The organism is Pseudomonas sp. PWP3-1b2 (genome assembly GCF_049896045.1).
GTDB classification, from domain to species: Bacteria; Pseudomonadota; Gammaproteobacteria; order Pseudomonadales; family Pseudomonadaceae; genus Aquipseudomonas; species Aquipseudomonas antarctica_B.
In genome coordinates, this window is record NZ_JAFCTN010000034.1 from 1 (window position 1) to 55,728 (window position 55,728).

Consider the following 55,728-nt stretch of genomic DNA (forward strand, 5'->3'; position numbering starts at 1 on the left):
GGGGGGTGTATCAGATACACCGCCATCGCAGGCAAGCCAGCTCCCACAGTTGATCCGGTTCCAATCAGGGAATTGAGGAGAATTTGAACATGCTGCAAGTCGACACGCTGCACCAGTACTACGGCGGTAGCCACATCCTGCGCGGGCTTTCATTCGAGGTGAAGGTCGGCGAAGTCACCTGCCTGCTCGGCCGTAACGGCGTGGGCAAGACCACCCTGCTCAAGTGCCTGATGGGCCTGCTGCCCGCCAAGGAAGGCGCAGTGAATTGGGAAGGCAAGGCGATCACCGGGCTCAAGCCGCACCAGCGTGTGCACGCCGGCATCGCCTATGTGCCGCAAGGCCGTGAGATTTTCGGGCGGCTGACCGTGGAAGAAAACCTGCTGATGGGCCTGTCGCGGTTTCCGGGTTCAGAGGCCAAGGAAGTGCCCGCGTTCATCTACGAACTGTTCCCGGTCTTGCTGCAAATGAAACACCGGCGTGGCGGCGACCTGTCTGGCGGCCAGCAGCAACAGCTGGCGATTGGTCGCGCCCTGGCCAGCCGTCCGCGCCTGTTGATCCTCGATGAACCCACAGAAGGCATTCAGCCGTCAGTGATCAAGGAGATCGGCGCAGTGATCAAAAAGCTCGCCGCACGCGGCGACATGGCGATTTTGCTGGTGGAGCAGTTCTACGACTTTGCCGCCGAACTGGCCGACCACTACCTGGTGATGTCACGCGGCGAAATCGTGGCGCAGGGCCGTGGTGAAAATATGGAAGCCGAGGGTGTACGCGGGCTGGTAACCATCTAATCTCTAGCGTCCTGACGATAAGCACTGAACCATGAACCTGCCCATTCCCACCGCCCTCTTCACCCCAAGCTGGCACGCCGAGCTGGAACTCGGCTACGCGCGTTTCGGCGACACCACACGCCCGGTGCTGCGTCGCCACCTCGGCCCGCTGCGGGTGCAAAAACACCTGTACGCCGAAGGCCCCGAGGTGTGCCAGCACATCATCGTGCACCCGCCCGGCGGGATTGCCGGCGGTGATCGCCTGGACATCAGCGCCCACGTTGGCGAAGGCGCCTGGGCGCAATTGACCAGCCCCGGCGCGGCCAAGTGGTATCGCGCCAACGGCCCGGCATTTCAGCAACTCGAACTGACGGTGCAAGCCGGTGCCACGCTGGAATGGCTGCCCCAGGAAACCATCGTATTCAGCGCGGCCCAGGCAGAGCTGACCACGCGCATCGAACTGAAGGGCGATGCCCGCTTGTTCTACTGGGACGTGGTGGCCCTCGGTCGCCCGGCCAGTGGCGAGCGTTTCGACCTCGGCCACTTTCAGTCACACCTGGATATTCGCCGCGACGGCCAGTTGCTCTGGCATGAGCGCCAGCGCATTGTGGGCGCCGACGGTTTGCTCGACTCGCCCATCGGGCTGGACGGGCAACCGGTGTTTGCCACGTTGCTGCTGACCGGTGACATCGAGCCGGAATTACTCGAGCAGTGCCGCGCCCTGCCCCATGCGGTGCGCGGTGACCTGACTCAATTGCCGGGCTTGCTGGTGGCGCGTTGTCTGGCCAGCGAAGCGCTGCATGCTCGGGGCTGGTTGATTGATTTATGGCGGCTTTTGCGACCGGCCGTACTGGGCCGAGAGGCCGTAGCACCAAGAATCTGGAGCACATGAAATCGGTTTATGTGGGAGCTGGCTTGCCTGCGTGCAGACGACTCGGTTAAACAAGGCACTGAGTTGATGCCATCGCAGGCAAGCCACCTCCCACATTTGATCTCTGTTGTATTTAAGAATGCATTTTATGAAGGATCTTGAACCATGGACCTGACCCCACGGGAAAAAGACAAGCTGCTGATCTTCACCGCAGGCTTGGTCGCCGAGCGCCGTCTGGCACGCGGTGTGAAGCTCAATTACCCGGAAACCATCGCCTACATCTCCGCAGCCCTGATGGAAGGCGCCCGCGATGGCCGCACCGTGGCCGACCTGATGCACTTTGGCACTACCCTGCTCAGCCGCGAGCAGGTGATGGAAGGCATCCCGGAAATGATCCCGGATATCCAGGTGGAAGCTACCTTCCCCGACGGCACCAAACTGGTCACCGTCCACCAGCCCATCGCGTGAGGTGAGAGCATGATTCGTGATGCAACCGAGCACGACCTGCCGGCAATCCGCGCGATCTACAACGACGCGGTGCTGAACACCACGGCGATCTGGAACGAGCAACCGGTGGACCTGGCCAACCGTCAGGCCTGGTTCAACGCGCGCCAGGCACAGGCCTATCCGATCCTGGTGTCCATCGACAACGGTGAAGTCACCGGCTACGCCTCGTTTGGTGACTGGCGGCCCTTCGAGGGCTTTCGCTACAGCGTCGAACACTCGGTGTACGTGCGCAACGACCAACGCGGCAAGGGCCTGGGCCCGCGCCTGATGGACGCCCTGATCGAGCGCGCCCGAACCTGCGGCAAGCACGTGATGGTCGCCGCCATCGAAAGCGGCAACGCGGCGTCGATCCGCCTGCATGAGCGCCTGGGTTTTATCACCACCGGGCAGATGCCCCAGGTGGGCATCAAGTTCGGCCGCTGGCTGGACCTGACCTTTATGCAACTGACATTGAATCCGGGCGCCGAACCGCCCAAGGAGTGAGGTCGATGAACGCCGCGCATTTGCGTCGAGTCAATGCTGAAAGCTTTGCCCACTACCGCCTGGGCCTGATCGAGCTGTTGCTGGACGCGGTCAAGCACGGTGCGTCGGTCGGCTTCATGGCTGATTTTGACGAGGCCCAGGCCCGCACCTACTTGAACGGTGTGCAGGCGAGCATTGAAGACGCCAGCGTGCTGCTGTGGGTGGTGGTGCGCGACGAACAGGTGATCGCCAGCGTGCAATTGGCGCTGTGCCAGAAAGCCAACGGCCTGAACCGCGCCGAGGTGCAAAAGCTGTTGGTGCACAGCAGTGCGCGGCGCCATGGCCTTGGTCAACAACTGATGAACACCCTGGAACTCGCCGCGCGCCAACACAAGCGCGGCCTGCTGTACCTCGACACCGAAGCCGGCTCCGGTGCCGAAGCGTTCTACCAGTCGCTGCGCTACACCAAAGTCGGTGAATTGCCCGACTACTGCCAAAGCCCGGACGGGCGCTACACCCCGACCGCCATCTACTTCAAGACCCTGGGGCAACCCTCATGATTCCTGGTGAATATCAGATCCAGCCTGGCGAGATCGAACTCAACGTCGGCCGCCGTACCGTTTCCCTCAGTGTGGCCAACAGCGGCGACCGGCCGATTCAGGTGGGCTCGCATTACCATTTTTTCGAGACCAATGACGCGCTGACGTTTGATCGCGCCGCAAGCCGTGGCATGCGTTTGAATATTCCAGCGGGCACGGCGGTGCGGTTTGAGCCGGGGCAGAGTCGTGAAGTGGAATTGGTGGATTTGAGCGGCGGGCGGCGGGTATTTGGATTTGCGGGACGAATCATGGGCGACCTTTAGGGCCTCATCGCAGGCAAGCCAGCTCCCACCTTTGGAATGTGAATGCATTCAAATGTGGGAGCTGGCTTGCCTGCGATAGCGCAATCACATTCAACACAAATATTTCAGGGCAACCACATGAAAATCAGCCGCCAAGCCTACGCCGACATGTACGGCCCCACCGCCGGTGACAAGGTCCGCCTGGCCGACACCGAATTGTTTGTCGAAGTCGAACAGGACTTCACTGTCTATGGCGAAGAAGTGAAATTCGGCGGCGGCAAGGTTATCCGTGACGGCCAGGGCCAGAGCCAGCTGCTCGCCCACGAAGTGGTCGACACGGTGATCACCAACGCGCTGATCATCGACCACTGGGGCATCGTCAAGGCCGACGTCGGCCTGAAAAACGGTCGCATCCACGCCATCGGCAAAGCCGGTAACCCGGACATCCAGCCCGGCGTGACCATGTCCATCGGCGCCAGCACCGAAGTAATCGCTGGCGAAGGCATGATCCTCACCGCTGGCGGCATCGACAGCCACGTGCACTTCATCTGCCCGCAGCAGATCGAAGAAGCACTGACCAGCGGCGTCACCACCATGATCGGCGGCGGCACCGGGCCGGCCACCGGCACCAACGCCACCACCTGTACCTCCGGCCCATGGCACCTGGCGCGCATGCTGCAAGCCAGTGATTCGTTCCCGATGAACATCGGTTTCACCGGCAAGGGCAACGCCAGTTTGCCGGAACCGTTGATCGAGCAGGTCAAGGCCGGCGCCATTGGCTTGAAGCTGCACGAAGACTGGGGCACTACCCCGGCCAGTATCAATAACTGCCTGAACGTTGCCGACGACTACGACGTGCAAGTGGCGATTCACAGCGACACGCTCAACGAGTCCGGCTTCGTCGAAACCACCCTGGCCGCACTCAAGGGTCGCACCATCCACACCTACCACACCGAGGGTGCCGGTGGCGGTCACGCGCCGGACATTATCAAGGCCTGCGGCTTCGCCAACGTGCTGCCCAGCTCCACCAACCCGACGCGGCCATTCACGCGCAACACCATCGACGAACACCTCGACATGCTGATGGTCTGCCATCACCTGGACCCCAGCATTGCTGAAGACGTGGCCTTCGCTGAAAGCCGCATCCGCCGCGAGACCATCGCCGCCGAAGACATCCTGCACGACCTTGGCGCGTTCTCGATGATCAGCTCCGACAGCCAGGCCATGGGCCGCGTCGGCGAAGTGATCACGCGCACCTGGCAGACCGCCGACAAGATGAAAAAACAGCGTGGCCCGTTGCCCGGCGATGGCCCTGGCAACGATAACTTCCGCGCCAAACGCTACATCGCCAAGTACACCATCAACCCGGCGATCACCCACGGCGTGAGCCATATTGTTGGCTCCATCGAAGTCGGTAAATGGGCCGACCTGGTGCTGTGGCGCCCGGCGTTTTTTGGCATCAAGCCGACCCTGATCCTCAAGGGCGGCGCGATTGCCTCAAGCCTGATGGGCGACGCCAACGCCTCGATCCCGACGCCGCAGCCAGTGCATTACCGCCCGATGTTCGCCAGCTTCGGCAGCTCGCTGCACGCCACCAGCCTGACCTTTATCAGCCAGGCCGCCGAGGACGCCGGGCTGCCCGAAGCGCTGGGGTTGAAGAAGCAGATAGCCGTGGTCAAGGGTTGCCGCAACGTGCAGAAAACCGATTTGATCCACAACGATTACCTGCCGGACATCGAGGTTGACCCGCAGACCTATCAGGTCAAGGCCGATGGCGTGTTGCTGTGGTGTGAACCGGCCGAGGTGTTGCCGATGGCGCAGCGGTATTTCCTGTTCTGAGCGGGTTGCGCATGGCCGCCTCAGAGGCCCGCGCTGGCTAGTCAGCGCGGGCCTTTGTTTTCAGAAGTTTTCCCGTGGGTTGAACGCGGCCTTCTTCGCCAGCTCCTGCCACAGCGCGATGGTCTCGTCATCGGCCTGCTTGGGCATCACAGCCTTGAGCTGGATGTACAGGAAGCCGCGTTCACCGGCCTTGTTCAACAAACCATGGCCCTTGGCGCGCATGCGCTGGCCGTTCTGGCTGCCGGCGGGCACCTTGAGGTTGATTTTGCCGGTCAGCGTGGGCACGGCCACTTCAGCCCCCAGCGCCAGTTCCCACGGTGCCAACGGCAGGGTGATCACCAGGTTTTCGCCTTCCACTTCAAATCTGGAATGCCCCGCAAACTTGATGATCAGGTACAGGTCACCGTTGGGGCCGCCGCCAATGCCCGGCGCGCCCTGCCCCTTGAGGCGGATGCGCTCACCGTCGGCCACGCCGGCGGGGATCTTCACATTCAGGCTCTTGGTGGTGTTGCTGACATGCCGGCCCGAGCCGTCGTATTGCGGCACCTGGAAGCTGATCTGCTTGGACTCGGTGGACAGCGTTTCTTCGAGCGCCACGGTCAGCTGCATTTCCACGTCCTGGCCTTTACGCCCGGCAGGACGGCGCTGAGCGCCTTCAAAACCGCCGCCGCGCGAGCCGAAGATCGAGCTGAAAAAGTCCGAGAAGTCGCCCGTGTCCTGACCGCCGCCAAAGCCGCCACGGCTCTGCCAGCCCGGTGGCCCCTGGAACGGCTGGCCATGCTGGCCGTATTTGCGCAGCTCATCATATTCGGCGCGCTTGTCGGCGCTTTTAAGCGCCTCATAGGCTTCGGACGCGTCCTTGAATTTCTCTTCGGCGTCTTTTTCCTTGCTTACATCCGGATGATATTTGCGTGCGAGCTTGCGATAGGCGGCCTTGATTGCCTTGTCATCGGCGCTCGGCTCGACACCCAGTATCTTGTAGTAATCTTTGAAATCCATCGGCGGTTCACCTTCCTGAATCGAGATCGCACAGCCCGGGGCACAACGTGCGCTGCTTTGCACCTGTTGAGTGATGTGGCCTGGGGGGTGCGTCAAAGTGTTATCGGCACTTGCCGTATGCAGCAGATGTGGGGGCAAATCCCCAGGTTTCAAGCACGATTTAACGGATGGTCGGCCTACGCATCCGGCCTCGACTGGCATACACTGCGCGGCCGTTTTTCAACCGGAACCTGATTGTCATGGAAAACTCATCCCCAGCCCGTGCCTGCGGTATCGACTTCGGCACGTCCAACTCCACCGTCGGCTGGATTCGTCCCGGCATGGAAACGCTGATCGCGCTGGAGGACGACAAAATCACCCTGCCGTCGGTGGTGTTCTTCAACTTCGAGGAGCGCCGCCCGGTGTACGGCCGCCTGGCGCTGCACGAATACCTGGAAAACTACGAAGGCCGGCTGATGCGCTCGCTCAAAAGCCTGCTGGGTTCCAAGTTGATCAAGCACGACACCAGCGTGCTCGGCACCGCGATGCCCTTTACCGACCTGCTGGCGCTGTTTATTGGCCAACTCAAGAGCCGCGCTGAAGCCACCGCCGGCCGGGAGTTCGAAGAAGTGGTTTTGGGCCGCCCGGTGTTTTTCGTCGATGACGACCCGATGGCCGACCAGGAAGCCGAAAACACCCTGGTGGACGTAGCGCGCAAGATCGGTTTTAAAGACATCTCGTTCCAGTACGAGCCGATTGCGGCAGCCTTCGACTACGAGTCGACCATCCAGAAAGAAGAGCTGGTGCTGATTGTCGACATCGGCGGTGGTACGTCCGACTTCTCGCTGGTGCGCCTGTCCCCGGATCGTCGCCACAACGACAACCGCCAGGATGACATCCTCGCCACTGGCGGCGTGCACATTGGCGGTACCGACTTCGACAAACAGCTCAGCCTGCAAGGCATGATGCCGCTGTTCGGCTACGGCAGCCGCATGAAAAGCGGCGCCTACATGCCCACCAGCCACCACATGAACCTCGCCACCTGGCACACCATCAACTCGGTGTATTCGCAAAAATCCCAGCTGGCCCTGGGCAGCATGCGCTACGACATCGAAGACACCGGCGGCATCGACCGCCTGTTCAAATTGATTGAACAGCGCGCGGGCCACTGGCTGGCGATGGAAGTGGAAGAAACCAAGATCCAGCTGACCCACGAAGACAGCCGCCACGTGCTGCTCGACCGGGTTGAGCCGGGGCTGAGTGTTGAACTGAGCCGGGCGCTGTTTGAGTCAGCGATTGACGGGTTGCTCGAACGCATACGCGCCAGTGTTACGCAATTGCTTAACGATGCAACGGTGAGTGTCGAGCAGGTGGACACGGTGTTCTTTACCGGTGGTTCCAGCGGGATTCCGGCACTGCGCCACAGCATCTCGGCAATGTTGCCGAATGCGCGGCATGTGGAAGGGAATATCTTTGGCAGTATCGGCAGCGGTCTCGCTATCGAAGCCAGTAAGCGGTACGGCTGCTGAGTTCTAGCTCAGAGACCGTGGCGCCCCTATCGCGGGCAAGCCCGGCTCCCACACTGGAATGCATTCCAAATGTGGGAGCCGGGCTTGCCCGCGATGGCGTCAGCTCAGGCAACATCAAGGCTTAAACCATCCCGCCGAGCTTCAGCTCGCTCTTGAGATACGCATAGTAAATCGGCCCCGCCACCACGCCCGGCAGGCCGAATGCCGCCTCAAACACCAGCATTGCCAACAGCAATTCCCACGACTTGGCACTGATCTGCCCGCCCACGATCCGCGCGTTGAGGAAGTATTCGACCTTGTGGATCACAATCAAATACCCCAACGCCGCCACTGCCACCCAGATCGACAGCGATAATGCGACGATGGTGATCAGCGTGTTGGACATCAGGTTGCCGATCACCGGCAGCAGGCCGAGCAGGAAGGTCAGCACGATCAGGGTTTTGGTCAGCGGCAGGTGAATCCCGCACAGCGGCAGCACCACGGCCAGGAAGATCGCAGTAAAGGCGGTGTTGAGCGCGGCGATCTTGATCTGGGCGAAGACGATGTTGCGAAAGGCCTGGACCAGCAGGTGCAGGCGGTCGAACAAGGCGGCGGCCAACGGTTTGCGTTTGGTCAGGTCGGGCACGCGCTGCAAGGCGATGATCGCGCCGAGCACCATGCCGATCAGCAAGGTGACGAACATGTGCGCGGCGTCCTTGCCCACAAGCTGCAGTTCGCTCAGGTGCTTGCTCAGCCAGTCGCCGATGGCCACGCGGAATTCGGCGGCGCTGGCGGGCAGGTAGGCGTCGATGAACGGCGGCAGTTGCCCGCGCGCGCGGTCGACCACCCCCATGAATTTGTCGAGGGACGCTCCGGGATTTTCGGCTTCGTGAAGCAGAAAGCTGATGGCGCCGGCGAAGATCAGGGTCAGCACGCTGACGATCAAGGTGCCGAGCAAAGCCACCGCCAGCCAACGCGCACGCCGGCCTTCGATCAGGCGTTGCAACTGCGGGGTGAGCATATTGACCAGCTCATACACCAGCAGACCGGCCAACAGGCTAGGCAACAACTTGAGCGGCAGGACCAGCAGTAATCCACCGAAAATAATGATGCAACTGACCAGCAACAACACGTGACGCTGCGAAAACGTTGGCATACAGCCTCAAAACGAACGGCGTTAAAGGAAGGGCAGTCTGCCAGCCTTGAGGGAATCAAGCGAGAGTATCGGGTGCGAATGCAATCAATTGTGGCAGCTGGCTTGCCTGCTCCCACAATTGATCTCCAGCGTCAGCTACCTTTGAGGCAAGTGCTCATAAAGGTTTTACGCGCCTCGCCGGTCAGCGCCTGTGTTTTCGCCGAAGCATTGCAGTCTTTCATCTTCTGTTGCTGCGGGGTCAGGGTCTTGGCGTCGTTGGCCGCTGGTGCCGACAGGCAGGTTTTCATAAAGGCTTTACGGTCGTCGCCTTTGAGGGTCTTGGTGGTGGCTTCAGCGTTGCAGGTGGTCATTTTGTTTTGCTGAGCGGTGGCGGCAAACCCTTGGGAACATAACAGCAGGCCCATCATCAACAGCGGAATTCGCAGGATCTTCATAGAGTTTTCTCCCTGTTACCGTGCCGAAAGGGCACGGCCTACACGGCAGTGTAGTCAAAGGCTGTTACATCTCTAGCGGCTGCGAATATTCGACCGACGGTATTGCTCCGGGGTGCAGCCGGCGTGGCGCTGGAACATCGCGATGAAGGCCGACGCGGTGCTGTAACCCAGGTCGAAGGCTACATGTTGCACGCTGTGTTCGCTGTCGAGGGCTTCGATGGCGGCCAGATAACGCAGGCGCTGGCGCCATTCGCCGAAGCTCATGCCCACTTCCCGCACGAACTGGCGCGCCAGGGTGCGCTCGCTGACATGCACCTGCTCGGCCCACTGCGCCAGGGGCCGATTGTCGCCGGGGTCAGCCTGCATGCTTTCGAGTACACCCAACAAACCGGGATGACGGGCATAGGGCAGGAAGCAATCGTGAATCGGCGCCTGTTTGAGCTGGTCCACCAACGCATGCGCCAGTCGGACATCCGCTTCGGTTTGCGGAATGTTGACGTCGCGCCGGGCAAAGTCGCCAAGGATAGCCTTGAGAATGTCACTGATCGCCAAGGTGCACGGCGCCTGCGGCAGTTGCTCGCAGAGTTCCGGGGCCAGGCCTACCGAACGATAGACAATCGCCTGGGCGTTGTAGGAGCTGTGCTCGGTACAGGGAGGAATCCATACCGCGTACTGCGGCGGCGACATGAAGCGGTTGCCGGCCACTTCCATGCGCATGACGCCGCTGGCCGAATAATCCAGCGACCCCCAGAAGTGCTGATGCGGCGTGCACTCAGTATCAGGGGCCAAATCGGAATAGCGGAAGTACACGGGGCTTGGCAGGCTGGGGAAATCCGCGAGGCGTATGGTGTGTCGGGGCATGTTGTCTGCATACAGAGGTCGTTTGTCTGGTTCGCAGTATAGGCTTCGATCCAGACAAGGGATAATCCCGGCTCAACACCCTATCTGGTTCCTTCGATGCAATACGCGTATCCCCTGCTGGCCATTTTTATCTGGGCCGGCAACACCGTGGTCAATAAGCTCGCCGTGGGCTCGATCTTCCCCGCCGAGATCGGCTTTTACCGCTGGGTGCTGGCGGCGCTGCTGTTCACCCCGTTCATGCTCAAACCGGTAATTGCCAATTGGCCGCTGATTCGCCCGAACCTGGGCAAAATCTTCATTCTCGGCGTGCTCGGCATGGCGGTTTACCAAAGCCTGGCCTACTACGCGGCGACGGTCACCACGGCGACCAACATGGGCATCATCCTGTCGCTGATGCCGTTGATGGCCCTGACGGCGGCGATCATCAGCCTCGGCCAGCGCCTGACCTTTGGCGCGCTGACCGGTGCAGTGCTGTCGTTTGCCGGCGTGGTGGTGGTGGTTTCAGCCGGTAGCCTCGGCGCCTTGCTGCAACATGGGGTCAACCTGGGCGACGGCATGATGTTGATCGCCACCCTGGCCTACGCGGTCTACAGCACCCTGCTGAAAAAATGGCAGCTGCGCCTGCCGCCGTTGGTGTTGCTGTATTTGCAGATACTGGTGGCGGTGGTGGTGCTGTTTCCGCTGTTCCTGTTTTCGGCGAAAGCGGGGTTGGGCTGGGCGAATATTCCGCTGATTCTGTACGCCTGTTTGCTGGCGTCGATGCTGGCGCCGCTGGCGTGGATGCACTCCATCAAAACCCTGGGGCCGAGTCGGACCACGCTGTTTTTCAACTTGCTGCCGCTGATCACCGCGCTGATTGCGGCGGTGGTGTTGAAGGAGGAATTGGCGCCGTATCACCTGGTCGGCGGGTTGCTGACGCTGGGAGGGGTGATTTTGTCAGAGCGCTGGACTACGCCGGTCAGGCAGAAGGTTAGTGTGGCCTGAACCACCGCCATCGCAGGCAAGCCAGCTCCCACATTTGATTGGGTTTCCACATCACCAGGTGGGAGCTGGCTTGCCTGCGATGAACGATAACGCGGTCCCCGGCTAAACCCCAGCAGCCTTCAACCGCTGCGCATGCTCGACAAACAACCGAATCGGCTCCGCGCCCTTGCCCACCAGCCCCAGCGACTGGTTGACGATATCGAAGTGGTCCAGGGCGTAGTCATCGCCAATGACCGTGCCCAGATGAGAGCTGTAGCGCCCAACCATGCCGTCGCACTGCCCCTTCTCGCGCACAAAACTGCGCGCAAACAGCCGACAGCTGCGATTCGTGCCGTCCAGCAGGTTGCGTCCACGGTCGGTCTTGCCCGGCTGCAACGTGCCAGACCACGAGTAATAGCGCACGCCGTTGACCTCCTCCAGGCCCTGCCCGCCCCAGGTGTGCGGCAAGCCTTGGGGATATTGGCGGTTGAACAACGCCACGCCGGCGCTGGTCAGGGAATGATGCGAGGCCTGCAAATCCGCCTTGAAGCGCGGCCCGCGATAGCCGGTTTCGAGCACGCCCATCACCCAGGCGACCCAATGAAACAGCGCGCTCATGATTCGGCCCTTCACGCTGTCTGCCGGGTGGTGGGCGTGGATATGGTCCGCCAGCTCCGAGCCGTGATTCGGCCCGGCCACCGAGGTCACGGACGCCACCCATTCCGGGCGTTTGGCCGCCGCGTAACGTGCGGTCAAGGCGCCCTGGCTATGGCCGATCAGGTTGACTTTGTCGGCGCCTGTCTCACGGCGAATCTGCTCAATCTGGATCAGCAATTGCTCGCCGCGCACTTCACTGGAATCCAGCGGCGCCACCTGCACGGGATACACCTGCGCCCCCCCTGCGCGCAGGGCCGGCACGATGCCGTACCAATAGGGAAAGAACCCGACGCGCACAAACCCGAGCATGCCAGGCACCAATACCAGCGGGTAACGTGTAGCTAACGGCTGCGACATGAAGCAAACGTCCGTGATCCAAAGGCGGTAAAATGAGGTTAGCCCAACTGCGCGACGAGGTTGTGACACATCCGGGCAAATCCAATAAAACTTTTTGCTGCGCGCAGCACTCACAAGTTGGAGCGATCACGCCAGCAGAGCGTGGCGTAAAACCGGATTAGCACCAGGAGATTGAGATGACTGAAGCACACTTGACTGACGTTGCGACCCTGCGCGAACGCGCCCGCCAGAACGTCGAAAACGGTGCCGTGACTGAAGGTTACGACGCTGACCGCGAAGAAATCATTCGCTTGCTCAACGCTTCGCTGGCCACTGAACTGGTCTGTGTATTGCGTTACAAGCGCCACTATTTCATGGCCTCCGGCGTGAAAGCGCATGTGGCGGCTGAGGAATTCCTTGAGCACGCGACCCAGGAAGCCGAGCACGCCGACAAGCTGGCCGAGCGCATCGTGCAACTGGGCGGCGAGCCGGAGTTCAACCCGGACCTGTTGTCGAAAAACTCCCACGCTCAATATGTGGCCGGTAACAACCTGAAGGAAATGGTCTACGAAGACCTGGTGGCTGAGCGTATCGCGGTGGACAGCTACCGCGAGATCATTCAGTACATCGGCGACAAGGACCCGACCACTCGCCGCCTGTTTGAAGAAATCCTCGCTCAGGAAGAAGAGCACGCCGACGACATGGCGGACATTCTCAGCAGCTTGTAATTGGCGGTACAAAAAGGGGGACCTGATAAATCAGGCCCCCCTTTTTTTTGTCCGCAACACCGCCAATCAAATGTGGGAGCGGGCTTGCCCGCGATAGCGTCTGAGCGGCAGCCCATGTATCGACTGTTACACCGCTATCGCAGGCAAGCCAGCTCCCACATTTTTGTACCCGGCTTGGTCCGTTAGCCCTTCACGGTTTTTGGCGCCTTGCCTTCCTTCATCTGTTGCAGCAGCGGCGCGCATTCGTTCGGCTCTCCGCCGCTGGGAGCAACCAGTGCCAACAGGCCAGCGGCCGGGCCGGCAATCACGCCCAGCGCCACCATGCCCGCGCCGCGCAATGCCAACGGAATGGCTTTCACACCGGCATTGGGCTTGATGAACGGGCCGTTGACGTACAGCGGCGAACGCAGGGAGAACAGGCGAAAGCCCTTCGATTCCGGCGTGATGGTGAGGTCAAGCTGCTCGCTGGCCATGTTCGCGGTGCCATCGATGTAGATGATCGCGTTCTCGGTATCGAACACAAACAGGCGAGTGGTCGCCAGGCCGGTCTTGATGCCGAAGTCTGCCGCTGCGCAGTTGATCTTCACTTCCTTGTCGCCGAACAGGCGGCCCACCACGTAGTTGCCCACGTTGAGCCCGGCAATTTCCATCAGCCCACGGCTGATGGCGCCGTCGTTGATGAGCATTTTCAGGTCACCGTTGGAGGTGCCCAACAGTGCGGCCACGGAGTTGCCACGCCCGGAAATATCCGCGTCGCCGTTGAGTTCACCAAAGCTGGTTTTCATCGGTTCGAAGGTCGGGAACAACTGCTTGAGCTTGAAGTTGCGCGCGGTGAGTTTGGCGCGGCCTTCCATCGGCGTAGTGCGGCCATTCAGACGAATCTGCGCGTCCAGCTTGCCGCCCGCTACACCAAAGCGCAGGGGTTCCAGGCTCAACGTGCCATCGTTGAGCACCAAGTGGGTGTAGAGGTCGGTGAAGGGCAGCTCGGCGCTGTGCACGATGCGCTTGCCGGTGAAGTCCACGTCGGCGTCCATATCGCGCCAGCGCTCGGTACGGAACTCCTCGACCGGCAGCACTTTGGTAGCCGGCTGCTTGCTTTCGCCGCCACGGGCTTTTTGCTTGGCGTTGGAGTCGGCACCGATGAGGGGTGCAAGGTCAGCCATCAGCAGTTGGTTGGAGACCAGAGCGCCGGTGAGCTTCGGCCGTGGCTTGCTGGCGACGTAGCCCAGGTCACCATGGATATCGCTGTTGCCGATCTTGCCGTTGAAGTTTTCATAGGTGAACGACGCGCCATTGGCGTCATGCAACTTGGCGATCAAGTGACCATCGGTGGAGTACGCCGGGGAGTCCGGCAGGGTAACGCCCGTCAACGGGTAGAGGTTGCCCAGGCTTGCGCCCGCCAGTTTCAGGCGCAGGTCCAGGGCACCCAGGTTTAGTGGGTCGGTCAGGGTACCGGCGATAGCGATGCTGGTATCGGCAATCTTGACCTGGGCTTGCAGCGGGAACGGTTTGGCCGCGTCCTGCAGGGCCAGCAGGCCACCAATTTTGCCGGTGCCGTCGAGTTTCTGGCCGTGGTACTGGCCTTTGACCTTGAGGGCAAACGCGTAGTCCTGAGGCGCCGAGCCTTTCTCCAGGGCTTTCTTTGCATCGGCGTCGCCGACGATTTCGCCGAAGGGAATCGGTTTGCCCAGTGGGTCGATGATCACATCGAGTTGGGTCTTGAGGGTTTGGTCATCGAGGGTCACGTGGCCTTTGTCGAAGCCGATGGCGCCGATGTCCACCACCCAGCTGGAAGGCTCGGCGTTGGGGTCTTTGGGGTCGAATTTGAAGGTCCAGTTGGCGCGGCCATCGGCCAGGCGCTGCAGGTCGGCGCTCGGCTCGGTGAGGTCGATGCGCGGAATCACCACGCGCTGCACCAGTAGCGCCAGGGGCGAAATGCGCAATTCGACTTTTTTCAGCGTGACCATTTGCGGCTTTTTCGACCAATCGGGGTTGCCAAGGGTCAGGTCTTCAGCAATCACGTGGGGCCACGGCACCCAGGAACGCCAGCCGCCTTCCTCGGGCTCGCGCGCCCACACTACCGCCAGGTTGCCATTGATGGCGAAGGGTCGATGCAGCTCTTCGGAAACCTTGGCATTGAGCGGCGGCTTGATGCGGTTCCAGTCAAAAAACACCAGCACCAAGACCACTACGGCGATTAACAGAACGAAGCTGGCGCAGCTCCAGGCGACGATTTTACGAGTGCGCGTCATTGCACATGACTCCTGATTACGACTGAGGGTGCACGCTGCGGCGCACCTTGTGACTACAGCTTATAGGGCTACGACTGGCAAACGGCGCCGGGGTTTAGCCAGAAACCGAATTAACCGTAAAAAAAGCAATTTTTCCTACAGCCCTGATCATCCGAACCCTTAACACTGCACCAGTGTTACCCACGAACGGGTCGAAAATACCCACCTTGGTGCAAAACCGCGGGCTTGAGAGGTCCGGCCTAGAGCCTCTGCCGAGAACAATCAATTCTGTTGATTATTACCATTGTGTTTATGAACTTTCATATCGACTTATCGAGAGTAGCATTAGCCCTGTACCCACTTTATCGCCCTCCTAAGGAGCAACCCATCATGAAACGCCAAGTACTCGCTGTCGCCCTGCTGTCTGTTCTCGCTTCCAGTGCCTTTGCCCTGCCAGCCGCTGAACAAGCTACCCCACAGAACAAGGCTCAAGCCGTTGAATCCAGCCAGACCCTGGCTCGCAGCGGTTCGCAAGAAGATGAAAACCGTGACTACGCCAAAGGCGCTGTTGCTGAAAATGGTTCGGAACATGCCAACAAACGTGCTTACACCGAAGGCGTTGCTGAAGGTGGCCGTGATCGCCTGGAACAGAAAGGTCTGGTAGAAGGCGGCGCTGAACAAGCCAACGAACGCGCTTACACCGAAGGTGTTGCTGAAGGTGGTTCGGACCGCCTGCAAGAACTGCATCAAGCGCAGAGCTAACCCGTGGTGGCCCAGAAAAAAGCCCGATCTGCCGATCGGGCTTTTGCTTTTTTATAAACCGCATCACGCCTGACGCCTGCCAAGTTCGACGCCGGCAAAGCTGTTTTGCTAGAGTGCGTCGCTGTACTTGCCGACAAAGCCCACCCGCCAATGCTGCCCCGCGCCGAACAGAAGCAACAGACCCGCCTCGCCCTGATGGACGCAGCCCGCCATCTGATGGAGTGTGGCCGAGGGTTTGGCAGCCTCAGCCTGCGCGAAGTGGCGAAGACCGCCGGCATCGTGCCGACAGGGTTCTATCGTCATTTTGACGACATGGACCAACTGGGTTTGGTACTGGTGAGTGAAGTCGGCCAGACTTTCCGCGCCACGATTCGCCTGGTGCGCCATAACGAATTCGTGATGGGCGGCATTATTGATGCGTCCGTGCGTATCTTTCTGGATGTGGTCTCGGCCAACCGATCGCAATTCCTGTTCCTGGCCCGCGAGCAATACGGCGGCTGCCTCGCCGTGCGCCAAGCCATTGGAGCGCTGCGCGAAGACATCACCCGCGACCTCGCGGCCGACCTGACCTCCATGCCCAAGCTCCAGCATCTGGATGCCGAAGGCCTGCACGTGATGGCCGACCTGATCGTAAAAAGTGTGTTCGCGACCCTGCCCGACATCATCGACCCGCCGGCCGAGGCGCTACCCGCCCACCTCACGCCTCAGGCGAAAATCACCCAGCAGTTGCGCTTTATCTTTATCGGGCTCAAGCACTGGCAAGGGTTGGGCAGCACTGAGTAAGCCGATCAGCCTGCGGTGTGAAAACGCTTGGCGGTGGTGTAGCTCTTCTTCCAGTAGCTGTTGCTCAACGAATCGATACGCACGCGCTTGCCGCTACTGGGTGAGTGGATGAACTTGTCCTGGCCTATATAAAGGCCCACATGGCTGACCCGACCGCGCCCATTACCCGAAAAGAACACGGCATCGCCAGGCTTGAGCGCACTGCGTTTGATGGTCGCGGCGGTTGAACGGTGCATGTCGGTGGTGGTTCGGGGTAACTGGATATCGGCTTCTGTCTTGAACAGATAGACCAGAAAACTGCTGCAATCAAACCCGCGATCCGTTGAGCGCCCGCCCGCTTTATAAGGCGTGCCGAGCAACTCGTGGGCGCGGTCGATCACGTTGTCGATGGAGGTCGCGCGCGGCTCGAACATGGCCGACGCCGAGGGAATGGCACAGGCCAGGCTGACAATGACTACACACAAAAAAGATTTGAACATGATGGACGTCGCAGTGAATTAAACACGGCGCAAATCCTAATCAAACAGCGCGTAATTTCTGGAAGGGGGAATCCTTGATGCTCGTAGGACAAATCTGAAAGGAACAGATGAAAGATATTTCACGCCGCAGGTAGTGGATCTCAACGCAAAACGCCCCCATCCGGGGCTATACAGTCAGTCACGCACCAAATTGAAACACCACCCTAATGTGCTGATGCCCCATTCGGTGGCATGTCCGTGCCTGCCTACAGGGATTTCCTACTTGCCTTCAGGGTTGGCAAGCCCCTTGCTCTGGCTCTCTTATCGCTCATAGCTGGAAGCCTTCTGATGCTGGTGATCCACCGCCGAATCGCCCCCCAAGCCCTCTGGGCCGCCGAGTTGCTGCTGAACTTCGAGGCCCGCAGCAAGAGCCGTCTGCGCTGTTTCAGTGCCGACGGTGAAGACGTCGGCTTGTTTCTGGAGCGCGGCCAGCCGCCGCTGCACGATGGCGAATGCCTACAGGCCGAAGACGGACGTGTCGTACGCGTGCGTGCTCGCCCTGAACAACTGCTGCACGTCACCTGCACCAATGCGTTTGAACTGACCCGCGCCGCCTACCACCTCGGCAACCGCCATGTGGCCTTGCAGGTTGGCGACGGCTGGCTGCGCCTGCTCGATGACTACGTGCTCAAAGCCATGCTGGATCAGTTGGGCGCCACCACTGAAACCATTGAAGCGCCGTTTCAGCCGGAACATGGCGCCTACGGCGGCGGCCACCACCATTCGCGCCATGGCGACGAAGACTTCAACTACCCGCCCAAACTGCATCAGTTCGGCGTACGCCTGTGAACAAGGCCTGGGCGCTGCTGCGTCTGGCCAGTCCGCAATTGCCGATTGGCGGCTACAGCTATTCCCAAGGCCTGGAAATGGCCGTGGAAAATGGCCGCGTCAACGATGCGGCCAGCGCTCGGCGCTGGATCAGTGATCAGCTGTCTCTCAACCTCGCCCGCTTTGAAGCCCCGTTGTTACTCGCCCACTGCCGCGCCGCGGCGGATGAGGATTGGTCACAGCTGGTGCAACTGTGCGAGGAGCATCGCGCCAGCCGCGAAACGCGTGAGCTGTACCAGGAAAGCCGGCAGATGGGTTATTCCCTGCAACAACTGCTCAACGGCCTGCCCGAACTGGACGCGGCCGCGCGCAGCTTTCTTGAACAACGGGCCGAACCTCACCTGGCTTTAGGCTGGGCCCTGGCCGCCCGCGCCTGGGCCATCAGCCCCGACGACGCCCTCGCCGCCTGGCTGTGGAGCTGGCTGGAAAACCAATTGGCCGTGCTGATGAAAACCCTGCCTCTGGGCCAGCAAGCCGCGCAACGCTTGACCAGTGAACTGCTGCCCTTGCTGCAACACGCCCAGCAGGACGCCGCCCGCATCGACCCCAACCACGTGGGCAGCGCCGCGTTTGGCCTGTCCCTGGCGTGCATGGCCCACGAGCGCCAGTACAGCCGCCTGTTCCGTTCCTAGGAGAATCAGATATGAACACACAACCCCTGCGCGTCGGCATCGGTGGCCCGGTGGGCTCCGGCAAGACCGCCCTGACCCTGGCCCTGTGCCTGGCGCTGCGCGATCGCTATAACCTGGCGGTGGTCACCAATGACATCTATACCCGCGAAGACGCCGATTTCCTGGTACGCAACCAGGCTTTGGCGCCGGAGCGCATCATCGGCGTGGAAACCGGCGGCTGCCCGCACACGGCGATTCGCGAAGACGCCTCGATCAACCTTGAAGCCGTCGACCAGCTCAACCGCCGCTTCCCCGGCCTGGACCTGATTCTGGTGGAGTCTGGCGGCGACAACTTGTCAGCTACTTTCAGCCCTGAACTGTCGGACCTGACGATCTATGTGATCGACGTGTCTGCCGGCGACAAGCTGCCGCGCAAAGGCGGGCCCGGTATTTGCAAATCCGACTTGCTGGTGATCAACAAGATCGACCTGGCGCCTCTGGTCGGCGCTTCTCTTGAGTTGATGAACAGCGACACCACGCGCATGCGCAACGGTAAACCCTTTGTGTTCAGCAACCAGAAAACCGGCGTCGGCCTGGAAGAAATCGTCGCCTTTATCGAACGTCAGGGCTTGCTGACTGCTGCCTGATTCCACCCTTTTAAGGAGCCTGCTCATGGGTCTCAACAAACTTCTCGCAACCGCCGCTTTGCTGCTGGCTCCCGCCCTCGCCTTTGCTCACCCCGGGCACGGCGATAATGGGTGGGTGGCCGGTGTCAGCCACCCGTTGGGCGGCATTGATCACTTATTGGCGATGGTCGCTGTCGGCTTGTGGGCGGCGCAGCAACAAGGCAATGCGCGCTGGGCGCTGCCGTGTGCGTTTGTCGGCACCATGTTGATTGGCGGCCTGCTCGGTTTTGAAGGGCTGCAATTGCCGGCGCTGGAAAGCGGGATTGCTGCTTCGGTGCTGGCGCTGGGTTTGGCGGTGGCACTGGCGGTGCGGCCGCCGTTGTTTGTGGCGGTGGGTGCGACGGCGTTGTTCGCGCTGTTTCATGGTGTGGCGCATGGGTTGGAATTGCCGGACATGTCCAGCCCTTGGGCGTATGCGGCGGGGTTTGTCGCTGCTACGGCTGTTTTGCATGCGGCGGGGTACGCGGTGGTGCGCGTTCTGCCGGGGGCGGCGGCGCCGTTGGTGCGGGTGGCGGGGGCGGCTTCGGCGGCGACGGGGGTTTGGTTGTTGGCGGGGTGAGTTTTTGGGGGGCGGTTTTGCCGGGCTTGGGTACACCGCCCCACCACTCGGCACCTCGCTAATGCTCGGTGTGCCCTCACTCCGGCTTTGGAGCGTGGTTAACGGGGCGTCTCAGATCAAGATCAAAAGCCAGATCAAAAGCATGGTCCAGTGTGGGGGCTGGCTTTTGTGGGAGCTGGCTTGCCTGCGATGGCATCTACTGGTTTTGCCTGATGTACCGAGGTGGCTGCATCGCAGGCAAGCCAGCTCCCACATTGTTTTGTATGACTGCTGAATGCTACGGACAGCCCATGACCCGCCTGCGCCTCGCCCTGCCCTTGCTGCTGCTCCCCGCCGCCGACCTGCTGGCCGACACCTTCGAGCGCGACGACGCGCTGAAACTTCCCGACGTGGTCATCAGCGCCAACCGTCAGGTGCAGGCGCGCAACGACAGCAGTGCCGCCAACACCGTGTTCACCCGCGCCGACATCGACCGCCTGCAACCCGGCAGCGTGACCGACCTGCTCAGCCGCGTGCCCGGCGTGCAAGTCGCGTCCACCGGCGGGCGTGGCAGTTTGCCGGGGATCTTCATCCGTGGCACCAAGACCGCCCAGAGCCTGGTGCTGGTGGACGGCCAGCGCATCGCCAATGCCACCTCGGGTGACAGTGGGTTGCAGTATTTGAGCGTCGATCAGATTGAGCGGGTAGAAGTGCTGCGCGGCTCACGCTCGGTGATCTACGGCAGTGATGCGATTGGCGGGGTCATCCAGATTTTCACCCGGCGCACTGCACAGGCGGGTGTTCACCCACGCCTGCACCTGGGCTTTGGCAGCAACCAGACCTGGGAGCGCAGCCTCGGCCTATCCGGCGGCGATGAGCGCACCCGCTTCAACCTGGGTGCCAGCCTGGATGAAACTCAAGGCATCAACTGGACCCACGAGTCCTTTGCCACCGATGGCGATCATGACGCCTACCGCAATAAGTCCCTGAGCCTGAACCTCAGCCACTCATTGAGCGATGAGGTGGAAGTCGGCTTGAACCTGCTGGATGGCCAGGGCAAGTCGGACTATGACAATCCGTTCGGGCGCTACGTCAACATGTTCGAAACCGTCGGCCAACAGCCCTACACCGACTACACGGTGAGCAGCGCCAGTGGCTATGTCGACGCCAAGCTCAACGACCGCTGGCAGACCAGACTGGAGCTGGGCCACAGCGAGAACCGCGACAAGAAGCGCGACCACCTGAGTGATGAGGGCAGCGCCTTCAATACCTACCGCGACTCGCTGAACTGGCAGAACGACCTGAGCCTGGATGACCGTAACAGCCTGATCCTCGGCGGCGACTGGTACGAGGACCGGGTGCGCGCCACCACTGAATTTGACGAGGACAGCCGCTGGAACCGCGCGGCATTTATCCAGCATCGCTTCGCGGCCGAACGGTTTTCCACTGAGTTGGGCCTGCGCCACGACACTAACCAGCAATTTGGCAGCCAGAACACCTGGAGCGGCACCCTCACCCTGCCACTCAATCCAGACAACGATCTGTTGCTGTCCTACAGCGAAGGCTTCCGCGCACCGAGCTTTAACGACCTGTATTACCCCGCCAGCAGCAACCCCAACCTCAAGCCAGAGCATTCAAAAAGCTATGAGCTGCAATGGCGCAGTCAACTGACTGAGACAACGCGCCTGGAAACCTCGCTGTATCGCACCGACCTCAAGGACGCCATCGTTGCGCAACAGCTGGATTTCTACATTCCGCGCAACGTGGCATCGGCCCGGATCAATGGCTTCGAGGCAGCGCTCAAGCAAGAGTTGTTCGGCTGGCAAGGCAACCTGGGGCTTTCAATGATTGACCCGCGTGATCGAGAGAACGGCCACACCCTGGAGCGCAGGGCACGGCGTACGCTGAGCCTGGACCTGGATCGACAGTTCGACAAACTGGGCGTTGGCGCAAGCTGGCAGGCGGTCAGTTCCAGCTATGACGACGCAGAAAACACCCATCGCCTGGGCGGTTATGGGTTGCTGGGGTTGCGCGGCAGTTGGGCGGTGAGTCGGGAAGTGGTGTTGTCGGTGAAGGTAGATAACGTGCTGGACAAGGCTTATGCCCGGGCGATGTACAGCTATCAGGACCCGAACTTTCAGAATAATCAGAATTATCGGGAAGAAGGCCGGGTGTGGATGTTTGGGGTGACCTGGACGCCGGAGATTTGATTGTTGCCTGTGGTGGCCTCATCGCAGGCAAGCCAGCTCCCACATTGGAAAGTATTTACAAATCCAAGGTGGGAGCTGGCTTGCCTGCGATAGCGGCCTCACAGGTTAGGCGCAATCACCTGACACAACCTCGCCACCGCCTCCAGCATTTGCCCGCTGGGCCGCTCCAGGCCCTTGTCCGGAACCACTCGCACTCGCGCCGCCGTCCCCGGCCAGACCTTCCAGTCATCCTTCCGGGCCTGATCACCCACCAGGATCACCTCGGGATTTCGCTGCAACACCGACTCAATATTCACCTGCGGCGCGGGCAGCTTGAGGTCATCGAACACATTGCGCGCCCCGCACACCGTCAGCGCATCGCTGATGATCTGCCCACCGCCGACGGTGTACAGCGGCTGGTTCCACACCTGGTAAAACACCCGCAATGGCTCGTCACGCCGATAACGCTGGCGCAACTCGGCCAGGCGCTGGCGTAACTGTGCGGCCAGTTCCTGGCCGGCATCAGCGCGCCCCAATTGCCCGGCAATTGCTTGAACCTGAGTGGTCAGTTGCTCAAGGGTATGGGGCTCGGCCACGTAGACGGGAATGTTCAGGCGCTGCAACTGCTCACGCTGCGCTGGCCCCACACTGCCGGGCCACAGCAGGATCAAGTCAGGCTTGAGGCTGAGCAATCGCTCAATGTCCAACTGGCCGTAATGCCCCACCGAAGGCACGCTCGCCAACGCTGCCGGCCTCTCGCCGCCGTCGAGCACGCCCACCAGCACATCGGCAGCGCCCAGTTCGACGACGATTTCAGACAGCGACGGCGCCAGGCTGACCACACGCTCGACCGCCAACACCTGGGCGCTGAAGGCCAGCAGCAAAACCGCCAGCCAGTGGCGCTTCATCCCAGCTGACGCGGGATGCGATAGAGGTAAAACAGCACCAGCGTCGACAGCGCCAGCAGAAACAGCGGCACGGCTTCCAGGCCTACGAACACGGCCAGCGCGCCGATCCAGGCTGGCAGTGCGGCCACCAGCAAGGCCGCGCGCCGACGGGCCGCGAGGGTGATCCAGGCAGCCGGCTCTTCAGGAGTATCCAGGGCTTTTGAGGTGGCGATCAGCGCGTGTTTATAGCCGTGAAAATATCGCAGGCTCAGAAACATCGAGGCCACGCCGGCGATAAAAAACGGCATGGCCAACACGGGAAGCAGAGGTTGGGCCTGGCCGAACACCAGGTTAAGCACGAACAGCGGAAGCACTGCCAGGGCCAGGTACTGCCACCAATTGAACGACAGTCGCCGTTTCACCTGGCCACGGGTCACGCGCGGTCAACCTCGCCCTGATGCTCATTGCCCATCATGTGGTCGAGCTTGCTGGCTTTGGTCGCCAGGTACAGCTTGTTGTGCGGGTTGTGCCCGGTGTGCAGCGGCACGCGCTCGGCGACGGTGATGCCCATCTCGGTCAAGGCTTTGACCTTGCGCGGGTTGTTGGTCATCAGGCGCAGGGACTTGACCCCCAGGTATTCGAGCATCGGCAGGCAGATGGCGTAGTCACGCTGGTCAGCGGCGAAGCCCAGGCGCTCGTTGGCTTCCACGGTGTCGGCGCCGCCGTCTTGCAGCTCGTAGGCGCGAATCTTGTTCATCAGGCCAATGCCTCGGCCTTCCTGACGCAAGTACAGCAACACGCCACGGCCCTCGCGGGCGATGGCGCGCATGGCCGCTTCCAGTTGCGAGCCGCAGTCACAGCGCTGGCTGAACAGCGCGTCACCGGTCAGGCACTCGGAGTGCACGCGGCCAAGCACCGGCGCGCCATCGGCGATGTCGCCCAGGCTGAGCACAACGTGCTCGCGACCCGTGGCTTCTTCGAGAAAGCCGTTCATGGTGAACGTGGCAAAAGGGGTAGGCAGCTTGGAAGCGGCGACGAAAACGACGGGCACCGTGTGCTCCTGATTTCAGATTTCACAGAGGGCGCCATTGTAACAGCAGGTTCCTGCACACGCTTAAGCTGAATTATCGCTGATAAAGATCAATCGGTTCGATTGGCCTTCGCCCCGGTTCTATGCAAGTGAGGGCGCGCAAAGCGGCTGGCACGCGTGAAGAACAGCAGCGGTGTGTGTCTAGCGAAAATGCTGGTAGCCGTGAACCGCCGGGGTGATGTTTTGCCCATCGGCGTCGAGCAGCGTCACGCCCTGCCCGGCCTCGACCCGGCCAATCACGTGGATCGGCCAACCGCCCGCCTGCAACGGCGCCAGTTCGGCAAGTGGCAGGGTGAACGCCAACACGTAGTCGTCGCCCCCGCTCAACGCGGCCAAGCGGGCTGCGTCATCGCCAACAAACGCCAGCAAGGCCGCTGACAACGGCAGCGTCTGACGCTCGATCACCAGGCTGACGGCCGACGCCCTGGCGATATGCCCGCAATCGGCCAAAAGCCCGTCGGAAATATCCATCGCAGACGTCGCTTTGCCACGAAGCGCCAAGCCCAGCGCCAGTTGCGGTTGCGGCGACCAGTAATGCGCCAGCAGCGGCTCGGCAATGGCGGCCTCAGCGCTGCGTTGGCCGAGTACCAACGGCAAGGCGCCAGCGGCGTCTCCCAGTACGCCGCCCACACACAGCAGGTCGCCCGGTTGCGCACCGCTGCGCGTCAACGCCTGGCCGGCCGGCACGCGGCCAAACACGGTCAGGGTCAGGCTCAACGGCCCGCGCGTGGTGTCGCCACCGATCAGGCCTACGCCGCAGCTTTGCGCCATGGCGTTCAAACCCTGTGCATAGCGTTGCAACCAATCGGCGTCGACCGTCGGGGTAGTGAGTGCAAGGGTAAACGCGAGGGGGTTGGCGCCCATGGCGGCCAGATCGCTGACTGCCACGGCCAGCGAGCGCTGGCCAAGCAGAAAGGGATCGCAGGGGTCGGCAAAATGCACGCCGGCCACCAAGGTATCGGTAGAGATTGCCAACTGCTCCCCGGCGGGGAGCGCCAGCAAGGCGCAGTCATCGCCGATCCCAAGGGCAATGCCTGCGCCGCCCTGCGCACATGGCGCGGCGGCGAAGTAGTTGCGGATCAGCTCAAACTCGCCCATTTGGCAGCTCAAGCGCAAATCAGCGCTTGTACGCCTTCACTTCGGCTTCACGCAGGCGCGGCGCCAGCTTGTCGAGCACGCCGTTGACGAACTTGTGGCCGTCGGTCGAACCGTAGACTTTCGCCAGTTCGATGCCTTCGTTGATCACCACGCGGTACGGCACGTCGACGCGATACAGCAGTTCCCAGGTGGACAGGCGCATCACGCACAGTTCAACCGGGTCCAGCTCTTCGATGGTCAGGTCCAGGCAAGGTGCCAGGGCCGTGTCGATCTCGCTCAGGTGCGCATACACACCGTGCAGGATGTCGTGAAAGTACGGCAGGTCAGCGAAGGTGAAGTCGTTATCGACGCGAAACTGCGCTTCGATTTCGTTCAGCGATGCACCGGCCATCTGACGCTGGTACAGCGCCTGGGTGGCCAATTGACGAGCAGCGCGGCGCTTCTCGTTCTTGGACGGTTTGCCGGCGTCGGCTGGACGCTCATCGCGAGGATTGAAACGATCGCTCTCGTCGGAAATCATTTGGCCTCCAGTTGCGACAGCAGGCTAACCATTTCCAGGGCGGACAAGGCCGCTTCAGCGCCTTTGTTGCCGGCCTTGGTGCCGGAACGCTCGATGGCTTGCTCGATGGAATCCACGGTCAGCACGCCGAAAGCGACGGGTACGCCGAACTCCATGGACACCTGGGCCAGGCCCTTGGTGCATTCGCCTGCCACGTATTCGAAGTGTGGCGTACCGCCACGAATGACCGCGCCGAGGGCGATGATCGCTGCGTATTCACCCTGCTGTGCAACTTTCTGCGCAACCAGTGGAATTTCGAAGGCGCCAGGGGCACGGATCAGGGTGATATCGCTTTCGCTCACACCGTGGCGAACCAGGGCGTCCACGGCACCGCTCACCAGGCTTTCAACCACGAAGCTGTTGAAGCGGCCAACAACCAGTGCGTAGCGGCCTTTAGGGGCGATGAAGGTACCTTCGATGGTCTTCAGGGTCATTCGACAAATCTCTTAAAGAGCAGGGACGCGAAAAGTGCGTCCCTCAATGATGTTTTTACCGCGAACAAGGCGCAAGAATCGCCAGCCTTTATTCGGAGGGCACGTATTCTACAACTTCCAGATCGAAACCGGATATCGCATTAAATTTCATCGGCGCACTCATCAGGCGCATTTTGCGCACGCCGAGGTCACGCAGGATCTGCGAACCGGCACCGACGATGCTGTAGGTGGTCGGTGTTTTGACCTGAGTGTGCTCGGCGGTTTCGCGAATGTGCGCAAGCAAAACGTCGCCATCCACCGGGTTACCGAGCAACAACACCACACCGCTGCCGGCCTTGGAAACCGCAGACATGGCGGCGCGCAGGCTCCAGCGGCCGGGTTGATTGACCATCAACAGGTCGCGCAACGGGTCCATGTTGTGCACGCGCACCAGCGTCGGTTCTTCGGCAGAAATGCTGCCCAGGGTCAGGGCCATGTGCACGTCGCCTTCCACTGAATCACGGTAGGTCACCAAATTGAAGTGGCCCAGTTCGCTGTCCAGCGGCTGCTCGGCAATCCGCTGAACGGTACGTTCGTGGATCATGCGGTAGTGAATCAGGTCGGCGATGGTGCCGATCTTGAGGTTGTGCTCGGCGGCAAACGCTTCGAGTTCAGTACGACGGGCCATGGTGCCGTCGTCGTTCATCACTTCGCAGATCACGCCGCTCGGCTCGAAACCGGCCATGCGCGCCAGGTCGCAGGCGGCTTCGGTGTGACCGGCACGCGCGAGGGTACCGCCCGGTTGGGCCATCAGCGGGAAGATGTGGCCGGGGCTGACGATGTCTTCAGCCTTGGCATCTTTCGCGGCGGCGGCTTGCACAGTGCGAGCGCGGTCAGCCGCAGAAATACCGGTGGTGACGCCGGTGGTTGCTTCAATGGACACGGTGAACTTGGTGCCGAAACCCGACCCGTTGCGCGGCGCCATCAACGGCAGCTTGAGCAGTTCGCAGCGCTCACGGCTCATGGGCATGCAGATCAGCCCGCGGGCGTGCTTGGCCATGAAGTTGATGTGCTCAGGCAGGCAGGCTTCGGCGGCCATGATGATGTCGCCTTCGTTCTCGCGGTCTTCGTCATCCATGAGGATGACCATCTTGCCTTGGCGGATGTCTTCAACCAGTTCTTCGATACTGTTGAGCGCCACGCGGCACCCCCTTGGGTCAGGATTTAAGGTAGCCGTTGGCGGCCAAAAAGCTTTCAGTGATGTTACTGCTGGTTGGCTCTGCGGCCTTGTCGCCCAACAACAGGCGTTCCAGGTAACGGGAGAGCAAGTCCACTTCCAGGTTCACCCGGCGACCCGGCTGGTACGACGCCATGATGGTTTCGCTGAGGGTGTGAGGAATGATGGTCAATTCAAATTCGGCGCCATTCACGGCGTTCACGGTGAGGCTGGTGCCATCAACGGTGATCGAGCCTTTGTGGGCGATGTACTTGGCCAGCTCTTTGGGTGCGCGGATACGGAATTCCACGGCACGCGCGTTTTCGCTGCGAGAAACCACTTCGCCGACGCCGTCGACGTGGCCGCTGACCAGGTGACCGCCCAGGCGGGTGGTCGGGGTCAGGGCTTTTTCCAGGTTGACCGGGCTGCCGGCCGCAAGATCGTTCATCGCGGTGCAGTCCAGGGTTTCCCGGCTGACATCGGCGGCAAAACCGTTGCCCGGCAACTCGATAACGGTCAGGCACACGCCGCTGACGGCAATGCTGTCGCCCAGCTTGACGTCGCCGAGGTCGAGCTTGCCGGTTTCAACCAGCAGGCGTACGTCGCCACCTTTGGGGGTCATGGCGCGAATGCTGCCGATGGATTCGATAATGCCGGTGAACATGGCCTTCTCCTGAAAACGGGACGGGCGCTTGAGCGCCCGGTCAGAATTATACGCTCGCTGGTGGAAGCGGTATGGCAGTGACTCGCCAGTCGTCGCCTACAGCGCGCATATCAATGATCTTGAGTTGGGGGGCGTCGGCCAGTTTCTCAAGCGGCCAGTCCAGCAAAGGCCGGGCGGCGGAGCCAAGGAACTTGCCGGCGACGAAAATCACGTATTCGTCCACCAGCCCTTGTTGGGCGAACGCGCCTGCGAGGCTGGGGCCGGCTTCCACCAGCACTTCGTTGACGCCACGGGCAGCCAGCGCCACCAAGGCAGAGCGCAGGTCAACCTGCCCTTCAACGCCCGGCACTACCAGGCACTCGGGGCCGCGGGGGAACTGGTTTTCTGCGGTCACGCAGGTGATGACCAGCGCCGGGCCGGCCTTGAAGAACGGTGCATTGAGCGGCACGCGCAGGCGGCCATCGATCAACACACGCAACGGCGGGCGCGACATGGCCAGCGCGGTGGTTTCTTCATCCAGGCCCAGCTCGGCGGCGCGCACGGTCAAGCGCGCGCCGTCGGCCAACACCGTGTCGGCGCCGGTCAGCACCACGCTGGCCTCGGCCCGCAGGCGTTGTACCGCAGCGCGGGCCGCCGGGCCGGTGATCCATTGGCTTTCGCCGCTGGCCATGGCGGTACGACCGTCCAGGCTCATCGCGAGCTTGACCCGAACAAACGGCAGGCCGTGTTCCATGCGTTTCAGGAAACCCGGATTGAGCGCGCGCGCTTCTTTTTCCAGCACGCCGCTGCGGGTTTCGATACCGGCCTGAGCCAGACGCTGCATGCCGCGCCCCGCCACTTCCGGGTTCGGGTCCTGCATGCCGGCCACCACGCGCGCGACACCGGCACTCACCAGCGCATCGGCGCACGGCGGCGTGCGCCCGTGGTGGCTGCACGGCTCGAGGGTCACGTACACCGTCGCGCCACGCGCCTTGTCGCCTGCGGCGCGCAGGGCGTTGGGCTCGGCGTGGGGTTCACCGGTGCGCACATGCCAGCCTTCGCCGACAATCTGCCCGTCACGCACGATCACGCAGCCAACCCGAGGGTTGGGGTGGGTGGTGTACAGGCCCTTGCGCGCAAGTTCGAGGGCGCGGGCCATGTAATGGGCGTCGAGCACGGCTTGTTCGGCAGACGGCTGGGTCATTGTTTGTGTGGCTCACGGGCCAGGCGGTCGATTTCTTCGCGGAACTCATTGAGGTCCTGGAAGCGTCGATACACCGAGGCGAAACGGATATAGGCGACTTCGTCGAGCTTTTGCAGCTCGCCCATCACCAATTCTCCCACCACCAGGCTCTTGACCTCGCGCTCGCCGGTGGCACGCAGCTTGTGCTTGATATGCACCAGCGCAGCCTCCAGCCGCTCGACACTCACCGGGCGTTTTTCCAGGGCGCGCTGCATACCGGCGCGCAGTTTGTCTTCGTCGAAAGGCTGGCGGCTGCCGTCGGACTTGATCAGACGCGGCAACACCAGTTCGGCGGTTTCGAAGGTGGTGAAACGCTCACCGCAGGCCAGGCATTCGCGCCGGCGACGCACTTGATCGCCCTCGGCGACCAGACGCGAGTCAATGACCTTGGTGTCGTTGGCACCGCAGAAGGGACAGTGCATGGTTGGCAGGCAACAAATAAAGGGAGGGCCATGGTAGCGCATCCCCGTCGCAAGACAAGCCATAGCCTTTACGGTATATAGGCAGGCTTACTATGTTTGTTTATTTCAAAGCCACGGATTTTGCCCTTTCTGGAGCCGTACATGCAGTTACGACCACTTGTTTTACTCACCCTGTTCGGTTTTCTGGTCGCCTGCAGCAGCCCTGCCCCCAAGCCTGCCGCGCCTCAACCGACGCCCGCCCAAGAGAAAAAAGTGCCCGGTATTGAAGACCTCGGCCCATTGCCGGCGTTTCAGCGCGAAATCAGCGGCATCCTCAACGGCGTGCCCGCCAATGCCGAAGTCGAAATGGCGTTGTTGGTGATCGACGAGCGCAACCGCCCACAACAACTGCTGGCCAGCAGCGTGTTGACCGGCAATGGCAAGCCCATAGCCTTCCGCCTGCGCTTCAATCCTGAAGCCTTCCCGGCCGGCGCCCGCGTTGAATTGCGTGGCCGCGCCAGCCAGTCCGGCCAATTGATCCTGCACCTGCCCGCCGTGCGCATCACTCAGGCGATCACTCAGACCACCGGCCCTCTGCAATTCGTCAAGGCACCATGATGCCACCGCTGGACCTGCAAGCCGCGTTGAGCAAACTGATCGGCGACGCGCACCTGGTGCCCTGCCCTCTGCCGGGCACCGAGCTGTCGTTGTGGCTGTTGGATGCGGACAACATGGACCGCGCCTTCAGCCAGGAAGAAACCCAACGCATCCTGCATGAACCGCCCTACTGGAGTTTCTGCTGGGCCAGCGGCCTCGCACTGGCACGTTACCTGGCGGCAAACCCCGAGTGGGTCGCTGGCAAACGCGTGCTGGACTTCGGCGCCGGCTCCGGCGTGGCAGGTATTGCTGCCGTCAAAGCCGGCGCCCTGGAGGTGGTGGCCTGCGACCTTGATCCGCTGGCGCTGGCGTCTTGCCGGGCGAATGCTGAACTCAATGGTGTCGAGCTGAAATATTCAGCAGATTTTTTCGCCGAACCCGATCGCTTCGACCTGATCCTGGTCGCCGATGTGCTCTACGACCGCGCCAACCTGCCGTTGCTGGATCACTTCCTCAGCCGTGGCCGTGAAGCGCTGGTGGCGGATTCACGGGTAAGAGACTTCCAGCACCCGGCTTACAAGCGCCTGGAAATTCTTGATGCGATGACGCTGCCGGATCTAGCCGAGCCTTGGGAGTTTCGCAAGGTGAGCCTGTACCATTCGCGGCGTTCTTGAGGCCATCGCGGGCAAGCCCGCTCCCACAGGTGATCACATTCCCCTGTGGGAGCGGGCTGATCTTCAACTCACCGCGCTTTCAGCCGCCCGCGCCAGCCCTTATAGTTGCCCCATTCCCGCTTTATTCGAGACGCCCCATGAGTGAGCCCACGCCGTACATCTTCGACGCCACCACCGCGACCTTCGACCAGGCCGTTATTCAGAACTCATTCGAAAAACCCGTGCTGGTGGATTTCTGGGCCGAGTGGTGTGCGCCGTGCAAGGCGTTGATGCCGATGCTGGCGCAGATTGCCGAGAGTTATCAGGGCGAGCTGCTGCTGGCCAAGGTTGATTGCGAAGCCGAGCAGGATATCGTTGCGCGTTTTGGCATTCAGAGCCTGCCGACGGTAGTACTGTTCAAGGACGGCCAGCCGGTGGACGGGTTTGCCGGGGCGCAGCCCGAATCGGCGGTGCGGGCGATGCTGGAACCGCATGTGAAGATGCCGCCACCCGCGGCTGCCGATCCGCTTGAGCAGGCTCAGGCTCTGTTCGCCGAAGGCCGTATCAGCGACGCAGAAGCGCTGCTGGTTGCCTTGCTGGGTGAGGACAACACCAACGCCGCCGCGCTGATCCTGTACGCGCGCTGCCTGGCCGAACGCGGTGAGCTGGGCGAAGCCCAGGCCGTGCTCGACGCGGTCAAAAGCGATGACCACAAAGCCGCGCTGGCCGGGGCCAAGGCGCAGATCACCTTCCTGCGCCAGGCCGCCGACCTGCCAGACGCAGCCGACCTGAAAAGCCGCCTGGGGCAAAACCCGCAGGACGATGAAGCGGCCTATCAACTGAGCATTCAGCAACTGGCGCGCCAGCAATACGACGCGGCGCTGGAAGGCTTGCTCAAGCTGTTTGTCCGCAATCGCAGCTACAGCGAAGGCTTGCCGCACAAGACCTTGCTGCAGGTGTTCGAGCTGCTGGGTAACGACCATCCGCTGGTGAGCGTTTACCGTCGCAAATTATTTGCCGCGCTGTATTAATCGCCGATCCAGCTGTACAGCGGCGTATCCCCGCCGCTGAGCACTTTTACGTTTGAACTGTGGCGCAGGCGCACCAGCAGGCGCTTGCCTGACGCGGCATCGCCGGCCAACCCTTCCAGTTGATCGATTAATTCCAGGCCGCTGAGTTGCCCGGCATTGCGCAACAGGTCCTGTGCGTTCTGCCACAGGTCATCGTTTTGCTTGACCGGCGCCGCTGCCGGCTCGCTGGCCACGGGGGCCGCCTTCAACTGCGCGCCCAGCCGCGCCCAATCGCCGTCGTCCAGCTCCAGGGTCAGGTCCACCGGCAGGTCGCCGACGGTTCCACGGATTCGTAACATCGCGTTTACTCCCGCACTTTTCCGACAAGCATGCTCCCACGCGACTTGCGCAACGCCAAGCGGGCGTTCAAACTCCTGTCATTATTGTTATAAGATCACATAACAAAACTTTCATATTCTGGAGCTTTCTCAATGCGCCGTCTGCTGCTCGCCTTACCGTTTGCCCTGCTGCCACTCGCTCTCGCGCACGCCGCTGAAGAACACGACCACGAACACGAGCACGGCAGCCTTGGCGCCCATGAACATGGCGTCGGCCGCCTCAATGCGGTACTCGACGGCCAAACACTTGAACTGGAATTCGACAGCCCGGCCATGAACCTCGTGGGCTTCGAACACCAAGCCACAACCGCCGCCGACAAAGCCAAGGTTGCCGCCGCGCGCAAACAGCTGGAAAGCCCGCTGGCCCTGTTCAACCTGCCCAAGGGCGCCGGTTGCGTAGTCAGCACCCAGGAACTCAACAGCCCGTTGTTCGGCGACAAGCCTGAAGCCGAGCATGACGACGACGATGATGACCACGCCACCGACGGCAAAGGCGCAGCCGCCCACGAACATCATCACGACCACAGCGAAATCCACGCCCACTACCAGTTCACCTGCGCCACGCCGACGGCCCTGAGCAACCTGGACCTGACCCAGGTGTTCAAGACCTTCCCCGCCACCCAGAAAATTCAGGTACAACTGATCGGCCCGAGCGGCCAGCAAGGTGTTGAAGCCACGGCCCAGGCAGCCACCCTGAAATTCTGATTTGATACTGCGGTAAATGTGGGAGCTGGGTTGCCTGCTCCCACAGGGTTTTGCACCATTTTTTTGAGACCTGTGATTTCCAATGACTCAAGCGTTAATCGAACTGTCTGACCTGGGCTTCAACTGGCCCGGTCACCCGCAGTTGCTGGACATCCCTGCGTTCCGCCTGGAAGCGGGTGAAACCCTGTTTCTCAAAGGCCCCAGCGGCAGTGGCAAAACCACGTTGCTCGGCCTGCTCGGCGGCGTACAGAAACCCAGCCGGGGCAGTATTCGCCTGCTCGGCCAGGAGCTGACCGAACTCTCCGCCGGCGCCCGCGACCGCTTTCGCGTGGACCACACCGGCTACATCTTCCAGCAGTTCAACCTGCTGCCGTTTCTGTCGGTGCGCGAGAACGTCGAGCTGCCTTGTCACTTCTCCAGGCTGCGCGCGCAGCGGGCGAAGCAGCGTCATGGCAGCGTCGACCAGGCCGCCGCGACCTTGCTGGCGCACCTGGGTTTGAAGGACAAGGATTTGCTCGAACGCCGTGCCGATTCGCTGTCCATCGGCCAACAGCAACGGGTCGCAGCCGCCCGCGCGTTGATCGGCCAACCGGAACTGGTCATCGCCGACGAACCCACCTCGGCCCTCGATTACGACGCCCGCGAAGCCTTCATCCGCTTGCTGTTCGCCGAGTGCCGCGAAGCCGGCGCCAGCCTGTTATTCGTCAGCCATGACCAGAGCCTTGCGCCGCTGTTCGACCGCCACCTGTCACTGGCCGAACTCAATCGCGCCGCCACGCCCGCAGAGGTTTGAGATGTATTTGTTTCGTCTAGCCATGGCCAGCCTGGCTAACCGCCGCTTTACCGCGATACTCACCGCGTTCGCCATTGCGCTTTCAGTCTGTTTGTTGCTCGCGGTAGAGCGCGTGCGCGTTGAGGCGCGCAACAGTTTCGCCAGCACCATCAGCGGCACCGACCTGATCGTCGGCGCCCGTTCCGGCTCGGTGAACCTGTTGCTGTACTCGGTGTTTCGCATCGGCAATGCCACCAACAATATCCGCTGGGACAGCTACGAGCACTTCGCCGCCAACCCGCAGGTGAAATGGGCGATTCCGATTTCCCTCGGCGATTCTCACCGCGGCTACCGCGTGATGGGCACCAACGAATCCTACTTCGAGCACTACCAATACGGCCGCAAGCAAAACCTCGAACTCGCCAGCGGGCGCGCCTTTGCCACCGACCCGTTTGAAGTGGTGCTCGGCGCCGAAGTCGCCGACGCGTTGCATTACAAACTCGGCGACAAGCTGGTGCTGGCCCACGGCGTGGCGGTGGTCAGCCTGGTCAAACACGATGACAAACCGTTCACCGTGGTCGGCATTCTCAAGCGCACCGGCACCCCGGTGGACCGCACGTTGCACATTAGCCTGGGCGGCATGGAAGCGATCCATATCGACTGGCACAACGGCGTGCCCGCCCAGGGCAAAGGCCGCATCAGTGCCGATCAGGCGCGCAATATGGACCTGACGCCGCAGGCGATCACCGCGTTCATGCTCGGGCTGAACAACAAGATTTCCACCTTCGCCCTGCAACGGGAAATCAATGAATTCCGCGGCGAGCCGATGCTGGCGATCCTGCCCGGCGTGGCGCTGCAAGAGCTGTGGAGCATGATGGGCACCGCCGAAAAAGCGCTGTTCGTGATCTCGCTGTTCGTGGTGCTGACAGGTTTGATCGGCATGCTCACGGCGATCCTCACCAGCCTTAACGAGCGCCGCCGCGAGATGGCGATTTTGCGCTCGGTGGGCGCACGCCCGTGGCATATCGCGACGCTGCTGATTTTTGAAGCCTTCGCTTTGGCGCTGTCCGGCGTGGTGGCGGGCGTGGGCCTGCTGTATGTGTGCATCGCCGCTTCGCGGGGGTATTTGCAGGCCAATTACGGCCTGGACTTGCCGATGTCGTGGCCGAGCGAATATGAATGGACGCTGCTCGCCGGTATCCTCGCCGCCGCGCTGCTGATGGGCGCCGTGCCTGCGTGGCGCGCCTATCGGCAATCCCTGGCCGACGGCCTGTCGATTCGTTTATGAGAGAGGTCGTGATGCGTCGTGCATTGTTTGCGCTGTTGCTGCTGGTGGCCGTGCCCGCCTGGGCCGAGGAACAACCCAAGGACTTGTCGTGGCAGGAGATGATTCCGCCGGACGCGCCGCCGGAAATCCCTAACATGAAGCCGCTGCACGACTTGTCGAACATGGCCGATGCGTTGTCGGTCGAAGCAGCGCCAGCGGCCAAGCAGGATTTACCGAACGCACCGGTGGTGCAGAGCCTCGACGGCCAGCACATCCGCTTGCCGGGTTACATCGTGCCGCTGGAAGTCAGCGAAGAAGGCCGCACTACCGAGTTTTTGCTGGTGCCGTATTTCGGCGCCTGCATCCACGTGCCACCGCCGCCGTCGAACCAGATCGTGCACGTGAAAAGCGAAGTCGGCGTGAAGCTCGATGAGCTGTATCAGCCGTATTGGATCGAGGGTGCGATGCAGGTCAAGCCGTCGTCCAGTGAACTGGCGGATGCCGGTTACCAGATGGATGCGGACAAGATTTACGTTTACGAGTTGGAGGAATAACGCTGACTCAACAACACTGAAAATCCCATGTGGGAGCGGGCTTGCTGTGGCGAGCAAGCCCGCTCCCACAGTTTTTGATCTGTGTTGTAACGGGTAGATAGCCCTTTCATTGAGCTGAGTCAAAAGATCAAACGGAACGATCTTTACCATTGGACGTACAACTTTTAACGTCCTTTTGGAGCTCCCATGAACAAGTCTCTGCTCGGCGCGTCCCTCTTCGCGCTCGCCCTCGCCGCCCCCGTCGTCCACGCTCACGAAGCGGGCGACATTCTGGTTCGTGCCGGTGCAATTACCGTGAATCCGAAGGCCGACAGCAGCAGCGTCAAGGTTGACCAGGGCCCGTTGGCCGGCACCAACCTGGGCGGCAAGGCGACCATGAGCAGCGACACCCAATTGGGCCTCAACTTCGCCTACATGCTCACCGACCACGTCGGTATCGAATTGCTCGCGGCCACGCCGTTCGAGCACGACGTGAAGATCAAGAACACCGCCCTCGGCGCTGCCAACGGCAAGCTCGGCACCCTGAAACACCTGCCGCCAACCCTGAGCGTCGTGTACTACCCGCTGGACAACAAGTCAGCCTTCCAGCCGTACGTGGGCGCCGGTATCAACTACACCTGGATCTACGACGAGCACGTCGGCAGCCGCGCCGAACAAGCCGGTTTCAGCAACTTCAAGGCCGAGAATTCCTGGGGCTGGGCCGCGCAGATCGGCGCCGACTACATGATCAACGACAAGTGGATGATCAACGCCCAGGCGCGCTACATCGACATCAGCACCAAGGCGACTGTGGATAACAATGCACTGGCCCAGGGCACGCGTGCCAAGGTCAACGTGGATGTTGACCCGATGGTTTACATGGTGGGGATTGGTTACAAGTTCTAAACCCGGTCTAACCGACACTGCATACCCCCGTGGGAGCGGGCTTGCTCGCGAAAGCGCTGAATCAGTCGACCCATGTGTTGACTGACATTGCGCATTCGCGAGCAAGCCCGCTCCCACATTGGGTTTTGTGGGGTGTCAGCTGCGGCGGTAGAACCGGTCCAGCAGCGCCGGCAACCCCGCCCGCCAAGCCCGTGGTTTGATGCCAAAGGTGTGCAGGATTTTCTTGCAGGCCAGCACCGCGTGTTGCGGTTCGTCCGCTGCGTCCGGCCGTGCGGCATGCGCCTGGGCCGTCGGGGATTCTACGGCCAGCGGATGGAAATTGCGCGCTTCGGTGAGAATCGCCTGGCCCAGCGCCAACGGCGTGGTCGCCTCATGCCCGGCGTAGTGATACGTGCCCCACAACGGCGCCGCACAATCGAGTTGCTTGAGCACAGAAATAATGACCCGCGCCGCATCGTCCACCGGCGTCGGATTGCCGCGACGGTCATCCGCCATCAGCAATTCATCGGCTTTTTCAGCCCGGGCCAGGAAGCGCCCGAGCGTGCCGTCGACGCTGTCATCCAGCAACCAGCCAAACCGCAGCAACACATGTTGCGGGCAGGTGGCGCGCACGCTTTGTTCGATACGCCACAACGCTTGACCGCGCAGGCCCAGGGGCACTGGTTCGTCTTTTTCGCTGTAGGCGGTGGCGCGGGAGCCGTCGAATACGCGGTAGCTGGACGGTTGCACCAAGGTGATGTTGTGGTGCTGGCACAGTTCGGCCAAGCGCTCGATGGCGTATTCCTGGCTGGCCAGGCGGGTATCACTGACGGCTTCGGCCTGGAACCAGTCGAAATAGTAGGCGAGGTTGATCAACGCATCGGGACGAGTGTCGTCGAGCAATTGGGTAAGGCTCGCGGCATCCCAGCCGTCTTGGGGCGGTTTGGGTGCGAGGAAACCAATGTCTTCCTCTGCACCGAGGCGAATCAGCGCTTGCCCGAGGGCATTCCCGCCGCCCAGTAACATAAGGCGCATTCGCATAGATTGAGCAGGCCCGGTCTGTTTGGAACGATGGCTATGGTCGGCAGGCGTGTGAGGCCTGACGTAGGGTTTAATCAGAATCGTTGCATTTTGCGGGTTTGTAGCGCAACCGTCACGGATAAAGTGCGCGGTTGCAACTTGTTGAAGCGGGCGCTATCAATCACTGGATGAACCTTCCTGAACTCACCGACACGGCGTTGAGCGGTTTTCACCCCGCCGTCAGCGCCTGGTTTCGCAGCACATTCCCCTCGGTGACCGGCGCCCAGGCCCAGGCGTGGCCGCTGATTCGCCAGCGCCGCTCAACGCTGATCGCCGCGCCCACCGGCTCCGGTAAAACGCTCACAGCGTTCCTCGCGGTGCTTGATGACCTGGTTCACCAAGGCCTGGCCAACGGCGGGCACCTGCCGGATGAAACGCAGGTGGTTTACGTGTCGCCGCTCAAGGCGCTGTCCAACGACATCCAGATCAACCTGCAAAACCCGCTGGCCGGGATCAGCGAGCACTTGCAGCGCCTGGGCTTGCCGCCGCTGGAGATCCGCACCGCCGTGCGCACCGGCGACACCCCGCAAAAAGACCGCGTGCAGATGCGCAAGCGCCCGCCGCATATCCTCGTCACCACACCCGAATCGCTCTACGTACTGCTCGGCTCAGACTCCGGCCGGCTAATGCTCGCCAACACGCGCACGGTGATCGTCGATGAAATCCATGCCATCGCCGCCGGCAAACGCGGCAGTCACCTGGCCCTGAGCCTGGAACGCCTGCAAGGCTTGTGCGCCGAGCCGTTGACGCGCATCGGCCTGTCTGCCACGCAAAAGCCCATTGAGGCCGTGTCGCGCTTTCTGGTGGGCACGGGCCGCGAATGCGCGATTGTCGACATCGGCCATGCCCGCCCCCGCGACCTGGATATCGAAGTGCCGCCGGTGCCGCTCTCGGCGGTGATGGCCAACGACGTGTGGGAATTGGTCTACGACCGCCTCGCGGCACTGGCCCGCGAGCACCGCACCACGTTGGTATTCGTCAACACCCGGCGCCTGGCCGAACGCCTGGCGCGGCACTTGAGCGAGCGCCTGGGCAAAACCGCCGTGGCCGCTCACCACGGCAGCCTGGCCAAGGAAATGCGCCTGGACGCCGAGCAACGGCTCAAGGCTGGCGAGCTGCAAGTGTTGATCGCCACCGCGTCGCTGGAATTGGGGATTGATATTGGCGATGTGGATCTGGTCTGTCAGATCGGCTCGCCGGGCTCCATCAACGGCTTTCTGCAACGGGTCGGCCGCTCCGGCCACCAGGTCGGCGGCACGCCCAAGGGGCGCCTGTTCGCGACAACGCGCGATGACTTGATCGAATGCGCCGCCCTGCTCGACTGCGTGCGCCGAGGCGAGCTGGACACGCTGCACATCCCCGTAGCGCCGCTGGACGTACTGGCCCAGCAGATCATCGCCGAGGTCAGCGCCCAAGAATGGTCGGAACAGGCGCTGCTCGCGTTGATCCGCCGCGCCTCACCCTTCGCCGAATTGGACGAGCGCCATTATCAGGCGCTGCTGCAAATGCTCTCGGACGGCTACAACGGTCGTCAGGGCATCCGCAGCGCCTACCTGCACCGCGACGCCGTGACCCACACCCTGCGCGGCCGCCGTGGCGCCAGGCTCACTGCCGTGACCAGTGGCGGCACCATCCCCGATAACGCCGACTACAGCGTGTTGCTCGAACCTCAGAGCCTGAATATCGGCAGCGTCAACGAAGACTTCGCGGTGGAAAGCATCGCCGGGGATATCTTCCAGCTGGGTAACACGTCCTACCGAATCCTGCGGGTGGAAGCCGGCAAAGTGCGGGTCGAAGACGCCCATGGGCAGCCGCCGACCATCCCGTTCTGGCTCGGCGAAGCACCGGGGCGCAGCAACGAATTGTCAGCGGCGGTGGCGCGGTTTCAGGGACAGCTGGACGCGTTATTGAGCGCCACCCCCGGCGACCTGCAAGGCGCGCAGGACTGGCTCAGCGAAACCCTGGGCCTGAACCGCGCCAGCGCTGAACAAATTCTCGATTACCTGGCCCGTACCCGCTTGGCCCTCAGCGCGTTGCCGTCTCAGGACACCTTGATCATGGAGCGGTTTTTCGACGCTTCCGGCGGCACCCAATTGATCATCCACACGCCGTTTGGCAGCCGTATCAACCGCGCCTGGGGCCTGGCGCTGCGTAAGCGCTTTTGCCGCACGTTCAACGTCGAATTGCAGGCGGCGGCCAGCGAAAATGCGATCGTGTTGTCGCTGTCCACCCGTCACAGTTTTGAGCTGGATGAAGTGTGGCGCTATCTCAACAGCCACACCGCTGAGCACATACTGATTCAGGCCGTACTGGAAGCGCCGCTGTTCGGCGTGCGCTGGCGCTGGAATGCCGGTGTGGCGCTGGCGTTGCCGCGCTTTACCGGCGGGCGCAAAGTGGCGCCGCAGATCCAGCGCATGAAAAGCGAAGACCTCATCGCCAGTGTGTTTCCCGACCAGATCGCCTGCCTGGAAAACCTCGCCGGTGAACGCGAAGTGCCCGAGCACCCGCTGGTGGAACAAACCCTCAACGACTGCCTGCACGACGCCATGGACAGCGACGGTTGGCTGGCCCTGCTGCGGCGTATGGAGAACGGCGACGTGCGCCTGATCAGCCGCGACCTGCCCGCGCCCTCGCCCATGGCCGCAGAAAATCTCAGTGCGCGCCCCTACACCTTTCTTGACGACGCGCCGCTGGAAGAACGCCGTACCCAGGCCGTGCTCAACCGGCGCTGGAGCGACCCGCAAAGTACCGACGACCTCGGCGCGCTGGACCTGGACGCCATCGCCGGGGTACGCGAGGAAGCCTGGCCGGCGCCCCAAGGCCTCGATGAAATGCATGAGGCGTTGATGAGCCTGGCGTGTATCGCCCAGATCGAAGTCACGCCGCAGTGGGCCGAATGGCTGAACACGCTGGCCAAGGGTGGCCGCGCATTCCAATTGCACAATGGCCTGTGGGTCGCCGTGGAACGTTTGAATTGTTTACAGGCGATTTACCCCAACGGCTTGCCGATGCTGCCCGGCTTCGATGAGCCGTGGGCCTTTGATGAGGCGATCACAGAGGTACTGCGCGCTCGCCTCAGTGGCTTCGGCCCGCTGAGCCTGGTCGAGATCGCCGCGCCCCTCGCCTTGCCGGTCGCCGACGTCAGCCAGGCGCTCGCCCGCCTGGAGCAGGAAGGCTACGTGATGCGCGGCCATTTCACCCCGGGCGCCAGCGCCGAGCAATGGTGCGAACGCCACCTGCTGGCGCGCATTCATCGCTATACGGTGAAGCGCCTGCGCCGGGAGATCGAACCGGTGGCGTTGCAGGACTTCATGCGCTTTCTGTTTGATTGGCAGCACGTCTCCGACGGCACGCGCGGCCAGGGCAGCGCAATGCTGGCGCAGATCGTCGGCCAGTTCGAAGGCTATGCCGCCGCCACCTCGGCCTGGGACAGCGACTTGCTCAGCGCGCGGCTCAAGGATTACTCATCCACCTGGCTCGACGAGTTGTGCCGCAGCGGCAAGCTGGTGTGGACGCGCCTGAGCCACAAGGCCGGCGCGATAGCCTTGCGCAGCACGCCGGTGGTGTTGCTGCCACGCAGCCAGGTGGCGCTGTGGAGCGGGCTGACTGAGCTCACCGACAGCACGACGCTGTCGCCCAAGGCGCAGAAAGTCCATCAGGCCCTGCGCGATCAGGGCGCGCTGTTTTTCGATGAACTGGTGCATGAAGCCCATTTGCTGCGCAGCGAACTGGAAACCGCCCTGCAGGAATTGGTGGGCGCAGGGTTGGTCAACGCCGACAGCTTTGCTGGCCTGCGCGCGCTGACCACTCCCGCCAGCAAACGCCAGGCACGCAGCAGTCGGCGTGGGCGCGGGGCGTTTATCGGCGGCATGGACGATGCCGGGCGCTGGGCATTGGTGCGTCGTTCGCCCACCGTCGCCGGCGCGCACTCGGCCGAGACGCTGGAGCATGTCGCGATGACCTTGCTGCGCCGTTATGGCGTGGTGTTCTGGCGGTTAATGGAGCGCGAGGCGGACTGGTTGCCGAGCTGGCGTGAGTTGCTGCGCACTTTCCATCGGCTGGAGGCGCGCGGCGAGATTCGCGGTGGGCGTTTTGTAAGTGGGTTGGCGGGGGAACAGTTTGCGTTGCCGGAGGCGATTCCGTTGCTGCGTGAAGTCCGGCGGCGCCCGCATGACGGCAGCCTGGTGGCGGTGTGTGGGGCTGACCCGCTGAATCTGGTGGGCACGCTGCTGCCGGGTAACAAAGTGCCGGCAGTGAGCGGGAACCGCGTGGTGTACCGGGACGGGCTGCCGGCGGCGGTGATGGTCGCGGGTAAGCAGCAGGTGTTGGTGGAGGTGGATCAATTGGTGGTGCAGGAGAAGTTGATCAGGCACTGAAACCTGTATTGGCCTCACCGGCCTCATCGCGGGCAAGCCCGGCTCCCACAGGGGAACGCATTCCCACTGTGGGAGCTGGCTTGCCTGCGATGCGGCCCGCACAGGCACCCTCAATCATTGAGTACGCGGCTGCTCCGTCAGCACCACCGGCGCCGGCACCTCTTGATCCGGCTCATCCACCTGCGCCGTGCGCTTGGGCAATAAAACCTGCTGTGGATAAGTTTGCGCGAAGTGCACCTCGTCACAGTTATCCACAAGCTTTTTCAGCCGCTGGTTAAAGGCGCGACTCACCGCATATTGCCCGCCCGACACGGTGCGGAACTGCGCCGTGAGCACCACGCCGTTGAGGTCCATCTTGTCCACACCAAACACCTCCAGCGGCCCCTGCAGGTTGTACTTGAGGAACACGTCATCGCTGATCGACTGACCCGCGCCGCGAATCAGTTCGACGGCCTTGTCCACATCCGTGTCGTACGTGAACTGCACCGAGAAGAACGCATAGGCAAACTGCCTCGACTGGTTGGTGACCGCCTTGATCTGGCCGAACGGCACCGAGTGCACGAACCCCTTGCCGTCGCGCAGGCGCAGGGTGCGAATGGTCAGGCCTTCGACGGTGCCCGCATGGCCGGAGTCGAGCACCACCCAGTCGCCGATGGACAGCGTGTCTTCAATGATGATGAACAGGCCGGTAATCACGTCCTGCACCAATTGCTGAGAGCCAAAACCGATGGCCAGACCGACCACACCGGCACCGGCCAACAGGGGCGCGACGTTGATGCCGAGGTTGGCCATGGTGGTGATCGCGCAGATCACCACCAAGATGATTTTCACCGCGTTGCGCACCAGCGGCAGGATGGTTTTCACCCGCGTGCTGGGCTGGCGGCTCGAGCGTTTATTCACCGGCGGTTTCAGCGCTTCCTGAATCGCCGTGTCGAGTACCACCCAGAACAGCCAGGTCATCAGCAGAATCAGGCCAATGCTGCTGAGGGAATCGCTGATCGCCCGGCCAATGGAATTGCGCTCGGCAAACTCAAATAACGACACGCCCCAGATACGCCCCAGCACTTCGATAAAACCGATGGCCATGGCGATGCGCAAGATCGCGTGCAACAAGCTCAGGAAGCGTTCCTTATAAGCACTGCTGCGCTGAATGGCGACCTGGCTGCGCGACTTGAACAGGTGTTGCAGAACCGTGCTCAGAAACACCGTGCCGATCAGCAAGATGGTGGTGAACAACGCGCACCGCAGGGCTTTTTGATTGTCGTCGCCGGCGCTGATCAGGTTGATTGCAGACACCAGCACCATCAACAGAATCGGCCAGTACCAAAGCCCCGAAAACACCCGCAATGATTGCTGAACGGCCGGGTGTTTAAGGCGCTGGGAAAGCGGACGGTTGCGGATGAGGTGCGCCACAGGCCGACGCAAGCGAATCACCAGTGCGCCGAAAATCACGGCCGCAAACATACCGGTGAACACCGCAACGCTACTGGTGATATTGCCACCAAATTGGCGAGCGATTTGCGGGCTGGTCAACGCGTCGCTGAGTGCGGCGAGGAAGCCGATCAAAAACAGGGGTTTTGGGCAGTAATCGCGGATGATCTGCACCGCCGGGCGTTTGTGCCCCACGTTAAACATCACGATGACGCACAGCAGAATTGACGTGGAGAAGATGCCGCTACTGGTCGCGTAGGCAAAACACAGCGCCAGCGCGCGGCCAATGGAGGTCGGCAGAAAATGGCTGACGTACAGCGTTAACGGCAAACAAATGATCGCTGGAATCGTATAAGGCACGAAATAACCCAGCACACCTTGCAAGCGTCCGCGCCGTTCCACAAAGGCCCGGCGGCTTACACGTTTGACGATGACGCGGCCCAGCAAGGTCAACAGCGCAAAGGCGCCGATCCAGGTGCCGGACAACACCAGGAAATCCCCGGCGACGCTCCAGGGCGAGCGGTCGGATGGACGATTGACCAGCCGCCCGACTTCATTGGCTGCGCGGTCGGCGCGTAAACGCCAGGCGTCCAGCACGTTCTGGTTGAGGTCGAGTTTGTCTTGCACATCATCAATGCTGGAACTGATGGCCCCCAACAGGCCGCCCTCCACCAGAATCTCCGGTTTGGCCGGCGCCTCTGGTTCCGGCGCGGTGGCCGCAGCTTGCAGTTCGCCGCTGCCAAACAGCAGCAGCGCACCAAGCAGTAATGCAGTCTTTAGATTCAGCAAAACACTGGGCTCCTTCGCAAGGGTCTGTATGGAACTGACGGGTTTTCATCCTGATCGTTCCGCGCCCGGCGTGGGAATACTGCGTGGGCACTCTGGGTCAGCGTTGGAAACGTGACGCGGGGCGTCCGTGTTCGCGCCCACAGTTGCCGTGTGCCGTCGGTAAGAAGCTGGAAACTTTCAGTCAAAAATCGCAGTCAGCCATAAACCCGGGGCCAGGCCCCTACCCTTATTCAGGAGCACACATGGCTGCGATTCCCGACTGGGTGCCCATCACCCCCAGCGTCGCCATCACTCGCTTCACGGTGTTGACGGTCAATATTCACAAGGGCTTCACCGCCCTGAACCGGCGTTTCATCCTGCCCGAGTTGCGTGAAGCGGTGCGTAGCGTGGGCGCCGACATGGTGTTTTTGCAGGAAATCCACGGCACCCACGAACACCATCCCCAGCGCTACAGCGAATGGCCGGACATGCCGCAGTACGAGTTCCTCGCCGACAGTATCTGGCCGCAGTACGCCTACGGGCGCAACGCGGTTTACCCCCATGGCGACCATGGCAATGCCTTGCTGTCGAAATTCCAGATCGTGCGCCATGACAACCTCGATATTTCCCAAAGCGGTCATGAAAACCGGGGCCTGCTGCATTGCGTGTTGCGCTTGCCGGGCAGCGGCCAGGAGGTGCATGCGATCTGCATTCACCTCGGCCTGCGCGAGGTGCACCGCCAGCAGCAGTTGCGCTTACTAGAGCAGCGCATCAGTGAAATTCCTGCCGATACGCCGCTGGTTGTTGCGGGCGATTTCAATGACTGGCGCCAGCGCGCCGACCTGAGTAAAAGCGGCCTGCGGGAAGTGTTCACCGAAACCCACGGCAAACTGCCGCGTACCTTCCCGGCCCGCCTGCCGTTGCTGGCGCTGGACCGCATTTATGTGCGCAACGTGAAAATCCATAACCCACAGGTGCTGACCACTCGCCCGTGGTCCCACTTGTCTGACCATGTGCCGCTGTCGGTGGAGATCGAGCTATGAACATTGCGGTCGAGCATATTTCCACCGACCAGCCGCCGGATGATGCCAAGGCCCGTGACCTGGATTACGGCTGGCAACCGGGCAACAGCATTGAACTGCTGGAAAATGGCGAGGCGTATTTCCCCAAGGTGTTTGCGGCGATGCGTGAGGCCAAGCGCGAGATCCTGCTGGAGACCTTTATTCTTTTCGAAGACAAGGTGGGTCATGAGCTGCAAGGCATCCTGATCGAGGCAGCGCAGCGCGGCGTGAAGGTGGTCATGAGCCTGGATGGTTTTGGCTGTGGCGAACTGAGCCCGTCGTTTCTGAGCGAGTTGGCCCAGGCCGGGGTGGCGGTGCAGATGTTTGACCCGGCGTCGAAGCGGCTGGGTATCCGCACCAACTGGTTTCGCCGCCTGCACCGCAAGATTGTGGTGGTAGATGCCGCCGTGGCGTTTATTGGCGGGATCAATTTTTCTGCCGACCACTTGGGCGATTTCGGGCCAGAGGCCAAGCAGGATTACTCCGTGCAGGTGACCGGCCCGGCAGTCGCCGACTTGCACCATTTTGCCCTCGCGCAAAGCGGTCGCCAGGTGCGCACGCGGCGCGGCTGGCGTCGGCGCCAGCAACGCCCTTCACTGTGGGCAACCGATAAGGGCGAAGGCATGGTTCGCCTGATTTACCGCGACAACCTGCAGCACCGTGATGACATTGAAGAAGCCTACATCTACGCCCTGAGCAAAGCGCAAAAACGCGCGGTGATCGCCAATGCCTACTTCTTCCCCGGCTACCGCCTGCTGCGGGAGATCCGCAATGCCGCGCGCCGTGGCGTGCAGGTCCAACTGATCATGCAGGGCCAGCCGGACGTGCTGCTGGCCAAGCTGGCGGCGCGCATGCTCTACGACTATTTGCTCAAGGATGGCGTGGTAATTCACGAATACTGCCAGCGCCCGCTGCACGGCAAGGTGGCGCTGGTGGATGACGAATGGAGCACGGTGGGGTCGAGCAACCTGGACCCGCTGAGCCTGTCGCTGAACCTGGAAGCCAATGTGCTGATTCGCGACCGAGCGTTTAATCAGCAACTCTATGAGCGTCTGGAATCACTCGCCCAAAACCACTGCCAGACCATGCCGGAAAATCGCAAGCCGCGTTTGTGGCTGTGGCGACTGACCGTGGGGTTTCTGGTATTTCATGTGATGCGCCACTTCCCCGCGCTGACGGGCTGGCTGCCAGCGCACAAACCGCGACTCAAACCTTTCGAGCACCAGGCCCATGACCTCTAAAGCCGGCGGTTCACGCTTCAAACGCTGGAAGAAGCCACTGACCGTGGTGTTTTTCCTGTTGCTGATCGTGTTGTTCACCCTGCTCGCCCGGCGCATCGACTGGAGCGAGGTGGTGCAAACACTGGGTGATTTCAAGTTGCGTACGTTGCTCATCGCGGGCGCGTTGACGTTGTGCAGTTTTCTCGTCTACGCCAGCTTCGACTTGATCGGCCGCACTTACATTCGCCAGCCTCTGGGCTGGAAGCAAATCCTGCCAGTGGGGATTATCAGCTATGCGTTCAACCTTAACCTGAGCGCGTGGGTCGGCGGGATCGCCATGCGTTATCGGCTGTATTCGCGGCTTGGCGTCAGCACTGCCAATATCGCCAAGATTCTGGGGTTGAGCCTGGCCACCAACTGGTTTGGCTATATGGCACTGGCCGGTGTGGTGTTCGCCAGTGGTTTGGTGACCATGCCGCCGGGCTGGAAGGTCAGCACCAGCGCGTTGCAGGGCATTGGCGCGCTGCTGATCGTGGCCAGTATGGGCTATCTGGCGGCGTGCCAGTTTTCGAAGAAGCGCGCGTGGTCGATCAAGGGCATCGAGATCAACCTGCCGTCGCTGCGCATGGCGTGTTTGCAGTTGGTATTGGGCGCGCTGAACTGGTCGCTGATGGCGGCGGTGATTTTTACCCTGCTGCCGGCGAAACTGGATTATCCGCTGGTGCTGGGCGTGTTGCTGATCAGCGCGATTGCCGGTGTGGTGACGCATATTCCGGCGGGGCTTGGGGTGCTGGAGGCGGTGTTTGTTGCACTGTTGCAGCATGAAGCGTCGCGGGGCAGTTTGCTGGCGGGGTTGATTGCGTACCGGGCGATTTATTTTATTTTGCCGCTGTTGATTGCGTTGGTGATGTACCTGACGGTGGAGGCCAAGGCCAAGGCGCTGCGGGTGAAGAAGGCGCCGGCTTGAATGGGTGTTGATGGGGCTGGCGCCATCGCGGGCAAGCCCGCCCCCACAGTTGATTGTATTCCAACATGGAAATGCAATTACCTGTGGGAGCCAGGCTTGCCCGCGATGGCGGTCTAAAGAGCAGCACATTACTGAGAGTGAATAATGCTCAACCGCTCGCCCACCACCATCTCGGTAATCCAGTCCACCAAAATTGAGGTGTACGCCTGCTGAGACACCGGATCGCTCAACGAATGATCAGCCCCATCGATAATCCGGTGAGTCAGGGAATGCGTCTGCTGGCACGCCGCGCGGTAGCTCATGATCGTGGCGTGGGGCACATGGTCGTCGGTTTGCGACTCGACAATCAGCACATCACCGGTAAAGGCCGAACAGGCGTGCAACGCGCGGTTGGTGCCGGCGTGCACCAGCGTGCTGCGGTAATCCATCAAGTCGGCTTTATCCAGATCGCGCTTGGGCTTGAGCCATTCCCGGTCGCGGTACAGCGCCGGCGCGCGCAGCGCCAGCCAGCGCACCGGGCGCAATGAAGTCAGAATCGCGGCGAGGTAACCGCCATAACTGGTGCCCACCACTGCCACCGCCGAGGTGTCGATGGCCGGGTGGGAGAGCAACCGGTCGTAGGCCGCGAGCAGGTCACGCAGGTTGTCTTCGCGGGTGACGCGGTTCAGCGCAATACCGGAGCCGGCGTGGCCGCGCAAGTCGAAGGTCAGGCACACGCATCCAAGCCCCGCAATGCCTTTGGCCCGTTCCAGGTCGCGCTCCTGGCTACCGCCCCAGCCGTGTACAAATAACACTCCCGGCACTTTGGATTTGGGGCTCAGAAAGGTGCCACTCATCTGTTCGTCGTCTATATCGATCGCAATGCTTTCGCTTCTAGCCGTCATAAGATTTAACCGTCACATACTTGAGGAGAAAGTCGCTGTTTTCCGCAGGCCCGCGATACACCTCAATGGCATCCGTCGGCAGTGGTTGATCCACGTAGGTTTCAACCGAACACACATGAATGGCGCGCAGGCCCGGGTGATTGATGAAGCTTTGCAGCGCCGCGACTTCCGCGCTGCTGGCCCCGCCCATGCGCCAGGATTGTTCGAGCACGCCACTGCGGCGTTGGCCGTCGCTGTCCAGGCCCTGGGCAATGTCGTAATTGCGCCGCGAAGCGTAGAAGCGGGGATAGGCTTCATCTGCTGCGGTGTCGAAGACCTGCGCTTGTTCGATGGCTTCGCGCACGTCAGCGGGCAAGTCGAGCTTGAGCAGGCATTCGTAGTCACCGGGCACCACCAGTAGATTGGAGCCGCCGTAGACGTCTTCGCCCTGCCCGTCTTTCGTCAGGTATTGCTCGCCGCAGTAGCTCAAGACGTGATCGCCGATAAAGCTTTGACCCACGCTGTGGGTGACCACGTCGTGCAGGTCCTGTTCCAGCACCACGCCTTGATTGAACAGTTGCGCCGCGTCGGGCCGCGCCAGCACGGCTTCGAATTTGTCGAGGCTGTGGATAACTTCCTGGCCACGCCCGGCGCAGGCGTGCACGGGTTTCAGGCGGATCGGCCCGCTGTAAAGCAGGCGCGTGGCGGCGGGCAATGCGTCTTCAAGGGCAAATACACTGAGGCCGTCGAGCACCACCTGGCGCACACGCTCACCAAATACCGGCGACCAGCCTTCCGGCGCCCTGGCCTCGGGGCTGAGCAGGCCATGGCTGATGGCTTTGGTGCAGATGAAGTCGTGATCAACATAGCCGCCCCACAGGTCTTCGGGGCCTTTGATGTTGAGTGCGTGAGCCTGGTGCAAACCGACCAGCGTCTGGGTCGGCAGCCAGTAAAGCGCACGCCCGGCATGTTTGTGCGGGTCGTAGCTGCCGCCGAACTTGAGGCCGAGAATATGCGCCAGCCAGCGCGCCAGTGCGCGGTTGGTCTCGACCTCGTGCCGGGGCGCGCCCTCGCGGGTGGAGTGAGCGACTACCAGTTTCCTGCGTTGAGTCGGGGTCATACGTCCCCCTTGGCTATCCTGCCATGAGTGTAGACGTTGGGTTGCAGGGATCAGGCCAGGGCGTGTTTGAGGGCGATGGTCATGAAATCAGTCAGTTGGCGAAAAACAGGTGGCAGTTGGCCTGTTTGATTCTGCACGACGCCGCATTAAACAGGCGGCGTTCTGCACGGTTCACACGCCAAAGCGGCTGCGGTAATCGCTCGGCGCCAGACCAGTGATTTTCTTGAAGGTGGCGCGGAAGGCACTAGGGTCCTGGTAACCCACGGTCCAGGCGATGTGGTCGATGGTGCCGTTGGTGAACTCCAGCATTTGCCGCGCCTTGCCCACCCTTAAGTGCTGGCAATATTCGGTCGGTTTCAACCCTGTGGCATTACGAAAGCGCCGCAGGAACGTTCGCTCTTCCAGCCCCGCCTCCTGCGCCATCGCCGTGACCGACACGTCCACCGCGCCGCTGGCTTGCAGCCAATGCTGAACCTTCAAAATGGCGCCGTCGCCATGCCCCAGGATCGGCGCAAAGTTGCTGCCGCACTGGCTGGCGCTGTCGCTGTGTTCGATTACCAGGAAACGCGCGGTGTCGGCGGCGATGCTCGGCCCCATGAGACGGTCGACCAGGCGCAGCCCCAGTTCGGACCAGGCCATCAGCCCGGCCGTGGTGATCAGGTCGCCGTCATCGACGATGGGTTTATCCGCCTCCAGGCGCACAGCCGGGTAGTGCGTGGCGAAAGACTTGGCAGAAGACCAATGCGTGGTGGCGCTGCGTCCGTCCAGCAGGCCACTGCGCGCCAGCATGATCGAGCCAATGCACACGCCGCCGAGTACGGTGCCGGCTGCGTGCCTGGCACGAATCCACTCCAGCAGCGCGGGCGGCGCCTGCTCTTCGGTGAACTCACCAATGGAAGGTGGCACCAGTAGCGCCATCATCGGCTGTTCCGGGCCTGGGTGACTGTCAAATACGCGCGAGGGCGAGCCATGGGCGTCCACCTGCCAATGGCTGATTCGCAGCCATGGCAGCTGCGCAGATTGATGCTCGGCGGCGATCCGGTTGGCCACGCCGAACAGGTCGGTCAAGCCATGCACCGCCGCCAGTTGCGCGCCCTGGTAGATCAATACGCCCAGCTCTACAACGGCCATTGTCAGTTTTCCCCCTGTTATTGTCGGTGCAGCCAATCCCTGGTGCTGGCGCCAGCTAACATACTGAACCCATCAACCCATCACGAGGCAACACACATGGCCAAGCAAGCGCTCATCCTAATCGATATCCAGAACGACTACTTCCCTCAGGGCAAGTGGCCACTCGACGGCGTAGAGGCGGCAGCAGACAAAGCCGCGCAGGTGCTGCAGGCCTTTCGTCAGGCGGGCAAGGCCGTGATTCACGTGCGCCATGAGTTCACGGCCGAAGATGCGCCGTTCTTCACGCCGGGCTCCGAAGGTGCGCACCTGCATACCAAGGTGCTGAACGAGGGTGATGAGCCGGTGGTGCTTAAACATTTCGTGAATGCGTTTCGCGAGACTGATCTGCGCGCCTTGCTGGAGAAACGCAGCATCACCGACGTGGTGGTGGTCGGCAGCATGAGCCATATGTGTATCGATGCCGTGGTGCGGGCCGCAGCGGACCTGGGCTACAACGTCACCGTGATCCATGACGCCTGCGCAACGCGGGACCTGGAATTTAACGGGCAGGTGATTCCGGCGGCGCAAGCGCATGCGGCCTATATGGGATCGCTGGCGTTTGGTTACGCGCAGGTGGTGTCGGCGGATGAATACCTGAAGGCACAAGCGGCGGCGGCGTAACCGCCACTCGTTTGCCCTGGCTTAGCGGGTCGCGATAATGAACAGGCGCGGGAATGGCAGCAATACTGTGCCATCGGCCAGGGCTGGGTAAGCCTTGCTGATCCGCGCCTGGTACTCGCGCAGGAAAGCGACCCTTTCGTCGTCGGCCAAAGGCGCAAGAAAAGGCCGCAGCGCCGACCCCTTGAACCACTCCACGACGCCAGCGTGATCGGCCAGCGGATGCTGGTAAGTGGTGCGCCACACATCGACGCTGCTGCAGTGTTTGCTCAGCAGTTCAAAGTAATAACTCGCCGTGTGCCGTTCGTTGTGTTTCACCGCGCCGATCCTGGCCGACCATGGGCCGTCGGCGGCCACTTCCCGCGCCAGCCGGTGAGCGGGTTCGTCAAGGTTGTCGGGGGTCTGCACCGCCAGGACGCCGCCGGGCGTCAGTTGGTTGACCAAGTGTGGATACAGCGTGGAGTGGTCGGGCAACCATTGCAGGGAAGCGTTGGCCAGAATCACATCAAACGGTTGTGCGGGCTTCCATGCACCGATATCCGCCAGTTCGAAGCTCAGCGCTGGCAGGCGTTTGCGCGCATCTGCCAGCATGTCGTCTGAACTGTCCATACCGGTGACGCGAGCCTGAGGAAAGCGCTCGGCCAGCACCTCAGTGGAATTGCCCGGGCCGCAGCCCAAATCCACAGCCGTGTTTACCTCGATAGTGGGAATGGCCGCCACCAGGTCACGAACGGGACGGGTGCGCTGCTGTTCAAACATCGTGTATTGCTTGGCGGACCAGGTCATCGAGGCTTTCCTATTTACGCATCGTTGAAGTGAACAGCAAGAACCTGCTCATAGGGTTAGAACATCCACGTATCGTACGGCGATTTATAAATCAGATAATCACGATCAAACATAACCCTGATAGCGATGGGTTTAAAGTTATCGAGCTGCGCCTGCTGATGAATTTCACCGTTTTTGTCAGTCCACCGATAATGGACGACGCCCTCTGGCGAAACCCTTAGTTGGACCTCTACTTGCTCGCCTAAGGCCTGCCGCTGCATTGCATCAAACGCAACGGCGGGCACTGAAATGCGCAGGCTGGTAACGCTTTCATCTCTATTCATCGAATTAAAGAAGCGTGCGAACGACACCAGATTTTTCGGCTGTTCAATATTGAACAAAGCGCTTAACAATTCTGTATCGCCAAATAAACGCTCAAGAGGGAAGTCAATGTGGTTGACAGTGCCGGACGTCTGCGTGAACTGCATGGATAGCCCTGGTTTCCCAGAAATATTATCAATGACCCCAATGCCCAAACCATCCCTCATGGCGAGTGATAGGTTTTCGGCAATCAACTGGCGTAGCTTCGCTCGATCTGCCGGAGGGTTCGTGGTATCGAGGTCGGACATCAACTGAAGGGTTGGATGCGGCAACAAACTTATCCAGCTGGCAGCGACCGCCGTACGCATTACAATTCTCGAAGCCCTGGGATGCGTTTCAAGTTGTTGGAGAAAGGTCGTCAACGTCGGATTAAAGGGATCGACAACTGCCAAGTATTTCGCTGCTTCCTGAGCGCGATCTGGCTCCTGTGCTGCTTTAAGCTGTTCCACTGCATAGCGGTGAGCCAGCGCCCCACCTTCAGAGTCTAGCCGCTCATCCTGCAACATCTTGAACGCTTGAAATTTGAAAGGCTGTGGCTGATTGGTACTTTTCAAAATGCTAACCGCAACAGGCTTCAACCCTTCGTCTCGGTCCATGATTTCCAAAATGTAGAGCTTGCGATTGATGTCGTACTCTCCATCACTGAACAACGCTCTCAGGCGCAGGCTGACCGTATCGTTGCGCGCACCAAAAGCCCAGCCGCCACGGGCCACAGAAAGCAGTTTCAGCGCGTCGAGAAAGTCCGATGTTTGCGAGTCTCTCGCTTCGATTATCGATAGCAGCCTGTCTTCGTCACCTTTTCTGAAATCCAGATTCACCATGGACTCCCCACGCGCCTTTCGTCGTGCCAGTTGGATCATGTAAGAATCAAGGAGCGCGCGAGTACGGTAGGAGTCCAGTGTCCTGCTGGCAATCGAGGATTCATTCTCTAATGAAAGCCAAGACTCAACACGTTGCTTCATGTGGGACTCAAACGTGGTCTGCAAATTATTACTGACAAAGTATGTCAAGACAGACCCGCCCAGCACGACGACGGAGATGATAAAAGTGAGCGCCTGGGTAGCTCGCGTAATTGGAGCGTTAGCCTGCTCAAGAATCTCTTTGCTCAGCTCGTATTTGAGATGATCCAGTTGAGCCGCTTGGCTCTCTTCCAAATGCCTGACTTTTTCGAGAGCGCTCTGAATGCGCTTTTCAACATTACGGGTTTGCTCTCGACTTTTTTTCAAGGCTTGCGATAAAGCATACAACGCGTCCGTATCGGTACTCACTGTACTCAACTCCTGTTTGATATTGTCATCCCTTCTTACAGCCAGCCCTTTCAAAGTCTTTGAAAAGCGGCCATATCTGGCTAATACAAGCCAGTTAACTGCGAATACTGTCTCTGTGGCGAGCGGACTTGTCGCCTGTTCTACCTAATGACCTTGAAAGAGCTGCTTCTTAAAGCCGTAGGCGCGCAACGCGTATCGCAGGTTTGCGATTTTCCAGGCAAAAATAAAGCCCTGGGAGTCAGTACTCCAAGGGCTTTACGGGCTACCGGCAAACGCTAGGGCTGCCGAGCCTTAGAACGGGATATCGTCATCAAAGCTGTCGAAATCCGGAGCCGGTTGCGGAGCGGCCTGTTGTGGCGCTGGACGCGACTCACGTTGTGGCTGCTGGCTTGGCTGTTGGCTCGGCTGCGGACGGGACTGCTGCTGTGGACGCGGCGCCGAGTTGGACATGCCGCCCTGGCCCTGTTGGTCGCCCTGTGGACGGCCGCCCAGCAGTTGCATGGTGCCTTGCATGTCGACCACGATTTCAGTGGTGTAACGCTTGATGCCGTCTTTTTCCCACTCGCGGGTTTGCAGTTTGCCTTCGATGTAAACCTGCGAACCTTTGCGCAGGTACTCACCGGCAATCTCGGCCACTTTGCCGAACATCGACACACGGTGCCATTCGGTTTTTTCGACCTTCTGGCCGGTTTGCTTGTCGGTCCACTGTTCGCTGGTCGCCAGACTCAGGTTGGTCACGGCGTTACCGTTAGGCAAGTAGCGAACTTCGGGATCCTGGCCGCATGTACCGACCAATATGACTTTGTTAACCCCACGGGCCATAACGTTCTCCTAGGCTGGGCGCGCTGTCGGCACTGGGTTGACCAGTTGCTCAAGCGTCGCGCGATCCAATAATTCGGTGTCCAATTTGATGTAGATGGCGGCTTCTTCAGCAATAACCACGGCATCCGTAACCCCTGCGACAGCCTTAAGGCGCTCAACCAGACCGACTTCGCGGATCGCTTCTGGCGATAACGGCAAACGCAGGCTCGTCACATAGGGAGGTTCGCGCATGGTAACAGCAAAGGCTAGCCAGAGGGCAGCCAGACCTGCGCATCCGAGGAACACCACTGACAAACCGCCATGCTGGAACATCCAGCCACCCATGATGCCGCCCAGTGCAGAGCCGAGGAACTGGCTGGTGGAATAAACCCCCATCGCAGTACCCTTGCCACCGGCCGGTGAAACCTTACTGATCAGCGAAGGCAACGACGCCTCCAGCAGGTTGAACGCGGTGAAAAACACCACCGTGCCCGTCACCAGCGCCCGCAGGCTGTCGCCGAACTTCCAGAAGAATAGCTCAGTGAGCATCAGCGTCGCGACGGCGCCGAGTAAAACTCGTTTCATTTTGCGTTTCTTCTCGCCGTAGATGATGAACGGGATCATGGCGAAGAAGGAAATCAACAGTGCCGTGAGGTACACCCACCAGTGCTGTTCCTTGGGCAGGCCGGCTTTTTCGACCAGCGCCAGGGGCAAGGCGACGAAGCTGCACATCAGCATGGCGTGCAATACGAAGATACCTAAATCCAGACGCAGCAGGTCCGGGTGCTTGAGCGTCGGCAGCAAGGCTTTGCGCGCGACACCCGATTCACGGTGCTGCAACGTGCCCGTGGAGCGCGGCACCATAAAGGCCACGATCACGATACCGAACAGCGCCATGCCGCCGGTGGCCAGGAACAGCCCGTGCAAGCCGAACGCGCGGGTCAGCAACGGGCCGACCACCATGGCCACGGCGAACGACAGGCCGATGGTCATGCCGATCATCGCCATCGCCTTGGTGCGGTGTTGTTCGCGGGTCAGGTCCGAAAGCAGCGCCATGACGGCGGCGGAAATAGCCCCGGCGCCCTGCAGGATGCGCCCGGCGATCACGCCCCAGATTGAGTCGGCTTGCGCTGCGAGCACGCTGCCGAGGGCGAAGACGATCAGCCCGAGGTAAATCACCGGGCGACGGCCAATGCGGTCGGAGATGATCCCGAACGGAATCTGGAAAAGCGCCTGGGTCAGGCCATAGGCGCCAATGGCCAGGCCGATCAGGGCGGGGGTTGCGCCTGCGAGATCCATCCCATAGGTCGCCAGTACCGGCAACACCATAAACATGCCAAGCATACGGAAGGCGAACACCAGAGCCAGACCGCTTGCCGCTCGGGTCTCGCCGCTACTCATGCGTTCGCTGTGGG

General features: G+C 61.3%; 57 protein-coding genes (1 of these 57 only partly in view). 30 read left to right on the plus strand and 27 right to left on the minus strand.

Annotation, left to right across the window (positions count from 1 at the left end):
- The first annotated feature begins 89 nt into the window (after positions 1-89).
- From urtE to ureC, 7 genes are all read left to right on the plus strand, one after another.
- On the plus strand, positions 90-788 hold the full coding sequence (gene urtE / locus ACP7A2_RS20195) for an urea ABC transporter ATP-binding subunit UrtE (protein ID WP_426135633.1): 699 nt from the start codon (positions 90-92) through the stop codon (positions 786-788).
- A 31-nt stretch (positions 789-819) separates the two neighbouring features.
- Positions 820-1,659: an urease accessory protein UreD gene (locus ACP7A2_RS20200; RefSeq protein ID WP_426135634.1), complete on the plus strand. Its 840-nt coding sequence runs from the start codon at positions 820-822 to the stop codon at positions 1,657-1,659.
- 144 nt (positions 1,660-1,803) lie between these two features.
- Positions 1,804-2,106, plus strand: a complete 303-nt coding sequence (locus ACP7A2_RS20205; protein WP_010213535.1) for an urease subunit gamma — start codon at positions 1,804-1,806, stop codon at positions 2,104-2,106.
- A 9-nt stretch (positions 2,107-2,115) separates the two neighbouring features.
- On the plus strand, positions 2,116-2,628 hold the full coding sequence (locus tag ACP7A2_RS20210) for a GNAT family N-acetyltransferase (protein WP_348061986.1): 513 nt from the start codon (positions 2,116-2,118) through the stop codon (positions 2,626-2,628).
- Between the two features lie 5 nt (positions 2,629-2,633).
- Positions 2,634-3,167, plus strand: a complete 534-nt coding sequence (locus tag ACP7A2_RS20215) for a GNAT family N-acetyltransferase (protein WP_426135635.1) — start codon at positions 2,634-2,636, stop codon at positions 3,165-3,167.
- Complete coding sequence (locus tag ACP7A2_RS20220) at positions 3,164-3,469, plus strand: urease subunit beta (RefSeq protein WP_123716077.1); 306 nt, start codon at positions 3,164-3,166, stop codon at positions 3,467-3,469. The genes ACP7A2_RS20215 and ACP7A2_RS20220 overlap by 4 nt, the downstream gene beginning before the upstream one ends.
- 117 nt (positions 3,470-3,586) lie before the next feature.
- The gene (ureC, locus tag ACP7A2_RS20225; RefSeq protein ID WP_426135636.1) at positions 3,587-5,287 is read left to right on the plus strand and encodes an urease subunit alpha; all 1,701 of its coding nucleotides are present in this window, start codon (positions 3,587-3,589) and stop codon (positions 5,285-5,287) included.
- A 60-nt stretch (positions 5,288-5,347) separates the two neighbouring features.
- Here ureC and ACP7A2_RS20230 read toward each other — a convergent pair whose 3' ends face one another.
- A complete protein-coding gene (locus tag ACP7A2_RS20230; RefSeq protein WP_426135638.1) occupies positions 5,348-6,286 on the minus strand; it encodes a DnaJ C-terminal domain-containing protein in 939 nt (312 codons plus the stop codon).
- Positions 6,287-6,525: 239 nt separating this feature from the next.
- Here ACP7A2_RS20230 and ACP7A2_RS20235 point away from each other — a divergent pair, with 239 nt between their 5' ends.
- A complete protein-coding gene (locus ACP7A2_RS20235) occupies positions 6,526-7,794 on the plus strand; it encodes an Hsp70 family protein (RefSeq protein WP_375068816.1) in 1,269 nt (422 codons plus the stop codon).
- Positions 7,795-7,915: 121 nt separating this feature from the next.
- On the opposite strand, the gene ACP7A2_RS20240 is transcribed toward ACP7A2_RS20235, so the two are convergent.
- From ACP7A2_RS20240 to ACP7A2_RS20250, 3 genes are all read right to left on the minus strand, one after another.
- Positions 7,916-8,929: an AI-2E family transporter gene (locus tag ACP7A2_RS20240; RefSeq protein ID WP_375068818.1), complete on the minus strand. Its 1,014-nt coding sequence runs from the start codon at positions 8,927-8,929 to the stop codon at positions 7,916-7,918.
- Between the two features lie 131 nt (positions 8,930-9,060).
- A complete protein-coding gene (locus ACP7A2_RS20245) occupies positions 9,061-9,363 on the minus strand; it encodes a PsiF family protein (protein WP_426135639.1) in 303 nt (100 codons plus the stop codon).
- Positions 9,364-9,435: 72 nt separating this feature from the next.
- Positions 9,436-10,224 (minus strand): AraC family transcriptional regulator, encoded by a 789-nt coding sequence (locus ACP7A2_RS20250; RefSeq protein ID WP_426135641.1) that lies wholly within the window; start codon positions 10,222-10,224, stop codon positions 9,436-9,438.
- A 96-nt stretch (positions 10,225-10,320) separates the two neighbouring features.
- Here ACP7A2_RS20250 and ACP7A2_RS20255 point away from each other — a divergent pair, with 96 nt between their 5' ends.
- Positions 10,321-11,208, plus strand: a complete 888-nt coding sequence (locus ACP7A2_RS20255) for a DMT family transporter (RefSeq protein WP_426135642.1) — start codon at positions 10,321-10,323, stop codon at positions 11,206-11,208.
- A 102-nt stretch (positions 11,209-11,310) separates the two neighbouring features.
- Here the strand turns inward: ACP7A2_RS20255 and ACP7A2_RS20260 are convergent, their stop codons facing one another.
- A complete protein-coding gene (locus ACP7A2_RS20260) occupies positions 11,311-12,201 on the minus strand; it encodes an esterase/lipase family protein (protein WP_426135643.1) in 891 nt (296 codons plus the stop codon).
- Positions 12,202-12,377: 176 nt separating this feature from the next.
- Here ACP7A2_RS20260 and ACP7A2_RS20265 point away from each other — a divergent pair, with 176 nt between their 5' ends.
- Positions 12,378-12,908 carry a ferritin-like domain-containing protein gene (locus ACP7A2_RS20265; protein ID WP_426135644.1) on the plus strand — a complete coding sequence of 177 codons (531 nt, stop codon included), beginning with the start codon at positions 12,378-12,380 and terminating at the stop codon, positions 12,906-12,908.
- A gap of 182 nt (positions 12,909-13,090) precedes the next feature.
- On the opposite strand, the gene ACP7A2_RS20270 is transcribed toward ACP7A2_RS20265, so the two are convergent.
- A complete protein-coding gene (locus ACP7A2_RS20270; RefSeq protein WP_426135645.1) occupies positions 13,091-15,160 on the minus strand; it encodes an AsmA family protein in 2,070 nt (689 codons plus the stop codon).
- A 369-nt stretch (positions 15,161-15,529) separates the two neighbouring features.
- Here ACP7A2_RS20270 and ACP7A2_RS20275 point away from each other — a divergent pair, with 369 nt between their 5' ends.
- Together ACP7A2_RS20275 and ACP7A2_RS20280 are read left to right on the plus strand one after the other, a co-directional pair.
- Positions 15,530-15,901, plus strand: coding sequence for a hypothetical protein (locus ACP7A2_RS20275; protein WP_426135646.1), 372 nt, complete (start codon positions 15,530-15,532; stop codon positions 15,899-15,901).
- Between the two features lie 150 nt (positions 15,902-16,051).
- Entirely contained in the window at positions 16,052-16,684 is a 633-nt protein-coding gene (locus ACP7A2_RS20280; RefSeq protein WP_426135647.1) for a TetR family transcriptional regulator, read from the plus strand.
- Positions 16,685-16,689: 5 nt separating this feature from the next.
- Here ACP7A2_RS20280 and ACP7A2_RS20285 read toward each other — a convergent pair whose 3' ends face one another.
- Positions 16,690-17,163, minus strand: a complete 474-nt coding sequence (locus ACP7A2_RS20285) for a C40 family peptidase (protein ID WP_426135648.1) — start codon at positions 17,161-17,163, stop codon at positions 16,690-16,692.
- A gap of 327 nt (positions 17,164-17,490) precedes the next feature.
- Between ACP7A2_RS20285 and ureE the strand changes: the two genes are divergently transcribed.
- From ureE to ACP7A2_RS20310, 5 genes are all read left to right on the plus strand, one after another.
- Positions 17,491-17,991 carry an urease accessory protein UreE gene (gene ureE / locus ACP7A2_RS20290; RefSeq protein WP_078740442.1) on the plus strand — a complete coding sequence of 167 codons (501 nt, stop codon included), beginning with the start codon at positions 17,491-17,493 and terminating at the stop codon, positions 17,989-17,991.
- Complete coding sequence (locus ACP7A2_RS20295) at positions 17,988-18,662, plus strand: urease accessory protein UreF (protein WP_426135649.1); 675 nt, start codon at positions 17,988-17,990, stop codon at positions 18,660-18,662. The genes ureE and ACP7A2_RS20295 overlap by 4 nt, the downstream gene beginning before the upstream one ends.
- A gap of 11 nt (positions 18,663-18,673) precedes the next feature.
- A complete protein-coding gene (gene ureG / locus ACP7A2_RS20300; protein ID WP_017737493.1) occupies positions 18,674-19,288 on the plus strand; it encodes an urease accessory protein UreG in 615 nt (204 codons plus the stop codon).
- Between the two features lie 25 nt (positions 19,289-19,313).
- Positions 19,314-19,886 carry a HupE/UreJ family protein gene (locus ACP7A2_RS20305; RefSeq protein WP_426135650.1) on the plus strand — a complete coding sequence of 191 codons (573 nt, stop codon included), beginning with the start codon at positions 19,314-19,316 and terminating at the stop codon, positions 19,884-19,886.
- 290 nt (positions 19,887-20,176) lie between these two features.
- Positions 20,177-22,075: a TonB-dependent receptor domain-containing protein gene (locus tag ACP7A2_RS20310; RefSeq protein ID WP_426135651.1), complete on the plus strand. Its 1,899-nt coding sequence runs from the start codon at positions 20,177-20,179 to the stop codon at positions 22,073-22,075.
- 98 nt (positions 22,076-22,173) lie between these two features.
- On the opposite strand, the gene ACP7A2_RS20315 is transcribed toward ACP7A2_RS20310, so the two are convergent.
- From ACP7A2_RS20315 to nrdR, 10 genes are all read right to left on the minus strand, one after another.
- Positions 22,174-22,962, minus strand: coding sequence for a cobalamin-binding protein (locus tag ACP7A2_RS20315; protein ID WP_426135652.1), 789 nt, complete (start codon positions 22,960-22,962; stop codon positions 22,174-22,176).
- A complete protein-coding gene (locus ACP7A2_RS20320; protein WP_426135653.1) occupies positions 22,959-23,378 on the minus strand; it encodes an MFS transporter in 420 nt (139 codons plus the stop codon). The genes ACP7A2_RS20315 and ACP7A2_RS20320 overlap by 4 nt, the downstream gene beginning before the upstream one ends.
- Positions 23,375-23,992 carry a GTP cyclohydrolase II gene (gene ribA / locus ACP7A2_RS20325; RefSeq protein ID WP_348056174.1) on the minus strand — a complete coding sequence of 206 codons (618 nt, stop codon included), beginning with the start codon at positions 23,990-23,992 and terminating at the stop codon, positions 23,375-23,377. The genes ACP7A2_RS20320 and ribA overlap by 4 nt, the downstream gene beginning before the upstream one ends.
- A gap of 180 nt (positions 23,993-24,172) precedes the next feature.
- On the minus strand, positions 24,173-25,129 hold the full coding sequence (thiL, locus tag ACP7A2_RS20330; protein ID WP_426135654.1) for a thiamine-phosphate kinase: 957 nt from the start codon (positions 25,127-25,129) through the stop codon (positions 24,173-24,175).
- 19 nt (positions 25,130-25,148) lie between these two features.
- Positions 25,149-25,649: a transcription antitermination factor NusB gene (gene nusB / locus ACP7A2_RS20335; RefSeq protein WP_065873720.1), complete on the minus strand. Its 501-nt coding sequence runs from the start codon at positions 25,647-25,649 to the stop codon at positions 25,149-25,151.
- Complete coding sequence (gene ribH / locus ACP7A2_RS20340) at positions 25,646-26,122, minus strand: 6,7-dimethyl-8-ribityllumazine synthase (RefSeq protein ID WP_003194576.1); 477 nt, start codon at positions 26,120-26,122, stop codon at positions 25,646-25,648. The genes nusB and ribH overlap by 4 nt, the downstream gene beginning before the upstream one ends.
- A gap of 88 nt (positions 26,123-26,210) precedes the next feature.
- Positions 26,211-27,302 carry a bifunctional 3,4-dihydroxy-2-butanone-4-phosphate synthase/GTP cyclohydrolase II gene (gene ribBA, locus ACP7A2_RS20345; RefSeq protein ID WP_426135655.1) on the minus strand — a complete coding sequence of 364 codons (1,092 nt, stop codon included), beginning with the start codon at positions 27,300-27,302 and terminating at the stop codon, positions 26,211-26,213.
- A 16-nt stretch (positions 27,303-27,318) separates the two neighbouring features.
- Positions 27,319-27,981 carry a riboflavin synthase gene (locus ACP7A2_RS20350; protein WP_348056166.1) on the minus strand — a complete coding sequence of 221 codons (663 nt, stop codon included), beginning with the start codon at positions 27,979-27,981 and terminating at the stop codon, positions 27,319-27,321.
- Between the two features lie 46 nt (positions 27,982-28,027).
- Positions 28,028-29,164, minus strand: coding sequence for a bifunctional diaminohydroxyphosphoribosylaminopyrimidine deaminase/5-amino-6-(5-phosphoribosylamino)uracil reductase RibD (gene ribD / locus ACP7A2_RS20355; RefSeq protein ID WP_375065012.1), 1,137 nt, complete (start codon positions 29,162-29,164; stop codon positions 28,028-28,030).
- The gene (gene nrdR, locus ACP7A2_RS20360; protein ID WP_348056162.1) at positions 29,161-29,625 is read right to left on the minus strand and encodes a transcriptional regulator NrdR; all 465 of its coding nucleotides are present in this window, start codon (positions 29,623-29,625) and stop codon (positions 29,161-29,163) included. Before nrdR ends, ribD begins: the two co-directional genes overlap by 4 nt.
- A gap of 141 nt (positions 29,626-29,766) precedes the next feature.
- On the opposite strand from nrdR, the gene ACP7A2_RS20365 reads away from it, so the two are divergent.
- The 3 genes from ACP7A2_RS20365 to trxA all read left to right on the plus strand — a co-directional run bounded on the left by ACP7A2_RS20365 (position 29,767) and on the right by trxA (position 31,885).
- The gene (locus ACP7A2_RS20365) at positions 29,767-30,222 is read left to right on the plus strand and encodes a YbaY family lipoprotein (RefSeq protein ID WP_426135656.1); all 456 of its coding nucleotides are present in this window, start codon (positions 29,767-29,769) and stop codon (positions 30,220-30,222) included.
- The gene (locus ACP7A2_RS20370) at positions 30,219-30,875 is read left to right on the plus strand and encodes a class I SAM-dependent methyltransferase (protein ID WP_426135657.1); all 657 of its coding nucleotides are present in this window, start codon (positions 30,219-30,221) and stop codon (positions 30,873-30,875) included. Before ACP7A2_RS20365 ends, ACP7A2_RS20370 begins: the two co-directional genes overlap by 4 nt.
- A 137-nt stretch (positions 30,876-31,012) precedes the next feature.
- The gene (gene trxA / locus ACP7A2_RS20375; protein ID WP_426135658.1) at positions 31,013-31,885 is read left to right on the plus strand and encodes a thioredoxin; all 873 of its coding nucleotides are present in this window, start codon (positions 31,013-31,015) and stop codon (positions 31,883-31,885) included.
- Here the strand turns inward: trxA and ACP7A2_RS20380 are convergent.
- Positions 31,882-32,223 (minus strand): hypothetical protein, encoded by a 342-nt coding sequence (locus ACP7A2_RS20380; protein WP_426135660.1) that lies wholly within the window; start codon positions 32,221-32,223, stop codon positions 31,882-31,884. The genes trxA and ACP7A2_RS20380 overlap by 4 nt on opposite strands.
- A 132-nt stretch (positions 32,224-32,355) precedes the next feature.
- Between ACP7A2_RS20380 and ACP7A2_RS20385 the strand changes: the two genes are divergently transcribed.
- The 5 genes from ACP7A2_RS20385 (at position 32,356) to ACP7A2_RS20405 (ending at position 36,445) form a co-directional block, all read left to right on the plus strand.
- On the plus strand, positions 32,356-32,967 hold the full coding sequence (locus tag ACP7A2_RS20385) for a DUF2796 domain-containing protein (RefSeq protein ID WP_426135661.1): 612 nt from the start codon (positions 32,356-32,358) through the stop codon (positions 32,965-32,967).
- Positions 32,968-33,049: 82 nt separating this feature from the next.
- Positions 33,050-33,760, plus strand: a complete 711-nt coding sequence (locus tag ACP7A2_RS20390; protein ID WP_426135662.1) for an ABC transporter ATP-binding protein — start codon at positions 33,050-33,052, stop codon at positions 33,758-33,760.
- A gap of 1 nt (position 33,761) precedes the next feature.
- On the plus strand, positions 33,762-35,027 hold the full coding sequence (locus ACP7A2_RS20395) for an ABC transporter permease (RefSeq protein ID WP_348056148.1): 1,266 nt from the start codon (positions 33,762-33,764) through the stop codon (positions 35,025-35,027).
- An 11-nt stretch (positions 35,028-35,038) separates the two neighbouring features.
- Complete coding sequence (locus tag ACP7A2_RS20400; RefSeq protein ID WP_348056146.1) at positions 35,039-35,560, plus strand: DUF3299 domain-containing protein; 522 nt, start codon at positions 35,039-35,041, stop codon at positions 35,558-35,560.
- Positions 35,561-35,746: 186 nt separating this feature from the next.
- Positions 35,747-36,445: an OmpW/AlkL family protein gene (locus ACP7A2_RS20405; protein WP_348056144.1), complete on the plus strand. Its 699-nt coding sequence runs from the start codon at positions 35,747-35,749 to the stop codon at positions 36,443-36,445.
- 135 nt (positions 36,446-36,580) lie between these two features.
- On the opposite strand, the gene ACP7A2_RS20410 is transcribed toward ACP7A2_RS20405, so the two are convergent.
- Entirely contained in the window at positions 36,581-37,465 is an 885-nt protein-coding gene (locus tag ACP7A2_RS20410; protein ID WP_426135663.1) for a sugar nucleotide-binding protein, read from the minus strand.
- Between the two features lie 167 nt (positions 37,466-37,632).
- Here ACP7A2_RS20410 and ACP7A2_RS20415 point away from each other — a divergent pair, with 167 nt between their 5' ends.
- The gene (locus tag ACP7A2_RS20415; RefSeq protein ID WP_426135664.1) at positions 37,633-41,880 is read left to right on the plus strand and encodes a DEAD/DEAH box helicase; all 4,248 of its coding nucleotides are present in this window, start codon (positions 37,633-37,635) and stop codon (positions 41,878-41,880) included.
- A 114-nt stretch (positions 41,881-41,994) separates the two neighbouring features.
- Here ACP7A2_RS20415 and ACP7A2_RS20420 read toward each other — a convergent pair whose 3' ends face one another.
- Positions 41,995-44,100 (minus strand): mechanosensitive ion channel family protein, encoded by a 2,106-nt coding sequence (locus tag ACP7A2_RS20420; RefSeq protein WP_426135666.1) that lies wholly within the window; start codon positions 44,098-44,100, stop codon positions 41,995-41,997.
- A 242-nt stretch (positions 44,101-44,342) separates the two neighbouring features.
- Between ACP7A2_RS20420 and ACP7A2_RS20425 the strand changes: the two genes are divergently transcribed.
- The 3 genes from ACP7A2_RS20425 to ACP7A2_RS20435 are packed head-to-tail and all read left to right on the plus strand — an operon-like array spanning position 44,343 to position 47,327.
- Positions 44,343-45,122, plus strand: coding sequence for an endonuclease/exonuclease/phosphatase family protein (locus ACP7A2_RS20425; protein WP_348056136.1), 780 nt, complete (start codon positions 44,343-44,345; stop codon positions 45,120-45,122).
- Positions 45,119-46,381, plus strand: a complete 1,263-nt coding sequence (clsB, locus tag ACP7A2_RS20430) for a cardiolipin synthase ClsB (protein WP_426135668.1) — start codon at positions 45,119-45,121, stop codon at positions 46,379-46,381. Before ACP7A2_RS20425 ends, clsB begins: the two co-directional genes overlap by 4 nt.
- Positions 46,371-47,327: a lysylphosphatidylglycerol synthase domain-containing protein gene (locus ACP7A2_RS20435; RefSeq protein ID WP_426135669.1), complete on the plus strand. Its 957-nt coding sequence runs from the start codon at positions 46,371-46,373 to the stop codon at positions 47,325-47,327. Before clsB ends, ACP7A2_RS20435 begins: the two co-directional genes overlap by 11 nt.
- Before the next feature lie 128 nt (positions 47,328-47,455).
- Here the strand turns inward: ACP7A2_RS20435 and ACP7A2_RS20440 are convergent, their stop codons facing one another.
- The 3 genes from ACP7A2_RS20440 to ACP7A2_RS20450 form a co-directional block, all read right to left on the minus strand.
- Complete coding sequence (locus ACP7A2_RS20440) at positions 47,456-48,211, minus strand: alpha/beta hydrolase family protein (protein ID WP_348056131.1); 756 nt, start codon at positions 48,209-48,211, stop codon at positions 47,456-47,458.
- Positions 48,201-49,310 (minus strand): DUF3182 family protein, encoded by a 1,110-nt coding sequence (locus ACP7A2_RS20445; protein ID WP_426135671.1) that lies wholly within the window; start codon positions 49,308-49,310, stop codon positions 48,201-48,203. The genes ACP7A2_RS20440 and ACP7A2_RS20445 overlap by 11 nt, the downstream gene beginning before the upstream one ends.
- Positions 49,311-49,481: 171 nt before the next feature.
- On the minus strand, positions 49,482-50,441 hold the full coding sequence (locus tag ACP7A2_RS20450) for a GlxA family transcriptional regulator (RefSeq protein WP_426135672.1): 960 nt from the start codon (positions 50,439-50,441) through the stop codon (positions 49,482-49,484).
- Positions 50,442-50,537: 96 nt separating this feature from the next.
- Here ACP7A2_RS20450 and ACP7A2_RS20455 point away from each other — a divergent pair, with 96 nt between their 5' ends.
- On the plus strand, positions 50,538-51,101 hold the full coding sequence (locus ACP7A2_RS20455; RefSeq protein ID WP_348056125.1) for a cysteine hydrolase family protein: 564 nt from the start codon (positions 50,538-50,540) through the stop codon (positions 51,099-51,101).
- Positions 51,102-51,122: 21 nt separating this feature from the next.
- Here the strand turns inward: ACP7A2_RS20455 and tam are convergent, their stop codons facing one another.
- The 4 genes from tam to ACP7A2_RS20475 form a co-directional block, all read right to left on the minus strand.
- A complete protein-coding gene (gene tam / locus ACP7A2_RS20460; protein ID WP_426135673.1) occupies positions 51,123-51,884 on the minus strand; it encodes a trans-aconitate 2-methyltransferase in 762 nt (253 codons plus the stop codon).
- Positions 51,885-51,940: 56 nt separating this feature from the next.
- Positions 51,941-53,512, minus strand: coding sequence for a hypothetical protein (locus ACP7A2_RS20465; protein ID WP_426135674.1), 1,572 nt, complete (start codon positions 53,510-53,512; stop codon positions 51,941-51,943).
- A 291-nt stretch (positions 53,513-53,803) separates the two neighbouring features.
- Positions 53,804-54,334, minus strand: coding sequence for a single-stranded DNA-binding protein (locus ACP7A2_RS20470; protein WP_426135676.1), 531 nt, complete (start codon positions 54,332-54,334; stop codon positions 53,804-53,806).
- 9 nt (positions 54,335-54,343) lie between these two features.
- Positions 54,344-55,728, minus strand: the 3' portion of a protein-coding gene (locus ACP7A2_RS20475) for an MFS transporter (RefSeq protein ID WP_426135678.1). It continues 10 nt past the right edge of the window; the window shows 1,385 of its 1,395 coding nt (coding positions 11-1,395); its start codon lies beyond the right edge, outside the window; the stop codon is at positions 54,344-54,346.

Coding starts and splice junctions, on each gene's coding strand:
- ACP7A2_RS20255 (WP_426135642.1), top strand. CDS start 10,321: ATGCAATACGCGTATCCCCTGCTGGCCATTTTTATCTGGGCCGGCAAC.
- ureC (WP_426135636.1), top strand. CDS start 3,587: ATGAAAATCAGCCGCCAAGCCTACGCCGACATGTACGGCCCCACCGCC.
- ACP7A2_RS20470 (WP_426135676.1), bottom strand. CDS start 54,334: ATGGCCCGTGGGGTTAACAAAGTCATATTGGTCGGTACATGCGGCCAG.
- urtE (WP_426135633.1), top strand. CDS start 90: ATGCTGCAAGTCGACACGCTGCACCAGTACTACGGCGGTAGCCACATC.
- trxA (WP_426135658.1), top strand. CDS start 31,013: ATGAGTGAGCCCACGCCGTACATCTTCGACGCCACCACCGCGACCTTC.
- ureG (WP_017737493.1), top strand. CDS start 18,674: ATGAACACACAACCCCTGCGCGTCGGCATCGGTGGCCCGGTGGGCTCC.
- tam (WP_426135673.1), bottom strand. CDS start 51,884: ATGACCTGGTCCGCCAAGCAATACACGATGTTTGAACAGCAGCGCACC.
- ACP7A2_RS20390 (WP_426135662.1), top strand. CDS start 33,050: ATGACTCAAGCGTTAATCGAACTGTCTGACCTGGGCTTCAACTGGCCC.
- ribH (WP_003194576.1), bottom strand. CDS start 26,122: ATGACCCTGAAGACCATCGAAGGTACCTTCATCGCCCCTAAAGGCCGC.
- ACP7A2_RS20440 (WP_348056131.1), bottom strand. CDS start 48,211: ATGACGGCTAGAAGCGAAAGCATTGCGATCGATATAGACGACGAACAG.
- ACP7A2_RS20385 (WP_426135661.1), top strand. CDS start 32,356: ATGCGCCGTCTGCTGCTCGCCTTACCGTTTGCCCTGCTGCCACTCGCT.
- ACP7A2_RS20365 (WP_426135656.1), top strand. CDS start 29,767: ATGCAGTTACGACCACTTGTTTTACTCACCCTGTTCGGTTTTCTGGTC.
- ACP7A2_RS20435 (WP_426135669.1), top strand. CDS start 46,371: ATGACCTCTAAAGCCGGCGGTTCACGCTTCAAACGCTGGAAGAAGCCA.
- ACP7A2_RS20455 (WP_348056125.1), top strand. CDS start 50,538: ATGGCCAAGCAAGCGCTCATCCTAATCGATATCCAGAACGACTACTTC.
- nrdR (WP_348056162.1), bottom strand. CDS start 29,625: ATGCACTGTCCCTTCTGCGGTGCCAACGACACCAAGGTCATTGACTCG.
- ACP7A2_RS20215 (WP_426135635.1), top strand. CDS start 2,634: ATGAACGCCGCGCATTTGCGTCGAGTCAATGCTGAAAGCTTTGCCCAC.
- ACP7A2_RS20350 (WP_348056166.1), bottom strand. CDS start 27,981: ATGTTCACCGGCATTATCGAATCCATCGGCAGCATTCGCGCCATGACC.
- ACP7A2_RS20445 (WP_426135671.1), bottom strand. CDS start 49,310: ATGACCCCGACTCAACGCAGGAAACTGGTAGTCGCTCACTCCACCCGC.
- ACP7A2_RS20415 (WP_426135664.1), top strand. CDS start 37,633: ATGAACCTTCCTGAACTCACCGACACGGCGTTGAGCGGTTTTCACCCC.
- ACP7A2_RS20235 (WP_375068816.1), top strand. CDS start 6,526: ATGGAAAACTCATCCCCAGCCCGTGCCTGCGGTATCGACTTCGGCACG.
- ACP7A2_RS20210 (WP_348061986.1), top strand. CDS start 2,116: ATGATTCGTGATGCAACCGAGCACGACCTGCCGGCAATCCGCGCGATC.
- ACP7A2_RS20450 (WP_426135672.1), bottom strand. CDS start 50,441: ATGGCCGTTGTAGAGCTGGGCGTATTGATCTACCAGGGCGCGCAACTG.
- ACP7A2_RS20310 (WP_426135651.1), top strand. CDS start 20,177: ATGACCCGCCTGCGCCTCGCCCTGCCCTTGCTGCTGCTCCCCGCCGCC.
- ACP7A2_RS20230 (WP_426135638.1), bottom strand. CDS start 6,286: ATGGATTTCAAAGATTACTACAAGATACTGGGTGTCGAGCCGAGCGCC.
- ACP7A2_RS20315 (WP_426135652.1), bottom strand. CDS start 22,962: ATGAAGCGCCACTGGCTGGCGGTTTTGCTGCTGGCCTTCAGCGCCCAG.
- ACP7A2_RS20205 (WP_010213535.1), top strand. CDS start 1,804: ATGGACCTGACCCCACGGGAAAAAGACAAGCTGCTGATCTTCACCGCA.
- ACP7A2_RS20200 (WP_426135634.1), top strand. CDS start 820: ATGAACCTGCCCATTCCCACCGCCCTCTTCACCCCAAGCTGGCACGCC.
- ACP7A2_RS20240 (WP_375068818.1), bottom strand. CDS start 8,929: ATGCCAACGTTTTCGCAGCGTCACGTGTTGTTGCTGGTCAGTTGCATC.
- ureE (WP_078740442.1), top strand. CDS start 17,491: ATGCTGGTGATCCACCGCCGAATCGCCCCCCAAGCCCTCTGGGCCGCC.
- ACP7A2_RS20265 (WP_426135644.1), top strand. CDS start 12,378: ATGACTGAAGCACACTTGACTGACGTTGCGACCCTGCGCGAACGCGCC.
- ACP7A2_RS20395 (WP_348056148.1), top strand. CDS start 33,762: ATGTATTTGTTTCGTCTAGCCATGGCCAGCCTGGCTAACCGCCGCTTT.
- ACP7A2_RS20250 (WP_426135641.1), bottom strand. CDS start 10,224: ATGCCCCGACACACCATACGCCTCGCGGATTTCCCCAGCCTGCCAAGC.
- ACP7A2_RS20400 (WP_348056146.1), top strand. CDS start 35,039: ATGCGTCGTGCATTGTTTGCGCTGTTGCTGCTGGTGGCCGTGCCCGCC.
- ACP7A2_RS20270 (WP_426135645.1), bottom strand. CDS start 15,160: ATGACGCGCACTCGTAAAATCGTCGCCTGGAGCTGCGCCAGCTTCGTT.
- ACP7A2_RS20380 (WP_426135660.1), bottom strand. CDS start 32,223: ATGTTACGAATCCGTGGAACCGTCGGCGACCTGCCGGTGGACCTGACC.
- ACP7A2_RS20370 (WP_426135657.1), top strand. CDS start 30,219: ATGATGCCACCGCTGGACCTGCAAGCCGCGTTGAGCAAACTGATCGGC.
- ACP7A2_RS20425 (WP_348056136.1), top strand. CDS start 44,343: ATGGCTGCGATTCCCGACTGGGTGCCCATCACCCCCAGCGTCGCCATC.
- ACP7A2_RS20405 (WP_348056144.1), top strand. CDS start 35,747: ATGAACAAGTCTCTGCTCGGCGCGTCCCTCTTCGCGCTCGCCCTCGCC.
- ACP7A2_RS20285 (WP_426135648.1), bottom strand. CDS start 17,163: ATGTTCAAATCTTTTTTGTGTGTAGTCATTGTCAGCCTGGCCTGTGCC.
- nusB (WP_065873720.1), bottom strand. CDS start 25,649: ATGATTTCCGACGAGAGCGATCGTTTCAATCCTCGCGATGAGCGTCCA.
- ACP7A2_RS20245 (WP_426135639.1), bottom strand. CDS start 9,363: ATGAAGATCCTGCGAATTCCGCTGTTGATGATGGGCCTGCTGTTATGT.
- ACP7A2_RS20305 (WP_426135650.1), top strand. CDS start 19,314: ATGGGTCTCAACAAACTTCTCGCAACCGCCGCTTTGCTGCTGGCTCCC.
- ribD (WP_375065012.1), bottom strand. CDS start 29,164: ATGACCCAGCCGTCTGCCGAACAAGCCGTGCTCGACGCCCATTACATG.
- ACP7A2_RS20220 (WP_123716077.1), top strand. CDS start 3,164: ATGATTCCTGGTGAATATCAGATCCAGCCTGGCGAGATCGAACTCAAC.
- ACP7A2_RS20410 (WP_426135663.1), bottom strand. CDS start 37,465: ATGCGAATGCGCCTTATGTTACTGGGCGGCGGGAATGCCCTCGGGCAA.
- ACP7A2_RS20280 (WP_426135647.1), top strand. CDS start 16,052: ATGCTGCCCCGCGCCGAACAGAAGCAACAGACCCGCCTCGCCCTGATG.
- clsB (WP_426135668.1), top strand. CDS start 45,119: ATGAACATTGCGGTCGAGCATATTTCCACCGACCAGCCGCCGGATGAT.
- ACP7A2_RS20275 (WP_426135646.1), top strand. CDS start 15,530: ATGAAACGCCAAGTACTCGCTGTCGCCCTGCTGTCTGTTCTCGCTTCC.
- thiL (WP_426135654.1), bottom strand. CDS start 25,129: ATGGGCGAGTTTGAGCTGATCCGCAACTACTTCGCCGCCGCGCCATGT.
- ACP7A2_RS20260 (WP_426135643.1), bottom strand. CDS start 12,201: ATGTCGCAGCCGTTAGCTACACGTTACCCGCTGGTATTGGTGCCTGGC.